The organism is Weizmannia sp. FSL W8-1119 (genome assembly GCF_038008605.1).
Classification (GTDB): domain Bacteria; phylum Bacillota; class Bacilli; order Bacillales; family Bacillaceae_C; genus Weizmannia; species Weizmannia coagulans.
In genome coordinates this window covers 3,163,010-3,220,680 of record NZ_JBBOZL010000001.1, presented here as the reverse complement: position 1 = coordinate 3,220,680, position 57,671 = coordinate 3,163,010, and the positions used below count along the sequence as shown (strand labels likewise).

The 57,671-nt window shown below is 44.0% G+C and carries 51 protein-coding genes, 2 tRNA genes, 3 pseudogenes and 1 riboswitch (2 of these 57 running past the window's edge); of the genes and pseudogenes, 47 read left to right on the top strand and 9 right to left on the bottom strand.

Annotation, left to right across the window (positions count from 1 at the left end; all coding sequences use genetic code 11):
• The 9 genes from yidC to NSQ19_RS15605 all read left to right on the top strand — a co-directional run.
• Window positions 1-130: the 3' end of a membrane protein insertase YidC gene (yidC, locus tag NSQ19_RS15645; protein WP_013860902.1), read on the top strand. 659 nt of this gene lie to the left of the window's left edge; the window shows 130 of its 789 coding nt (coding positions 660-789); its start codon lies off the left edge, out of view; the stop codon is at window positions 128-130.
• Complete coding sequence (gene jag / locus NSQ19_RS15640) at window positions 127-750, top strand: RNA-binding cell elongation regulator Jag/EloR (protein WP_340703154.1); 624 nt, start codon at window positions 127-129, stop codon at window positions 748-750. Before yidC ends, jag begins: the two co-directional genes overlap by 4 nt.
• A gap of 306 nt (window positions 751-1,056) precedes the next feature.
• Entirely contained in the window at window positions 1,057-2,442 is a 1,386-nt protein-coding gene (gene mnmE / locus NSQ19_RS15635; protein ID WP_340703153.1) for a tRNA uridine-5-carboxymethylaminomethyl(34) synthesis GTPase MnmE, read from the top strand.
• 504 nt (window positions 2,443-2,946) lie between these two features.
• A complete protein-coding gene (mnmG, locus tag NSQ19_RS15630) occupies window positions 2,947-4,836 on the top strand; it encodes a tRNA uridine-5-carboxymethylaminomethyl(34) synthesis enzyme MnmG (RefSeq protein WP_013860899.1) in 1,890 nt (629 codons plus the stop codon).
• Window positions 4,837-4,900: 64 nt separating this feature from the next.
• Window positions 4,901-5,617 carry a 16S rRNA (guanine(527)-N(7))-methyltransferase RsmG gene (gene rsmG, locus NSQ19_RS15625; protein ID WP_029142107.1) on the top strand — a complete coding sequence of 239 codons (717 nt, stop codon included), beginning with the start codon at window positions 4,901-4,903 and terminating at the stop codon, window positions 5,615-5,617.
• A 144-nt stretch (window positions 5,618-5,761) separates the two neighbouring features.
• A complete protein-coding gene (gene noc, locus NSQ19_RS15620) occupies window positions 5,762-6,622 on the top strand; it encodes a nucleoid occlusion protein (RefSeq protein WP_013860897.1) in 861 nt (286 codons plus the stop codon).
• A 341-nt stretch (window positions 6,623-6,963) separates the two neighbouring features.
• Window positions 6,964-7,725 (top strand): ParA family protein, encoded by a 762-nt coding sequence (locus tag NSQ19_RS15615; RefSeq protein WP_014096611.1) that lies wholly within the window; start codon window positions 6,964-6,966, stop codon window positions 7,723-7,725.
• The gene (locus tag NSQ19_RS15610; protein WP_237348742.1) at window positions 7,718-8,578 is read left to right on the top strand and encodes a ParB/RepB/Spo0J family partition protein; all 861 of its coding nucleotides are present in this window, start codon (window positions 7,718-7,720) and stop codon (window positions 8,576-8,578) included. Before NSQ19_RS15615 ends, NSQ19_RS15610 begins: the two co-directional genes overlap by 8 nt.
• 36 nt (window positions 8,579-8,614) lie before the next feature.
• Window positions 8,615-9,331 (top strand): DUF554 domain-containing protein, encoded by a 717-nt coding sequence (locus tag NSQ19_RS15605; RefSeq protein WP_237348741.1) that lies wholly within the window; start codon window positions 8,615-8,617, stop codon window positions 9,329-9,331.
• 233 nt (window positions 9,332-9,564) lie between these two features.
• On the opposite strand, the gene yyaC is transcribed toward NSQ19_RS15605, so the two are convergent.
• Window positions 9,565-10,188 (bottom strand): spore protease YyaC, encoded by a 624-nt coding sequence (yyaC, locus tag NSQ19_RS15600; protein WP_019720262.1) that lies wholly within the window; start codon window positions 10,186-10,188, stop codon window positions 9,565-9,567.
• Window positions 10,189-10,401: 213 nt separating this feature from the next.
• Here yyaC and NSQ19_RS15595 point away from each other — a divergent pair, with 213 nt between their 5' ends.
• The 36 genes and pseudogenes from NSQ19_RS15595 (at window position 10,402) to NSQ19_RS15425 (ending at window position 48,483) form a co-directional block, all read left to right on the top strand.
• Window positions 10,402-11,313 carry a mechanosensitive ion channel family protein gene (locus NSQ19_RS15595; protein ID WP_340703152.1) on the top strand — a complete coding sequence of 304 codons (912 nt, stop codon included), beginning with the start codon at window positions 10,402-10,404 and terminating at the stop codon, window positions 11,311-11,313.
• The gene (locus NSQ19_RS15590) at window positions 11,303-11,503 is read left to right on the top strand and encodes a DUF951 domain-containing protein (protein ID WP_013860891.1); all 201 of its coding nucleotides are present in this window, start codon (window positions 11,303-11,305) and stop codon (window positions 11,501-11,503) included. The genes NSQ19_RS15595 and NSQ19_RS15590 overlap by 11 nt, the downstream gene beginning before the upstream one ends.
• Window positions 11,504-11,662: 159 nt before the next feature.
• The gene (gene ychF / locus NSQ19_RS15585; protein ID WP_133537527.1) at window positions 11,663-12,763 is read left to right on the top strand and encodes a redox-regulated ATPase YchF; all 1,101 of its coding nucleotides are present in this window, start codon (window positions 11,663-11,665) and stop codon (window positions 12,761-12,763) included.
• A 74-nt stretch (window positions 12,764-12,837) separates the two neighbouring features.
• Window positions 12,838-12,977: riboswitch (FMN riboswitch) on the top strand.
• Between the two features lie 106 nt (window positions 12,978-13,083).
• Window positions 13,084-14,205 (top strand): bifunctional diaminohydroxyphosphoribosylaminopyrimidine deaminase/5-amino-6-(5-phosphoribosylamino)uracil reductase RibD, encoded by a 1,122-nt coding sequence (ribD, locus tag NSQ19_RS15580; protein ID WP_340703151.1) that lies wholly within the window; start codon window positions 13,084-13,086, stop codon window positions 14,203-14,205.
• A complete protein-coding gene (locus NSQ19_RS15575; protein WP_237348739.1) occupies window positions 14,186-14,833 on the top strand; it encodes a riboflavin synthase in 648 nt (215 codons plus the stop codon). Before ribD ends, NSQ19_RS15575 begins: the two co-directional genes overlap by 20 nt.
• Before the next feature lie 17 nt (window positions 14,834-14,850).
• Window positions 14,851-16,044, top strand: a complete 1,194-nt coding sequence (locus NSQ19_RS15570; RefSeq protein ID WP_017554602.1) for a bifunctional 3,4-dihydroxy-2-butanone-4-phosphate synthase/GTP cyclohydrolase II — start codon at window positions 14,851-14,853, stop codon at window positions 16,042-16,044.
• Between the two features lie 12 nt (window positions 16,045-16,056).
• Window positions 16,057-16,527: a 6,7-dimethyl-8-ribityllumazine synthase gene (ribH, locus tag NSQ19_RS15565; RefSeq protein ID WP_019720267.1), complete on the top strand. Its 471-nt coding sequence runs from the start codon at window positions 16,057-16,059 to the stop codon at window positions 16,525-16,527.
• 258 nt (window positions 16,528-16,785) lie between these two features.
• Window positions 16,786-17,073 (top strand): 30S ribosomal protein S6, encoded by a 288-nt coding sequence (gene rpsF / locus NSQ19_RS15560; RefSeq protein ID WP_013860885.1) that lies wholly within the window; start codon window positions 16,786-16,788, stop codon window positions 17,071-17,073.
• 61 nt (window positions 17,074-17,134) lie between these two features.
• Window positions 17,135-17,635, top strand: coding sequence for a single-stranded DNA-binding protein (gene ssb / locus NSQ19_RS15555; protein WP_017554535.1), 501 nt, complete (start codon window positions 17,135-17,137; stop codon window positions 17,633-17,635).
• Between the two features lie 44 nt (window positions 17,636-17,679).
• A complete protein-coding gene (gene rpsR / locus NSQ19_RS15550) occupies window positions 17,680-17,919 on the top strand; it encodes a 30S ribosomal protein S18 (RefSeq protein ID WP_013860883.1) in 240 nt (79 codons plus the stop codon).
• A 157-nt stretch (window positions 17,920-18,076) separates the two neighbouring features.
• On the top strand, window positions 18,077-19,018 hold the full coding sequence (locus NSQ19_RS15545) for a YybS family protein (protein ID WP_142236791.1): 942 nt from the start codon (window positions 18,077-18,079) through the stop codon (window positions 19,016-19,018).
• A 35-nt stretch (window positions 19,019-19,053) separates the two neighbouring features.
• Complete coding sequence (locus tag NSQ19_RS15540) at window positions 19,054-21,027, top strand: DHH family phosphoesterase (protein ID WP_017550660.1); 1,974 nt, start codon at window positions 19,054-19,056, stop codon at window positions 21,025-21,027.
• The gene (gene rplI, locus NSQ19_RS15535; protein ID WP_017550659.1) at window positions 21,024-21,467 is read left to right on the top strand and encodes a 50S ribosomal protein L9; all 444 of its coding nucleotides are present in this window, start codon (window positions 21,024-21,026) and stop codon (window positions 21,465-21,467) included. Before NSQ19_RS15540 ends, rplI begins: the two co-directional genes overlap by 4 nt.
• A gap of 219 nt (window positions 21,468-21,686) precedes the next feature.
• Window positions 21,687-23,042: a replicative DNA helicase gene (gene dnaB / locus NSQ19_RS15530; RefSeq protein ID WP_013860879.1), complete on the top strand. Its 1,356-nt coding sequence runs from the start codon at window positions 21,687-21,689 to the stop codon at window positions 23,040-23,042.
• 177 nt (window positions 23,043-23,219) lie between these two features.
• Complete coding sequence (locus tag NSQ19_RS15525) at window positions 23,220-24,509, top strand: adenylosuccinate synthase (protein ID WP_017550656.1); 1,290 nt, start codon at window positions 23,220-23,222, stop codon at window positions 24,507-24,509.
• 335 nt (window positions 24,510-24,844) lie between these two features.
• A tRNA-Asp gene (locus NSQ19_RS15520) sits at window positions 24,845-24,920 on the top strand.
• 30 nt (window positions 24,921-24,950) lie between these two features.
• Window positions 24,951-25,023: transfer RNA gene (locus NSQ19_RS15515), tRNA-Phe, on the top strand.
• A 376-nt stretch (window positions 25,024-25,399) separates the two neighbouring features.
• Window positions 25,400-26,110: a response regulator YycF gene (yycF, locus tag NSQ19_RS15510; protein ID WP_013860876.1), complete on the top strand. Its 711-nt coding sequence runs from the start codon at window positions 25,400-25,402 to the stop codon at window positions 26,108-26,110.
• A 4-nt stretch (window positions 26,111-26,114) separates the two neighbouring features.
• Entirely contained in the window at window positions 26,115-27,935 is a 1,821-nt protein-coding gene (gene walK, locus NSQ19_RS15505) for a cell wall metabolism sensor histidine kinase WalK (RefSeq protein WP_340703150.1), read from the top strand.
• Window positions 27,932-29,215 (top strand): YycH family regulatory protein, encoded by a 1,284-nt coding sequence (locus NSQ19_RS15500; RefSeq protein WP_340703149.1) that lies wholly within the window; start codon window positions 27,932-27,934, stop codon window positions 29,213-29,215. Before walK ends, NSQ19_RS15500 begins: the two co-directional genes overlap by 4 nt.
• The gene (locus tag NSQ19_RS15495; RefSeq protein WP_340703148.1) at window positions 29,202-29,981 is read left to right on the top strand and encodes a two-component system regulatory protein YycI; all 780 of its coding nucleotides are present in this window, start codon (window positions 29,202-29,204) and stop codon (window positions 29,979-29,981) included. Before NSQ19_RS15500 ends, NSQ19_RS15495 begins: the two co-directional genes overlap by 14 nt.
• Before the next feature lie 16 nt (window positions 29,982-29,997).
• Window positions 29,998-30,792 carry an MBL fold metallo-hydrolase gene (locus NSQ19_RS15490; RefSeq protein ID WP_013860872.1) on the top strand — a complete coding sequence of 265 codons (795 nt, stop codon included), beginning with the start codon at window positions 29,998-30,000 and terminating at the stop codon, window positions 30,790-30,792.
• Between the two features lie 215 nt (window positions 30,793-31,007).
• Entirely contained in the window at window positions 31,008-32,264 is a 1,257-nt protein-coding gene (locus NSQ19_RS15485) for a S1C family serine protease (protein ID WP_340703147.1), read from the top strand.
• A 298-nt stretch (window positions 32,265-32,562) separates the two neighbouring features.
• Window positions 32,563-33,042 carry a 23S rRNA (pseudouridine(1915)-N(3))-methyltransferase RlmH gene (gene rlmH / locus NSQ19_RS15480; protein WP_019720229.1) on the top strand — a complete coding sequence of 160 codons (480 nt, stop codon included), beginning with the start codon at window positions 32,563-32,565 and terminating at the stop codon, window positions 33,040-33,042.
• A gap of 206 nt (window positions 33,043-33,248) precedes the next feature.
• A complete protein-coding gene (locus NSQ19_RS15475) occupies window positions 33,249-34,064 on the top strand; it encodes a DNA-methyltransferase (RefSeq protein ID WP_118498710.1) in 816 nt (271 codons plus the stop codon).
• Window positions 34,039-36,804: an N-6 DNA methylase gene (locus NSQ19_RS15470; RefSeq protein WP_118498708.1), complete on the top strand. Its 2,766-nt coding sequence runs from the start codon at window positions 34,039-34,041 to the stop codon at window positions 36,802-36,804. Before NSQ19_RS15475 ends, NSQ19_RS15470 begins: the two co-directional genes overlap by 26 nt.
• A gap of 251 nt (window positions 36,805-37,055) precedes the next feature.
• Window positions 37,056-38,741 carry an IS1634 family transposase gene (locus NSQ19_RS15465; RefSeq protein ID WP_029143146.1) on the top strand — a complete coding sequence of 562 codons (1,686 nt, stop codon included), beginning with the start codon at window positions 37,056-37,058 and terminating at the stop codon, window positions 38,739-38,741.
• Between the two features lie 297 nt (window positions 38,742-39,038).
• A complete protein-coding gene (locus NSQ19_RS15460; protein ID WP_081355869.1) occupies window positions 39,039-40,376 on the top strand; it encodes an IS1380 family transposase in 1,338 nt (445 codons plus the stop codon).
• 737 nt (window positions 40,377-41,113) lie between these two features.
• A complete protein-coding gene (locus NSQ19_RS15455) occupies window positions 41,114-41,569 on the top strand; it encodes an AAA family ATPase (protein ID WP_340703146.1) in 456 nt (151 codons plus the stop codon).
• A 97-nt stretch (window positions 41,570-41,666) separates the two neighbouring features.
• Window positions 41,667-41,906, top strand: a pseudogene (locus NSQ19_RS15815) (DUF6431 domain-containing protein); the annotation flags it as partial.
• 36 nt (window positions 41,907-41,942) lie between these two features.
• Window positions 41,943-42,260, top strand: a complete 318-nt coding sequence (locus tag NSQ19_RS15810) for a hypothetical protein (RefSeq protein WP_035180395.1) — start codon at window positions 41,943-41,945, stop codon at window positions 42,258-42,260.
• A 145-nt stretch (window positions 42,261-42,405) separates the two neighbouring features.
• A complete protein-coding gene (locus NSQ19_RS15445; RefSeq protein WP_042512385.1) occupies window positions 42,406-43,788 on the top strand; it encodes a DDE-type integrase/transposase/recombinase in 1,383 nt (460 codons plus the stop codon).
• 3 nt (window positions 43,789-43,791) lie between these two features.
• Complete coding sequence (locus NSQ19_RS15440; RefSeq protein ID WP_035180873.1) at window positions 43,792-44,583, top strand: ExeA family protein; 792 nt, start codon at window positions 43,792-43,794, stop codon at window positions 44,581-44,583.
• Window positions 44,573-44,758: a hypothetical protein gene (locus NSQ19_RS15435; RefSeq protein ID WP_035180871.1), complete on the top strand. Its 186-nt coding sequence runs from the start codon at window positions 44,573-44,575 to the stop codon at window positions 44,756-44,758. The genes NSQ19_RS15440 and NSQ19_RS15435 overlap by 11 nt, the downstream gene beginning before the upstream one ends.
• Window positions 44,759-44,860: 102 nt before the next feature.
• The gene (locus NSQ19_RS15430; protein WP_340703145.1) at window positions 44,861-46,681 is read left to right on the top strand and encodes an ATP-dependent nuclease; all 1,821 of its coding nucleotides are present in this window, start codon (window positions 44,861-44,863) and stop codon (window positions 46,679-46,681) included.
• Window positions 46,678-48,483 carry a UvrD-helicase domain-containing protein gene (locus NSQ19_RS15425; protein ID WP_340703144.1) on the top strand — a complete coding sequence of 602 codons (1,806 nt, stop codon included), beginning with the start codon at window positions 46,678-46,680 and terminating at the stop codon, window positions 48,481-48,483. The genes NSQ19_RS15430 and NSQ19_RS15425 overlap by 4 nt, the downstream gene beginning before the upstream one ends.
• 396 nt (window positions 48,484-48,879) lie before the next feature.
• On the opposite strand, the pseudogene NSQ19_RS15420 reads toward NSQ19_RS15425, so the two are convergent.
• From NSQ19_RS15420 to NSQ19_RS15385, 8 genes and pseudogenes are all read right to left on the bottom strand, one after another.
• Window positions 48,880-49,098 (bottom strand): annotated as a pseudogene (locus NSQ19_RS15420) (DUF1048 domain-containing protein); the annotation flags it as partial.
• 29 nt (window positions 49,099-49,127) lie between these two features.
• A pseudogene (locus tag NSQ19_RS15415) lies at window positions 49,128-49,460 on the bottom strand (DUF1048 domain-containing protein).
• On the bottom strand, window positions 49,444-49,800 hold the full coding sequence (locus NSQ19_RS15410; protein WP_014096640.1) for a PadR family transcriptional regulator: 357 nt from the start codon (window positions 49,798-49,800) through the stop codon (window positions 49,444-49,446). Before NSQ19_RS15410 ends, NSQ19_RS15415 begins: the two are co-directional and overlap by 17 nt.
• Window positions 49,801-50,197: 397 nt before the next feature.
• On the bottom strand, window positions 50,198-50,800 hold the full coding sequence (locus tag NSQ19_RS15405; protein ID WP_014096641.1) for a response regulator transcription factor: 603 nt from the start codon (window positions 50,798-50,800) through the stop codon (window positions 50,198-50,200).
• Window positions 50,797-51,933: a sensor histidine kinase gene (locus tag NSQ19_RS15400; protein WP_041817988.1), complete on the bottom strand. Its 1,137-nt coding sequence runs from the start codon at window positions 51,931-51,933 to the stop codon at window positions 50,797-50,799. The genes NSQ19_RS15405 and NSQ19_RS15400 overlap by 4 nt, the downstream gene beginning before the upstream one ends.
• 5 nt (window positions 51,934-51,938) lie before the next feature.
• A complete protein-coding gene (locus NSQ19_RS15395) occupies window positions 51,939-52,676 on the bottom strand; it encodes an ABC transporter permease (protein WP_014096643.1) in 738 nt (245 codons plus the stop codon).
• 1 nt (window position 52,677) lies between these two features.
• Window positions 52,678-53,580: an ABC transporter ATP-binding protein gene (locus NSQ19_RS15390; RefSeq protein ID WP_014096644.1), complete on the bottom strand. Its 903-nt coding sequence runs from the start codon at window positions 53,578-53,580 to the stop codon at window positions 52,678-52,680.
• A gap of 232 nt (window positions 53,581-53,812) precedes the next feature.
• The gene (locus NSQ19_RS15385) at window positions 53,813-55,144 is read right to left on the bottom strand and encodes an MFS transporter (RefSeq protein WP_340703143.1); all 1,332 of its coding nucleotides are present in this window, start codon (window positions 55,142-55,144) and stop codon (window positions 53,813-53,815) included.
• Between the two features lie 348 nt (window positions 55,145-55,492).
• On the opposite strand from NSQ19_RS15385, the gene NSQ19_RS15380 reads away from it, so the two are divergent.
• Window positions 55,493-56,995 carry a malate:quinone oxidoreductase gene (locus NSQ19_RS15380; protein ID WP_265114587.1) on the top strand — a complete coding sequence of 501 codons (1,503 nt, stop codon included), beginning with the start codon at window positions 55,493-55,495 and terminating at the stop codon, window positions 56,993-56,995.
• Window positions 56,996-57,498: 503 nt separating this feature from the next.
• A protein-coding gene (locus NSQ19_RS15375) for an amino acid ABC transporter permease (RefSeq protein WP_061566046.1) crosses the window boundary here: on the top strand, window positions 57,499-57,671 show its 5' portion. The gene runs 487 nt beyond the window's last position; the window shows 173 of its 660 coding nt (coding positions 1-173); it begins with the start codon at window positions 57,499-57,501; its stop codon lies beyond the right edge, outside the window.

The window sequence follows — 57,671 nt, the reverse complement described above, 5'->3', positions numbered from 1 at the left end:
GCTCCCGTCCGCGCTGCCGCTGTACTGGATTGTCGGGAACATCTTTATGATTGTCCAGTCGTATTTCATTAAAAGTCCTGCTGCAAGCATGCCTGTCCAAAACGCAAAAGCCAGGGGGACGAAAAAATGAAAGAAACGACCGCAACAGGGCAAAATGTAGAGGATGCTGTCAACCAGGCCCTTCAGGAGCTTGAAGCGGAAAAAGAAAATGTGGAGATTGAGATCCTTGATGAAGGCAAAAAGGGCATATTCGGCCTGTTCGGCGCGAAACCGGCTGTCGTCCGTGTCCGGCTGAAAGAGACGCCGGTTGAACAAGTGCTCTCTTATTTGCGCAATATTATCGAAAAAATGGGGGTTTCCCCCGGCCTCCAATTCGAAGAACATGACCGGACATTGCATATTAACGTGACGGGCGAAAACCTGTCGGTGCTGATCGGAAAAAGGGGACAAACTTTAAATGCGTTGCAGTTTCTTACGCAGCTGGCCGCAAACCGGTATTATCCGCATTATGAAAGAGTGATGCTTAATATTGGCAATTACCGGGAAAGGCGGGAAGAGGCGCTAAACCGGCTTGCGGAAAGGCTTGCTGCCCAGGTTTTGCGCACCGGACGGCCGGTAAAGCTGGAGCCGATGCCATCCTATGAAAGAAAAATCATCCACAGTGCGCTCGCCCATCATAAACAGGTCATCACCTATTCAGAAGGAAATGAACCAAAACGGTATGTTGTCATTGATTTGGCAAAGCATTAAACGCCCTCCATCCGGGAAACCGGGGGAGGCGTTTTTTTTAGCTGTACCCACCGGGCGTGCAGCCTTTTTTTTGCCGCATGAAAAAAAGCCGGCATATCCACAACCTGGGATAATCAGCTTTTTCTGCCGTTGTTATTCACATGTGGATAAGTTAAAATGGAGTTATCGGCTTTTTGTGGATTGTGAAAAAGAACATATCACTTGTATTCGCGAAAAAATTTGGTATTCTATTACGTTAGGTGAAAAAAAGAAAGCAGAGTGCCAATCTTTTATATAAATGACCAAAAAAGGAAGCGGGGTGAAAAAATGGAAATGGATACAATTGCGGCGATCTCGACGCCGATGGGAGAGGGAGCGATTTCGATTGTCCGGCTGAGCGGCGAAAATGCGATTTCGATTGCGAATCGATTATTTGCAGGTGTCGGCGGGAAAAAACTGGCGGATGTCCCTTCGCACACGATCCATTATGGGAAAATTGTCGACCCGGACACTGGAGAAACCGTTGAGGAAGCGATGGTAAGCGTGATGAAAGCGCCGAAAACGTTCACGCGCGAAGATGTCGTGGAAATCAACTGCCATGGCGGGCTCGTCGTTGTAAACAGGGTATTGCAGCTCGTTTTAAACAACGGTGCGCGCCTTGCTGAGCCGGGTGAGTTTACAAAACGGGCGTTTTTGAACGGACGTATCGATCTCTCACAAGCGGAAGCTGTCATGGATTTAATCCGCGCCAAAACGGATAAAGCGATGAACGTGGCGATCGGCCAGATGGAAGGCAGATTGTCGAAACTGGTCAAAAGGTTGCGCCAGGAAATATTGGAAGTCGTCGCGCATATCGAAGTCAATATTGATTATCCGGAATACGACGATGTTGAAGAGATGACGCACCGCATGCTGGAAGAGAAAGCACAGTACATCAAAAATGAAATCGAAAAACTGTTGCGGACAGCGCACCAGGGAAAAATTTTGCGGGAAGGGTTGTCAACGGCTATTATCGGCCGCCCGAATGTCGGAAAATCATCATTATTAAACAGCCTTGTCCAGGAAAATAAGGCCATTGTCACCGATATTCCCGGCACGACACGCGATGTGATCGAAGAATACGTCAATGTCCGCGGTGTGCCGCTGCGCCTGATTGACACCGCAGGCATCCGCGAAACAGAAGATATCGTAGAACGAATTGGTGTGGAACGTTCGCGGAAAGCGCTCAAGGAAGCGGATTTGATTTTGCTTGTTATCAACTCATCCGAGCCGCTCAGCCCGGAAGATAAGGCATTGTTTGAAGCTGTGGAAGGCATGGATGTGATTGTCATCTTAAATAAGTGGGACCTGCCGCATCAAGTGGAGATGGAAAGCGTCCGCCAACTTGCGCAAGGCGCGAAAATCCTCACCACGTCGCTTGTAACAGAGGAAGGCATGGAGAAATTGGAAGATGCGATTGCTGCGATGTATTTTGAAGGGCAGATGGAAACAGGCGACCTGACATATGTTTCAAACAGCCGCCATATTGCGCTTTTGAACCAGGCATTGGAAGCCATTCAAGATGTGCAAAACGGCATTCAATCTAATACCCCGATTGATATTATCCAAATCGACCTGACCCGGACATGGGACCTGCTCGGCGAAATCATCGGCGACACCGTCCAGGAAAGCTTGTTGAACCAACTCTTCTCCCAATTCTGTCTCGGGAAATAAGAAAAGCGGAGGCGACTGTACAGCGGCGTACGGATTTTGTAGTCTTCGACCGAGATAAAGGAAACACGATGAGCCGACAGGTGAATCGATGTTGACTTATCGAAAGGAGAAGACGTAAAAATCCGCTAGCCGCTAGGAGCCGGAGCTGGACAATAAGAAAAGCGGAGGGCGTTTGCTTATCGGCGTACGGATTTTATTAGGCCTCTGACTGAGATTGAGTGAAACTGCAATCATCAGGGCCACGGCCCTGATGATTGCAAGTTGAACCAATCGGACATTTACGGGCAGTTGACCCCCGCTTAGCCTATTGTGTCATATTTTTATCATACCTGTGGCGGGGGTCTTACTGCCCGTTAATGCGGGATAAAGGAAACACGGCGAGGAACGAGCCGATGCCCGCTTATCGTAGGGAAGAGGCCGGAAAATCCGCTAGCCGATAACGCCCGCAGCTAGACAAAGAAAAGCGGAGGACGTTTGATTTTATAAAATGAAGGAGTGATAAGCATGCGGCAATACGATGCAGGAGACTATGATGTCATTGTAGTCGGCGCCGGGCATGCCGGTTGTGAAGCAGGCCTGGCCGCCGCAAGAATCGGTGCCAAAACGTTAATGATCACGATTAATCTCGATATGATTGCCTACATGCCGTGCAACCCGTCGATCGGCGGTCCGGCAAAAGGGATCGTCGTCCGCGAAATCGATGCACTCGGCGGTGAAATGGGCAGGAATATCGATAAAACCTATATCCAAATGCGGATGCTGAATACCGGAAAGGGGCCGGCCGTGCAGGCGCTCAGGGCCCAAGCGGATAAAGTCGAATACCAACGTGAAATGAAAAAAACCATTGAAAACCAGGAAAATTTGACGCTTTTGCAAGGAATGGTCGAGGAACTCGTGCTTGATGACGGCATCTGCAAAGGAGTTGTTACAAAAACCGGCGCAAAATATACAGCCAAAACGGTTGTGCTGACGACCGGCACGTTCCTGCGCGGCGAAATTATTATCGGGGAATTGAAATATTCAAGCGGCCCGAATAACCAGCAGCCTTCCATTGCCCTCGCTGAAAAATTGGAAGAGCTCGGCTTTGACCTCGTCCGGTTTAAAACCGGGACGCCGCCGCGCGTAAACGGCAAAACGATTGACTACAGCAAAACGGAAATCCAGCCGGGCGATCTGGAACCGCGGGCATTCAGTTATGAAACGGCGAAGGTGATCACGGACCAGCTCCCTTGCTGGCTGACTTACACCAATGAACGCACCCATGCCATTATTGACGCCAATCTCGGCCGCGCGCCGATGTTTTCCGGCATGATCAAAGGCACCGGGCCGCGTTATTGCCCGTCGATTGAAGACAAAGTCGTCCGCTTCCATGACAAGCCCCGCCACCAGCTCTTCCTGGAACCGGAAGGCCGCCACACTGAAGAAGTATATGTACAAGGGCTCTCAACAAGCATGCCGGAAGAAGTGCAAAGGGAAATTTTAGCCTCAATTGAAGGGCTGGAGCATGCAAAAATGATGCGCCCCGGTTATGCAATTGAATATGATGCGATCACGCCGACCCAGCTGTGGCCGACACTCGAAACGAAAAAAGTGAAGAACCTTTATACAGCCGGCCAAATCAACGGGACGTCCGGTTACGAAGAAGCAGCCGGGCAGGGGATTATTGCCGGCATCAATGCAGCGCAGAGAGCACTGGGGAAAGAAGAACTTGTCCTCGGTCGTTCCGATGCTTATATCGGTGTTTTAATTGATGACCTGGTCACAAAAGGAACGCGCGAACCGTACCGCCTTTTGACCTCCCGTGCCGAATACCGCCTGCTGCTGCGCCATGACAATGCAGATCTCAGGCTGACTGAAATTGGCTATAAAATCGGCTTGATTTCCGAAGAACGTTACCGGAAATTTACGGCGAAAAAACAGGCGATTGAAGCGGAAATCAAGCGTTTGAAATCCGTCATTCTGAAACCGGATGAAAAAACGCAGACACTGATCCGGGAAGCGGGAGGAAGCGAACTGAAAGACGGCATCCACGCCGCTGATCTCCTGAAACGGCCGGAAATGCGGTATGAACATATCAAAGCGCTTGTGCCGCCTGAAACGGAACTTCCGCCTGAAGTGGAAGAACAGGTGGAAATCCAGATCAAATATGAAGGCTATATCGCAAAATCATTGCAGCAAGTGGAACGGATGAAAAAGCTGGAAGACAAAAAAATCCCGTCTGATATTGATTATGATGCGATCCACGGGCTGGCAACAGAAGCGCGCCAAAAATTAAACAAAGTGCGCCCGATCTCGATTGCCCAGGCATCGCGCATTTCCGGCGTAAATCCGGCTGATATTTCAATTTTGCTTGTCTACATTGAACAGGGGAAAATTGCAAAAATCCCTGGATAAGGCATGAAGCCCGGGTTTTTCCGGCTTCTCCCTTTTTTTACATCTCAACCGAAAGGATGGAAAAATGGACAGCGGACAATTCATTCCATTATTGGCTGAAAAAGGCATCACCTTAAGCGGGGAACAAAAGAAGCAGTTTGAAACGTATTATGAATGGCTTGTTGACTGGAACAACAAGATGAACTTAACGGCGATTACGGAAAAAGGGGAAGTGTATCTCAAACATTTTTATGATTCGCTGACAGCCGCCTTTTTTACCGATTTTAACGGCCCACTGCACGTTTGTGATGTCGGCGCCGGCGCCGGCTTTCCGGGCATCCCGTTAAAAATCTGTTTTCCGGAAATCCGGCTTTCGATTGTCGATTCATTGCAAAAAAGGATTACATTTCTCGGGCATTTAACAGAAGCGCTCGGTTTAAAACAAGTTTTTCTATTTCACGACAGGGCTGAAACCTTTGCCAAAAAACCGGAACACCGCGAACAATACGATGTGGTCACGGCAAGGGCGGTCGCCAGAATGTCCGTCCTCTCCGAACTGTGCCTGCCGCTTGTGAAACCCGGCGGCAGATTTATCGCGATGAAAGCCCAGCATGCCAAAGAAGAGCTCGAAAAAGCGGAAAAAGCGATCCGTCTCCTCGGCGGACAAACGGAAAATGTATACAACTTTACCTTGCCGGTTGAAGAAAGTGAAAGAAACCTGATTGTCGTCAAAAAGGTAAAGGAAACGCCGAAAAAATATCCGCGCAAACCGGGAACCCCGGTAAAACTCCCGCTTGAATAAGGCGGGCGTTTTACCGTGCCGGAAATCGGGATGATGCGCTAAAATGAGGGAGATTGTTCGAAAAATCGCCGGGAGTTTGGCAGGAACTTGTCTTATAATAGAGAATAAGTAGTTAGGGAGAATTTATAAGGTGGTGTACAGTGAATGAAGCATCCTTTCTCTCGTTTTTTCGGAGTGGAGGAAGAAATCGGGGAAGAAGAACTGGAAGCAGAGAATGAAAATGAAGAGATTAAAAATATCTCCGTCTCCTGCATTATCCCGAACCGGTTTCAGCCACGGACCATTTTTAATGAAGAGAAAATAGATGAACTTGCAAGAACGATCCACACCCATGGCATCATCCAGCCAATCGTCGTCCGCGAATACGAAGCAGGCCAGTATGAAATCATTGCGGGGGAAAGAAGATTCCGGGCTGTCCGGAAACTGGGCTGGGAAACCGTGCCTGCCATCATAAAGAATATGAGCGATACGGAAACAGCCTCGATTGCTTTAATTGAGAACCTGCAGCGCGAAGAACTGACGCCGATTGAAGAAGCGATGGCTTACGGAAAGCTTTTGGAGCTTCACCATTTGACCCAGGAAGCACTGGCACAGCGCCTTGGCAAAGGACAATCAACGGTTGCAAATAAACTGCGCCTTTTGAAATTGCCCCCGGAAGTGCAGGAAGCCCTTTTGAAAAAACAGATCACGGAACGCCATGCACGGGCATTGATTCCTTTAAAAGAGGCGGAAAAGCAGGTTCGCGTCCTCAATGAAATACTCGCAAAAAATTTAAATGTGAAACAAACGGAAGATTATGTCACCCGTATGATGAATAAGCCGGAAAAAAAAGCAAAGCCGCGCAGACAGGCGTTCAGCAAAGATATGCGCATTGCCGTCAATACGATCCGCCAGTCTGTTTCCATGGTGACCGATTCCGGGATCAATCTCGATTCAAAAGAAGAAGATTTCGAGGACTACTATCAAATTACGATTCGGATCCCGAAAAAGGCGAAATCCCAATAAAAGAAACTTGGATGACAGGTTTCTTTTTTTTCAGGTGCAGGCCACTCCCTATCCACCGGCTTTAAACATCTGCCGGGTTTGTGCTGCCTGCCTTGGCTTTACAACAAAGCCCTTTTTCCTGGTATCCCGGCGATGCTGCGTTCTTTTCTGCATGGGTGCAAGGCTTTGGCATTAGAAGCCGCGCCTCCTGGTTTTCAATTGCCGAAAAAACTTGAAACAACCTTTTTTCGGTTTACAGTAAACGAATCTTGCAAACTTTGATACAATAAAGTTACGTGTTTGCCGTTTCTGCAAATGCAGACGGGCCGTGACTAGCGTGACAAAAAAGGTAGGTGGCAACCGTGGGAAAAGTGATTTCTATCGCCAATCAAAAAGGAGGCGTAGGAAAAACAACCACTTCTGTCAACTTGGGTGCCTGCTTAGCATACATCGGGAAGAAGGTTTTGCTTGTCGATACCGACCCCCAGGGAAATGCAACAAGCGGAGCCGGAATTGATAAAGGCGAAGTTCAGCAGTGTATTTATGATGTGTTAGTGGAAGATGCGAATATAAAAGATGTGATCAGGGCAACGGCTGTGGACGGGCTTTATTCCGTGCCGGCAACGATTCAACTGGCGGGAGCGGAGATTGAACTGGTTCCGACCATTTCAAGGGAAGTCAGGTTAAAGCGGGCGATCAGCGCCATCAAAGATGATTATGATTATATTATCATTGACTGCCCCCCCTCTCTCGGGCTATTGACGTTAAATGCACTGACCGCGTCGGATGCCGTCATTATCCCCGTCCAGTGCGAATATTACGCGTTGGAAGGGTTAAGCCAGCTGCTCAGCACGGTCAGGCTTGTCCAGAAGCATTTGAACCACAATCTAATGATTGACGGCGTGCTGCTGACGATGCTCGATGCCCGTACCAACTTGGGGCTCCAGGTCATTGAAGAAGTGAAAAAATATTTCAGGGACAAAGTATACCGTACCATTATCCCCCGCAATATCCGGTTAAGCGAAGCGCCGAGCCACGGGCAGCCGATTATTCTTTACGACCCCAAATCGCGCGGTGCGGAAGTGTATTTAGACTTAGCAAAGGAAGTGGCGGCAAATGGCTAAGGGACTTGGAAAAGGCATTAACGCGTTGTTTGCGAATATGGACGTCGGCAAAGAAGATGCCGTGCAGGAAGTCAATATTAAAGAATTGCGCCCGAATCCTTATCAGCCGCGGAAAAATTTTGAACCCGAAGCGCTTAATGAATTAAAAAAATCCATTCTCCAGCATGGCATCCTGCAGCCGCTTATCGTGCGCAAGAGCATTAAAGGATACGAAATCATTGTCGGGGAACGGAGATACAGAGCTGCAAAAGAAGCAAAACTTACAACGGTGCCGGTTGTTGTCCGCGATTTGAACGACCGGCAGATGATGGAATTTGCTGTGCTCGAGAACCTGCAGCGGGAAGATTTAACGCCGATTGAAGAAGCCAATGCGTACCAGTTTTTGCTTGAAAAATTAAATGTTACACAGGAGGAGCTGGCAAAACGGCTCGGAAAAAGCCGGCCCTATATTGCCAATCACCTCCGTATTTTGTCTTTGCCGGTCAGCATCCAGGAAGCCATGTCTAAAGGCAAACTTTCGATGGGGCACGGCCGTACGCTGCTTGGCCTGGAAAAGAAAGAAAAAATGGAAGAAATCGCTGAAAAGGCTATTGCCGAAGGACTAAGTGTCCGCCAGCTGGAAAAGCTTGTCCAGCAGTTGAACCGGAATGTTTCACGTGAAACGAAGAAAGTCAAACAGGAAAAAGATATTTTTATCCAGGAACACGAAACGGTTCTGCGCGAAAAGTTTGGGACAACCGTTCATATTAAGCGGACAAAGAAAAAAGGGAAAATTGAAATTGAATTTATGTCCAATGAAGATTTAGAACGGATATTGCAATTGCTGGATGCCAGTTTTGAACAGGAAACGTAAGAATTACAAAGATAAAGACAAAAACGGGTGAAAAAGATGGTATTGCTGGGGACAATTGTAAACGGGCTGAGCATTGTAGCCGGTTCGTTTATCGGAAGGCTGTTAAACCATATTCCGGAGCAAATGAAAGGCACCGTAATGCAGGCGATCGGGCTTGCGGTGATGGTGCTGGGGCTCGGAATGGGGCTGAAAAGTGAACAGTATACTATTGTAATATTGAGCCTTGTGATTGGCGCAGTCATCGGCGAAATGCTGCAGCTTGAAGCTCATTTGAACGGGCTTGGTGCCTGGCTGGAAAAAAAGTTTGGAAACAGCAGCCAGGGCAGTACGGCCGAAGCCTTTGTCACGGCAACGCTCGTTTTTGTGATTGGCGCGATGGCCATTCTCGGAGCATTGGATAGCGGAATCAGGGGCGACCATACGGTGCTGTACACGAAATCTGTTCTGGACGGTTTCACAGCACTGATCTTGTCTTCAACCCTCGGTTTCGGGGTGGTTTTTTCGGTTGTTCCGGTGATCCTGTATGAAGGCGCTATTGCGTTATTTGCCACGCAAATCAACCGGCTTGTCCCCGCACCGGTGCTGCACTCGTTTATTACCGAGATGACGGCAACCGGCGGGATTATGATTTTTGCCATCGGTTTGAATATTGCGGGGCTTGCCAAAATCAGGGTGGCGAATTTATTGCCGGGCATCCTGGTGGTTGCCGTGCTGGTCGGCCTGTTGCATGCTTACTATACGGTTTTCGGATGAATTTTACAAGAATGAATCAACACCTGTTTATCGGTTGAAGTATGAATGTGAACCGGCAGAAACTTACTGAAGTTGCGGATCCTTTCACTGGATCCCGGGGGCTATACAGGTTGCCGGCTTATTCATTCATTCATTCATTTGGTTTCGTTGTCATGATATTTTTGTTTAGAAGTTTGCGTTCACCGGGGGATTTCGGATAAACGGTTTCAAAAATGCTGCTGTTTCCGGATAACTTAAATCAGCTTTTCCTTCTCCTGTCCGCTGTTCATGGAAATCATGGCGTTTTGGTATTGAAGATGCAGATGGGCGCGGCTGATGCCTGCAGCGATCAGTTTTGCCATTTTCAGAACAAGATTTAAACGGGTATTCTGAAGGACGGTAAACTCCATAAAACCGCTGATGTTCACAATGCCTGTAATGTGGATGTCGCCAACAGGAGGCAAATCTTTCTTTACACCCGCCCCCGGTTTCACCGGGCCGTCGCCGATTTGGATCATGCCGACGCTCTTCATTTTTCCAAGGCAGGCATCGACGGCAATGATGAAGGGGTCGTGGTGCTTTTGATAAATCCTTTCAATATTTTCTTCCAGGTTTAAAGCATGGACCGGCTTATCCAGCGTTCCGTATACGTTGAAGCAGGCCAGGCCTGTTTCTTCCAGAAAAGTGCCCGTTAAAGGCCCGAGCGAGTCCCCGGTGGAACGGTCGGTGCCGATGCAGACCACCACCAATTCCCGGTTTATGCTTTTCGGAAGTGCTGATAAAATATGGTTGGATATGATTTCTTTTGCCAGAACATCATCATGAAATACCTTGATACGATTGCCGCCGAATTCCAATTGTCCTTTTCTCAGATTCATATCAGCCACTCCCTCTTTGTAATAGTACCAGTATACGGAAAATCAAAAAAATCTATACATTAACATATCTCTTTTTTGATACCCGCAACCGGCAGTTTTACACTTGATTCAGCCGCCAATCAAAAAGGTAATTTTTGAAAAGCGGAGCCGGTTGTCGAGCAAGCGCGGTTTTTTTGTTACAATAACGTTAAAAGAAATGAAGGTTGGTGGAATATGAGCCATTTTGAGACATATCTCAAACACCTCACATCCAAGTGGTTAAATGAAAATACATGGATCGGAGTCGGGGAGACAGTGCTGAAGATGATTGTGGTGCTGCTTGTCGCATCACTGGTCATTAAATTCGGAAAAAAGGCGATCGGCAAAATTTTTGCAGTCCGCGCCAAAGCCCCTCTCCGGTTTTCAGAGCGGCGCGAGGCCACATTGTTGCGGCTGATGGTGAACACATTGACCTATCTCGTCTGGTTTGTTGCCATTGTCACGATTTTGTCCATTATCGGCATCAATGTCCAGGGGCTTCTGGCCGGTGCCGGAATTGTCGGGCTGGCTGTCGGGTTCGGGGCACAAAGCCTTGTAAAAGACGTGATTTCCGGATTCTTTATTATCTTTGAAGACCAGTTTTCGGTCGGCGATACGGTGCAGATCGGGAAATACGAAGGCGTTGTGGAAGAAATCGGGCTCAGGACAACAAAAATCAAAAACTGGACCGGCGAATTATACATCATTCCGAACGGCAATATTTCCGAAGTCACCAATTTGTCCATTTATAACAGCGTCGCCGTTGTGGATGTCCGTATTCCGTACGAAGAGGATATCGACAAAGCGGAAGCGGCCATTCAGGAAATACTGGTGTCATTTGCGGGAGAGCACGAAGAAGTTGTGTCAGAGCCTGAACTGTTGGGCGTCCAGCAGCTCGGCACCACGGATGTTACGCTCAGGGTGGTGGCGGAGACCCTCCCGATGGCACACTGGTATATTGCGAGAGTGTTGAAAAAAGAAATTAAAAAAGCATTGGACGAAAATCGCATCCATGCACCTTATCCTAAAATGGTGACTTATTCCCGTACTGAGAAAGAAGAGGCATTAGCCGGCCAATTTCTAAAGGGGGATGAACATGGAAGATAAAAATTTCGGGTTGTATGATATTGTGGAAATGAAAAAGCAGCATCCGTGCGGCACAAACCGCTGGAAAATCATCCGGATGGGGGCGGATATTCGCATTAAATGTGAAGGATGCGGACACAGCGTGCTGCTGCCGCGCAGGGAATTTGCCCGCAAACTGAAAAAAATCCTCGTCAAGCACGAAGAAGCATAGCCCTTTTATGGGTGTCTTTTTTTGGGAGCCGGGGTGCGGTTAAGTAAGGCCGGCAAACGAAAAATGTTAACCGGGCGCATCCAGCGGCACCCTGGGGGTTTTTGATACGGCCGGGAAAAACTTGAAAGATACGAGAATGTTTGAAGGAGTGGACATAAAATGGCGTTAACAGCCGGAATTGTCGGTTTGCCGAATGTCGGAAAATCGACTTTGTTTAATGCGATCACAAAAGCTGGGGCCGAATCTGCGAACTATCCGTTTTGTACGATTGACCCGAATGTCGGCATGGTGGAAGTGCCGGACGAACGGCTGGAAAAATTAACAGAACTGTACCATCCGAAAAAAACGGTGCCGACCACTTTTGAATTTACGGATATTGCCGGGATCGTCAAGGGCGCGAGCAAAGGGGAAGGGCTCGGGAACAAGTTTCTTTCCCATATCCGCCAGGTGGACGCAATCTGCCATGTCGTGCGCTGTTTTGAGGACGAGAACATTACACATGTTTCCGGGAAAGTCGATCCGATTGATGATATCGAAACAATTAATCTTGAATTGATCCTGGCCGATCTTGAAACGGTGGACAAGCGTATCGGGCGTGTGGAGAAAATAGCAAAACAGAAGGATAAAGAAGCCGTTGCCGAATACGAAGTGCTGTCCAAATTAAAGGCGGCTTTTGAAGCGGAAAAACCGGCGCGGGCGGTGGAACTGACCGAAGACCAGCAAAAAATCGTCAAAGGGTTCCAGCTTTTAACGAGCAAGCCGGTTTTGTATGTGGCCAATGTCGGTGAAGATGACATTCAGGACCCGTCCGCAAACCCGTATGTCGGGAAGGTGCGCGAATATGCCAAACAAGAAGGCGCGGAAGTGATTGTCATATGTGCCCGCATTGAAGAAGAAATTGCCGAGCTGGATGACGATGAGAAAAAAATGTTTTTAACCGAACTCGGCATCCGGGAATCCGGTCTTGACCAGCTGATTAAAGCTGCTTACAGCCTGCTTGGCCTTGCGACTTATTTTACGGCTGGGGAACCGGAAGTCCGCGCGTGGACATTCAAAAAAGGTATGAAAGCCCCGCAATGCGCAGGCATTATCCATTCCGACTTTGAAAAAGGGTTTATCCGGGCTGAAACGGTGTCGTATGAAGATTTAATCGAATATGGCAGCGTGGCAGCTGCAAGAGAAGCCGGAAAAGTGCGCCTGGAAGGAAAAGACTACGTTGTCCAGGACGGCGATGTCATGCATTTCAGGTTTAATGTATAACAGGACTTTTGGACGAATATTCGAATTGTATTGAAAAAATTCAAATCATCCGTTAAAATAAATATCAGTCGAATATTTTCCTTCGGGGCAGGGTGCAATTCCCGACCGGCGGTGATGAGGAAACTCAAAGCCCGTGACCCGTATTCTCCGGAATGCGGTGGATTTGGTGAAATTCCAAAGCCGACAGTAACAGTCTGGATGGGAGAAGGATCAGGTGTTTATTGGAACGCGTATTTCATTATGCCGTTTTGCCCCGCACATCTTCGTGCGGTTTTTTTGTTTTCACGGGTGTATGTTGGCGGAAATTGAATACAGGAGGCATGAAAGGATTGCAAAAAGAAGATTATATGCAGCTTGCACTCCAATTGGCCGAAAGTGTGGCCGGGCAGACTTCCCCGAATCCCCCGGTTGGAAGTGTCGCCGTGAAAAACGGCACGATCGTCGGGATGGCGGCCCACTTAAAGGCAGGAGAAAAACATGCGGAAAGGCTTGCAGTGGAACAGGCCGGGCCGCTTGCAAAGGGCGCTGAAGTTTTTGTGACGCTGGAGCCGTGTACCCATTACGGAAAGACGCCGCCGTGCGCAGATTTTTTAATTGAAAAAGGCATCAAAAAAGTATATATCGCTGCATTGGACCCCAATCCGCTTGTCGCAGGCAAAGGAATAGAAAAGCTCAGGCAAGCCGGCGTAGAAGTGGAAACCGGGGTATTGAAGGAACAAGCGGAAAGGTTGTACCGCCCTTTTTTCCACTTTATTCAAACGAAAACACCGTTTGTCACTGTCAAAACCGCCATGACGGCAGACGGAAAAATTGCAGCTGAAACCCGTGACAGCAAATGGATCACAAGTGAAGAAGCAAGGCGTGATGCCCGCTGGTTAAGAAGCAGGCATGATGCAATACTTGTCGGCATACAAACCGTTCTCCAAGATAATCCCCTTCTCACCGCACGTTTGCCCCATTCCGGGAAAAATCCTATTCGCATTGTATTAGACACCCATTTGCGCATCCCGCCGGAAGCGAAAGTGCTAAACGGCGATGCGCCAACCATTATTTTTTGCGGAAGCGATGCACCAAAAGAAAAAGAACAATGTCTGAAGCAGCTTAATGCCGAAGTGGCCCGCATGCCGCATGCCCGCCTCTTGATCCGTGACGTGTTAGCGGCGCTTGGAAAAAAAGGCGTGATGACTTTGCTCGTCGAAGGCGGCGCGGCGGTAAACAGCTCATTTTTAAAAGAAGGCGCAGTGCAGCAGTATATTTTTTACATTGCCCCGAAAGTGGTCGGCGGGCAAAACGCGCCGTCCCCTTTCGGCGGACACGGGTTTGGCAAGGTGGCCGATGCTTTGCCGCTCCGGTTTGAAAAAGTGGAACAGATCGGGCCGGATTTAAAAATTACGGCTGCCGTCCAAAAGGGGGTGCCGGAGCATGTTTACAGGAATTATTGAAGAAACCGGCATATTGAAACGCGTGGAAAGAGGCCCCCGCTCCCTTAAGCTTGCCGTACAGGCCAGGACGGTTCTTCAAGATGTGCGGCCCGGCGACAGCATTGCAGTGAACGGCGTTTGCTTAACCGTCACTTCCTATACGCAGCATGCATTTACGGCTGATGTCATGCCTGAAACATTTTTCAGCACGGCATTGGCCGGGCTGAACATCGGCAGCAAAGTCAACCTTGAACGGGCAATGGCTGCAGGCGGGCGGTTCGGCGGGCATTTTGTCACAGGGCATGTCGATGGCACCGGCACGGTCTGCTTGAAGCAAAGGATGGAAAATGCCGTGTACATGACGATTTCTGTTCCCTCCTCCCTGTCTGCCTTTCTGATCCCAAAAGGCTCGGTTGCACTCGACGGCACTTCCCTGACCGTGTTCGGGGCAGCGGGCGGGCAATTAACCGTTTCATTGGTGCCGCATACGCAGCAGCATACGATATTGCCGGAAAAAAAGATTGGCGATGCCGTGAATATTGAATGCGATATTTTGGCCAAGTACATGGCCGGGCTGTTCAGGAACGGAGAATGGGCGGAAAAAGAGACCGACATGATGACGCTTCTGAAAGAACATGATTTTATTTAAACAAAGGGGTGAAAAACTTGTTTCATACCATTGAAGAAGCAGTAGAAGACTTAAAGCACGGAAAAGTCGTGATTGCCGTCGATGATGAAAACAGGGAAAACGAAGGTGATTTTATCGGCCTTGCGGAAAAAGCGACACCGGAAATGATCAATTTGATGGCCAAAGCAGGGCGCGGGCTGATCTGTGCACCGATTACGGCGGAAAAAGCACAGCAGCTCGATCTTTATCCGATGGCACGGCAAAATACCGACAGCCACGAAACGGCCTTCACCGTGAGCATTGACCATGCCGCCACTCGCACCGGCATCAGCGCATTTGAACGTGCCAAAACGGTCCGGCACCTGGCAGCAGACGGGGTGAAAGCGGAAGATTTTCACCGGCCGGGGCATATTTTTCCGTTAGTGGCCAAAGCAGGCGGCGTCCTGGAACGGTCCGGCCATACGGAAGCAGCCGTTGACCTGGCAAAACTGGCAGGCGCAAATCCGGCAGGCGTAATATGCGAAATCATGAATGAAGACGGCACGATGGCCCGCCTTCCCCAGCTGGAGGAAATCGCCAAAAATTCCGGCATAAAACTGGTGACGATCCAATCGTTAATCGAGTACAGAAAAAAACATGAGAAACTGATTCAAAAAGAAGCGGAAATCACGCTGCCGACGCGTTACGGCACGTTCCGGGCTGCCGGTTACAAAGATCTGCTGTCGGGGGAAGAACATGTTGCCCTTATAAAAGGGGAAGTAAGCAGTGAAGAGCCGGTGCTGGCAAGGATCCATTCCGAATGCCTGACCGGTGATTGTTTCGGTTCCCTCCGTTGCGACTGCGGCCCGCAGCTTGCCCGGAGCCTTGCGCGGATTGAAAAAGAAGGGCGCGGTGTCCTCGTTTATATGCGGCAGGAAGGCCGGGGGATCGGGCTTCTGAATAAATTGAAAGCTTACCGGCTGCAGGAAAAAGGATTGGATACAGTGGAGGCCAACCGCCGGCTTGGATTTCCGGCAGATATGCGCGACTACTGCATCGCTGCGCAAATCTTAAAAGATACCGGGGCAACGCAAGTCCGGCTTTTAACAAACAATCCTGATAAAGTGGAAGCATTGGCGCGTTACGGTATCCGAATTGCGGAAAGAGTGCCGGTTGAAATCGCGCCTGTCCGTGAAAATGAAGGATATTTGCGGACGAAAGCAGAAAAAATGGGGCATTTGCTGCATATATAGGAGGAGATCAAAATGGGACAAGTATTTGAAGGCAATCTGGTTGGAACCGGCTTAAAAATCGGCGTGGTTGCTGCCCGCTTTAATGAATTTATTACAACAAGGCTTGTAAGCGGGGCAAAGGATGCATTATTGAGGCATGGCGTCAGAGAAGAAGCCATTGATCTTGCTTGGGTGCCGGGCGCGTTTGAAATCCCGCTGGCGGCAAAAAAGATGGCAGAAACGGACAAATATGATGCCGTGCTGGCACTTGGCGCGGTGATCCGCGGCGCGACTCCGCATTTTGAATATGTAAGTGCGGAAGCGGCAAAAGGGGTCGCCCATGCAAGCCTCCATACAGGAACGCCTGTCATTTTCGGGATTCTCACGACCGACACGATCGAACAGGCGATTGAGCGGGCCGGGACGAAAGCAGGCAACAAAGGCTGGGATGCAGCAGTAAGCGCGATCGAAATGGCGAATGTGATCCGGAAAATAGAAGCATAGTGAAACGGATGCCTCCCCCCTGTTGTTTTTGATAAAAATTTCAGTCCGTTTTTAATAAAAAGACCTTGTAAAAGGAACGTATGTTTGATAAAATGGGAATGTCAGCGATAGCCAAATGCGGGATGAAGTCTTTAAGACATTTGATTTTGCCTGCGGGATATGGTATACTTACGACTTGTGAGTAATGAACGCATGAACCATTGCTCCTTGCCCTTTTACATAAAAGGGCCGCATAGTCCATAAGGAGGTGACAAACAGATGAGAAAGTACGAAATTATGTACATTATCCGCCCGAATATCGAGGATGAGGCAAAAAAAGCGCTTGTTGAGCGTTTCGACAATGTCCTCACCAACCAGGGCGCGGAAATCATCGAATCGAAAGAGTGGGGAAAACGCCGTCTTGCATACGAGATTCAGGACTTCCGTGATGGTTACTACCATATCATCAACGTGAATGCTGAACCGGTTGCAGTCCAGGAATTTGACCGTCTGGCGAAGATTAACGGTGATATTATCCGCCACATTGTTGTAAGAGAAGAAGAATAATTTTTAACGATAAAACGTTTCACGTGAAACGGACTTTGAATGATGAGAGGGGTTGATTCTGATGTTGAACCGTGTTGTTCTCGTAGGCAGGCTGACAAAAGATCCCGATTTGCGCTATACGCCGAGCGGAGTAGCGGTTGCTACTTTTACCCTGGCTGTAAACCGTACGTTTACCAACCAGCAGGGGGAAAGGGAAGCGGATTTCATCAATTGTGTTGTTTGGAGAAAACAGGCTGAAAATGTGGCCAACTACTTGAAAAAAGGAAGTCTGGCAGGCGTAGACGGCCGGATTCAGACACGCAACTACGAAGCCCAGGATGGCCGGCGCGTGTATGTCACAGAGGTCGTGGCAGAAAGCGTCCAGTTTCTTGAACCGAGAAGCGCGAATCAGGAACGCAGCAGCAGCCAGAATTACGGGAACAACCAAGGGAATGCTTTCCCGGGGTACAACCAGGATCAAAACCAGAATCAGCGCAATCAAAGTTATTCCAAGCCGGATGAAGATCCGTTCTCAAATGATGGACAACCAATTGACATCTCTGATGACGATCTTCCGTTCTAATGCGGAAAGACCCGTAAAGTGATGAGATAAAGGAGGGTGAAAAAATGGCAGGTGGACGCAGAGGCGGACGGAAACGCCGGAAAGTATGCTACTTTACAGCGAACCATATTACCCATATCGACTATAAAGATGTGGACTTGCTGAAAAAGTTCATTTCTGAAAGAGGAAAAATTCTTCCTCGCCGTGTAACGGGCACAAGCGCAAAATACCAACGTAAACTGACAACTGCAATCAAACGCGCACGTCAAATGGCGTTGCTCCCTTATGTTGCAGAAGACAAATAAGCAGCGGAAAAATCACCCGGATTTTTCCTTCAATATATGAATGAAAAAAGACACCCTGTTTTCAGGTTGTCTTTTTTCATTTCATTATCTTTTTGCTTCATGGATGGGTTATGGTAAAATGAGGGGAAATGATGGTTTTTTTGAAGGGAGCATGCGTGTGAAAAAAACAAGAATGCTGACAGAAGGGGCAATGCTTGCAGCGGTTTTCGGCGTCATGCTGCTTGTTGCATTGCATGTCCCGGTGATCCGGATAATTGTTCTGGTTTTTCTTCCGCTGCCTTTTATCCTGTTTTGTGCCAAATATCCTTTGCGTTCGATTCTTGTCTTTTGTCTGGTTTGTTTGCTTGTGTCTGCCATTATGGGAACAGTCATGGCAATCCCGATGGCCGTTTTTTTTGGTTGTATTGGATTTGTGATGGGATACGCTATTCAGCTAAAAAAATCAAAATTATTTATATACATAGCTACCAGCCTGGCCTTTTTAGCAGTCACGATCATCGGGCTGTTTGCCGCCCTGAAGTTATTCCATCTGAATATCATCGCGGAAAACTTAAACATCATGCAGCAGTCAATCGAACAGTCGAAATCTCTTGTCAACAGCCTTGGGGAACCACAGGCCTATGAGGACCGGTTTGCGCAAATGGCCGATGCCGCAAGCCAGATGTATTCTGTCTATTTGCCGAGCCTGTTATTGCTGTCTGCCTTTATTGCCGTTTTGGTGCTGATTTCCGTGGATTTTCCAATCGCAAAACGTTTCGGTGTCCCGGTTCCGTCCTTTCCACCTTTCCGTGAAATGCGGCTGCCGGGGAATATCTTATGGTATTTCATTCTGGCAATGGCAGCCAACCTGCTGATGCGCGGGGACACGGGCAGCTTCTTTGCGAAAGCGGTCCTGAATCTGATGCTGATATTCCAAATTCTCATTTTGCTGCAGGGGTACGCTTTTATAAGCTTTGTCAGCCACGAGAAAAAATGGCCAAAAGGCTTACTGGCTATCGCCGTCATTTTATCCATCATGTTCAGCCCGCTGCTTTATCTTGTCATGATATTCGGTATAATGGATTTAGGATTTGATTTCAGGCGGATGATTCAAAAGTGATCCTTTTTTAGTTTCTCAATATAGGAGCTGAAGGTATGCCTTCTTACTACAATAAACGGTTAATGCGCTATCCGTTATACGGCTTAATTGCAGTATCTTTAATCCTGCTCGGCATTATTTTCTTTTACCACTGGTGGATAACGGCAGCCGGCATTGTTGTGCTCGGGGCGTTATTCTACTGCGCATTTTACGTGGAACAGCGGTCGAACGAAGAAATTGAACGCTATATTTCCAATCTTTCCTACCGGGTCAAGCGCGTCGGTGAAGAAGCACTGCTGGAAATGCCGATCGGGATAATGCTGTACAATGAAGATTACATCATAGAATGGACAAACCCGTTCATGGCCTCCTGCTTTAATGAAGATACGCTTGTCGGGCGTTCCCTTTACGATGTAGCGGAAGTGCTATTGCCGCTGATTAAGCAGGAAATGCATTCCGAGACGATCAGTTTAAATGAAAGGAAGTACCGGGTCGTCCTGAAACTGGAAGAGCGGCTGCTTTATTTTTTCGACATTACGGAGCAGGCTGAAGTCGAGCAGCTGTATGAAGACGAACGGACCGTGATTGCCATTATTTATTTGGACAATTATGATGAAGTGACACAAGGCATGGACGACCAGTCTGTCAGCAACCTGAACAGCCTCGTGACCTCCATTTTAAACAAATGGACAATGGAGTTCGGCCTGTTTTTTAAACGGATTTCGTCTGATAAATTTATTGCGGTATTCAATGAACGGATTTTGCATGAATTGGAAGACAATAAATTCTCGATTCTTGATGAAGTCAGGGAGGCCACAGCGAAGCAAAACGTGGCGCTGACTTTGAGCATCGGGGTTGGCGCAGGTGTCCCGTCCCTTCCCGAACTGGGGGAGCTTGCCCAGTCGAGCCTTGACATTGCCCTTGGGCGCGGCGGCGACCAGGTTGCCATCCGGCAGGCGAACGGAAAAGTGAAATTTTACGGCGGCAAAACAAACCCGGTTGAAAAGCGGACAAGAGTCCGGGCCCGCGTGATTTCCCATGCATTGCGGGAACTCATGATGGAAAGGGATAAGGTGATGATCCTGGGCCACAAATTTCCGGATATGGATGCTGTTGGTGCTGCTGTCGGCATCCGGAAAGTGGCGGAAATCAACCAAAAAGACGGCTATATTATTTTAAATCCGAGTGAAACGGACACAAGCGTCAAGCGGCTGCTTGAGGAGATCAAACAGTATCCGGATTTGTATGCCCGCTTCATTACACCGGATGAGGCGCTTGAAATGGCAACGGATGATACATTGCTTGTAGTTGTTGATACGCACAAGCCTTCCCTTGTTATCGATGAACGGATCGTCAGGCGGATTGAAAATGTCGTGGTCATTGACCATCACCGCCGCGGGGAAGACTTTATTAAAAATCCGCTGCTTGTCTATATGGAACCGTACGCCTCCTCGACATCCGAACTTGTAACCGAATTGATGGAATACCAGCCGAAAAACGGCAAAATCAATATGCTTGAAGCAACGGCCCTGCTTGCTGGTATAATAGTGGATACAAAAAGTTTTACATTGCGGACAGGCTCGCGCACGTTTGATGCAGCATCCTATCTCCGTGCCCAGGGCGCCGACACGGTGCTTGTGCAAAAATTTTTAAAAGAAGATTTGCGTTCGTATATCCAGCGCGCCCGGCTTGTAGAAACCGTTAAATTTCCGCTAAACGGCATTGCGGTGGCAAAAGGGAAAAATGATACCATTTATTCCCCTGTTTTAATTGCGCAGGCTGCCGATACGATTTTAACGATGAACGGCGTCGATGCTTCTTTTGTCGTCGGGCGGCGCAGCGAGAATGAAGTGGGGATCAGCGCAAGGTCGCTTGGAAGCGTCAATGTGCAAATCATTATGGAAGCGCTGGACGGCGGCGGGCACCTTTCCAATGCGGCCGCCCAGCTGAAAAATATAACGGTTGATGAGGCGGAAGAAAAGCTCATCCAAGTAATAGAAGAGTATATGGAAGGGAGCCAGGAATCATGAAAGTTATATTCCTAAAAGACGTAAAAGGCAAAGGAAAAAAAGGAGACATTAAAAACGTGGCGGACGGTTATGCCCACAATTATTTGTTCAAAACCGGGGCGGCAATAGAAGCCACGCCTGCCAATCTGAAAAACATGGAAGCTCAAAAACGGAAAGAAGAAAAACTGGCGCAGGAAGAACTGGAAGAAGCCAAAAAACTAAAAGAGAAACTTGAAAACATCACGGTTGAAATCAAAGCCAAATCGGGCCAGGACGGGCGCCTGTTCGGCTCGATTACAAGCAAGCAAATCTCCGAACAACTGAAAAAAAGCTTCCAGATCCAAGTGGATAAAAGAAAAATAGAGCTGCCGGATGCGATCCGCACTTTGGGTTATACGAAAGTGCCAGTCAAATTGCACCATGATGTAACGGCAGTGCTCAATGTCCACGTTTCCGAATAGAAACGGATTTTACCAGCTTTCTTTTTGCTTCCCGCGTGTTAAAATAATAGTACGTGCAGAAAAATGTGGTCCATTTTATCGTGATCACATTTTTTCTATTTGGAATGAGTATGCGGTTCTTTTACGGCAAACGGGTTACCGGTTAAACTGCCATTCTCCCCGGCATGCTTCGTTTTGGTGCCGGAACCGGATGATTCAGGATAAAATGGAGGATTCAAAATGAATGAATTGCAAGACCGAATTCCCCCCCAGAATATAGAGGCGGAACAGGCAGTGCTTGGTGCCATTTTTTTGGAGCCTTCTGCATTTATAACGGCTTCGGAAATTTTGACGGCAGACGATTTTTACCGGAATGCCCATCAAAAAATTTTCCAGGTGTTTGCGAAGCTGAATGATGCCGGCAAGGCAGTCGACCTTGTAACAGTGGCGGAAGAATTATCAGCCACCCGGCAGCTTGAAGACGCAGGCGGCCTCTCTTATTTGAGCGAACTGGCCGCAAGCGTTCCGACAGCGGCCAATATTGCTTATTATGCCGGAATTGTGGCTGAGAAAGCTTTGCTCAGGCGCCTGATCCGGACGGCCACCCATATTGCCCAGGAAGGCTATACGCGGGAAGACGACGTCGATGAACTGCTGGATGAAGCCGAACGCAGCATTATGGAAGTGGCCCAGCGCAAAAATGCCGGCGATTTTAAACATATTAAAGATGTCCTTGTCAGCACATACGATAACATCGAAATGCTCCATAACCGGAAAGGCGACGTCACAGGGATACCGACAGGGTTTTACGAACTTGACCGGATGACGGCCGGTTTCCAGCGCAATGACTTGATCATCGTGGCGGCGCGCCCGTCTGTCGGGAAAACGGCTTTTGCCCTCAATATCGCGCAAAATGTCGGCACAAAGACAGGGGAAAATGTGGCGATCTTCAGCCTTGAAATGGGTGCTGAGCAGCTTGTCATGCGGATGCTGTGCGCGGAGGGCAATATTGATGCCCAGCGGCTCCGGACCGGGGCGCTGACGGACGAAGACTGGCGGAAACTGACGATGGCAATGGGAAGCCTTTCCAATTCCGGCATCTATATTGATGATACACCGGGGGTAAGGGTAACGGAAATCCGCTCGAAATGCCGCCGCCTAAAGCAGGAACACGGGCTTGGCATGGTGGTCATCGACTATTTGCAGTTGATTCAGGGAAGCGCCCACTCCCGTGAAAACCGGCAGCAGGAAGTTTCCGAGATTTCAAGATCGCTGAAGGCGCTGGCCCGGGAACTTGAAGTGCCGGTCATTGCCCTTTCCCAGCTTTCACGGAGCGTGGAACAGCGCCAGGATAAGCGGCCGATGATGAGTGATATCCGTGAATCGGGAAGCATCGAACAGGATGCCGATATCGTGGCTTTTTTGTACAGGGAAGACTATTATGAACAGGACACGGAAAATAAAAATATCATTGAAATCATTATTGCGAAGCAGCGGAACGGCCCGGTCGGCACCGTCCAGCTTGCTTTTGTAAAAGAGTACAATAAATTTGTAAACCTGGAACGGCGGTTTGACGATGCGCCTGTTCCGGCATAGCAAGTATCCGCATGAAGCCTTTCCTTTCCAAGGAAAGGCTTCTTTTTTTGTGCCGTTTACGAATAAAAACGCTGAAAAAATATATAAATGTTCGGATTTACATTGACTGATGGCGGTTTAAGCTGGTAAAATGGTGGATGGAAATCATGATTTGTAAAATATGCGGAGGTGCACTCAATGTCGTCAGTGGTCGTGGTAGGTACACAATGGGGGGACGAAGGAAAGGGAAAAATTACCGACTTCCTCTCTGAAAATGCGGAAGTGGTGTCCCGCTATCAGGGCGGGAATAACGCGGGCCATACCATCCGTTTTAATGGGGAAACATATAAATTGCATTTGATTCCATCAGGGATTTTTTATAAAGACAAAATTTGTGTCATCGGAAACGGGGTTGTTGTCGATCCAAAGGCGCTCGTCGAAGAACTGGAATACCTGAACGGACGGGGCATTTCAACGGATAACTTGCGCATCTCCAACCGGGCGCACGTTATTCTGCCTTACCATATCAAGTTGGACGGTGCAGAAGAAGAGCGGAAAGGCAGCAATAAAATCGGCACGACGAAAAAAGGGATCGGCCCGGCGTATATGGATAAAGCAGCAAGGACCGGCATCCGGATAGCCGATCTGCTTGATTACGAAGAATTTAAAGAAAAACTGGCGCGCAATCTTGAGGAAAAAAACCGGCTGTTTGAAAAAATATATGAAACGGAAGGCTTTACGCTGGAAGAAATTTTGGAGCCTTATTACGAATATGGCCAGCGCTTTAAACAATATGTCTGCGATACGTCAGTTGTTTTAAACGATGCGCTTGATGCGGGCAAACGCGTCCTTTTTGAAGGGGCGCAAGGAGTCATGCTCGATATTGACCAGGGGACTTATCCGTTCGTCACATCATCCAACCCGATTGCCGGCGGCGTGACAATCGGTTCCGGCGTCGGCCCGTCGAAAATCAACCATGTTGTCGGCATTGCCAAGGCTTATACAACACGTGTCGGCGATGGTCCGTTCCCGACAGAGCTTCTGGATGAAACCGGCGACCGGATCCGCGAAACCGGCCATGAATACGGCACAACGACAGGAAGAGCGCGCCGTGTCGGCTGGTTCGACAGTGTTGTCGTCCGCCATGCGCGCCGGGTGAGCGGCCTGACAGACTTGTCCGTAAACCTGCTCGATGTACTGACCGGCATTGAAACGTTGAAAATTTGTGTCGCCTACCGCTATAAAGGGAAAGTGCTTGAAGCGTTTCCGGCCAGCTTAAAAGTGCTGGCCGAATGCGAACCGGTTTACGAAGAACTGCCGGGCTGGACGGAAGATATAACTGGCTGCCGTTCTCTTGATGATCTCCCGGAAAATGCCCGCCATTATCTGGAGCGCATTTCCCAGCTGACCGGTGTTCCCCTTTCCATGTTTTCCGTCGGCCCGGACCGCCTGCAGACGATTGTGGTCCAAAGTGTCTGGCGGGTATGATGGAAAGCCCAGATGAATTGATTTTGGGCTGCCGGATAAAGCGGCGGCGGAAACGTACCTGGAACCACGTGGAAAAAAACGATGAAAAAGGGACGCCGGGCAGGCACCACAAAAAGCGGTTTTTATCCCGGAATGTCCAATAGAACGGAAAAACGGCGTGATCCCATAAAAGGGGTTTCTCGCCGTTTTTATTTTATTTTAAAGTGGCACACGTTGCGGCTGCCATGCTTAAAAATGAACTTCCATACCCGTTAGCTTAAAAAATTTGTAGAAATGTGTTGCAAAATGGATGATAGATATGATAACATTACTTCTGTTGTTACAAAATGCACAATGGTCCCGTGGTGTAGCGGTTATCACGCCTGCCTGTCACGCAGGAGATCGCGGGTTCGATTCCCGTCGGGACCGCCATTTTACTTATACATATTTGTTCCCGGTTCAGGCCCGGTAGCTCAGTCGGTAGAGCAAAGGACTGAAAATCCTTGTGTCGGCGGTTCGATTCCGTCCCGGGCCATTTACTAAAAAGCACTGCGATGACTTAGACTCTCGTAGTGCTTTTTTATTATACTATACGGCCCGCCCGGCAAGATAAAATGGAAAACAGAATGCATGCCAGATCCCCGGCGCCTTTGATAGATATTACCAGGGGCATGGTTTCAGTAGAATTGGACAATTTTTATGCAAGTAAGTTAAAATTATAATAGTATGGCTGCTGGAAGCTGCCTGTGAATCCTTGATACAGAGCAGCAATGCTTCTGGACTTCCGGGGGCATTGCTGTTCGCCATGCTTCGGGGAAAATGAAATTTTTTAGGAACATAAAGATAACAGAAAATTGTAGATAGATGTCAATCAATGAAAATGGCGCATTTTAAATGAAGGAGTATGGACGATGGACAAAAAAATCTTGATCGTGGATGATGAAAAACCGATTGCCGATATTTTGCAGTTTAATTTAACAAAAGAGGGCTATACGGTGTTTTGCGCCTATGACGGCGAGGAAGCACTGGAAAAGGTGGAAGAAGTGCAGCCGGATTTAATTGTCCTTGATATTATGCTGCCAAAGCGGGATGGCATGGAAGTTTGCCGCGAAGTGCGGAAAAAATACAATATGCCGATCATTATGGTAACGGCAAAAGACTCAGAAATTGATAAAGTGCTCGGCCTTGAGCTCGGTGCCGATGATTATGTCACAAAACCTTTCAGCACCCGTGAACTGATTGCCCGCGTCAAAGCGAATTTGCGGCGGCACCAGCAGACGCCCCCGGCTCCGGGTGAGGAAGAGGAATCCAATGAAATTGCAATCGGTTCACTTGTCATTCATCCGGATGCTTATGTCGTCTCAAAACGCGGCGAGACGATTGAACTGACGCACCGCGAATTTGAGCTGCTCCACTATCTAGCAAAGCATATCGGGCAGGTCATGACGCGCGAGCACCTGCTTGAGACCGTGTGGGGCTATGACTATTACGGCGATGTCCGGACAGTGGACGTCACGGTCAGACGGCTCCGCGAAAAAGTGGAGGATAACCCGAGCCATCCCGAGTGGATTGTGACAAGGCGCGGTGTCGGTTATTATTTGCGCAACCCTGAACAGGAGTAGCCAAATGAATAAGGTGAAATTCTTCCAGTCTATTCACTTTAAGTTTGTCCTGATTTATATTTTGCTGATCGTCGTCGCGATGGAAATTATCGGGGTGTATTTTATCAACAAGCTGGAAAACCAGCTCGAGACGAATTTTAAAAAATCGATATACGACCAGGTCAATGTGCTTGAATACAGTATTGAAGACCTGCTGACGAAAAAGCAGAACCAGGCGGCGGATATTACGCTGAAAGTGAGAAAAGTGCTGGGTGACTTTAAAAGTACGGATGTTTCTGAAATCCGGCTGATTGACGCGCACAGCGGCGTTATTTTGGGCACTTCTTCGAATGACCAGAGCATTGTCGGCCAAAAAACAACCGAAGATATTGTCAAAAGCGTCCGTGTAACCGGCCAGCCGGAAGACCAGATTTATTTGGACAAGCAGACCGGCGACCGAATGTGGGTGCTGGCTTCCCCGATTAAAGCAAACGGCGAAATGATCGGTATTATTTACCTTGTCTCCAAAATTGAAACGGTTTACCGCCAGGTGCAGGCGATTAACCAGATTTTTATGACGGGGACGGTTATTGCAGTGCTGGTTACAGCCCTGCTTGGCGTCATTACCGCACGCACGATTTCAAAGCCGCTCAGGGAGATCCGCAAGCAGGCGATAGCGATGGCACGCGGCAATTTTGCCCGGAAAGTCAAAGTGATCGGGAATGATGAGATCGGGCAGCTCGCTTATTCGTTTAACCATATGACCAAAAAGCTGCAGGAGGCGCAGGCCAGCACGGAAGGCGAGAGAAGAAAACTCTACTCCATCCTGACCCATATGACGGACGGCGTGATTGCGACCGACCGGAGAGGACGGATTATTTTAATCAACGAGCCGGCTGCCGAGATGCTGGATGTTTCACGTGAAACAGTGCTTTCCCAGCCGCTTATATCGGTATTGAAAATCGAGGATGAACACAGGTTTGATGATTTATTGACAGAGCAGGATTCCGTCATCCTTGATTTCAGTACGGAGGAAGAACCATACATTTTACGGGCGAATTTTTCAGTGATTCAAAATGAAGCCGGCTTTGTTAGCGGCCTGATTACGGTTTTGCACGATGTCACCGAGCAGGAGAAAATAGATATGGAACGCCGCGAATTTGTGGCCAATGTATCCCATGAATTGAGAACGCCGCTGACCACGATGAGAAGCTATTTGGAAGCTTTGACAGACGGGGCATGGAAAGATGAGAAAATTGCGCCGCAGTTTTTAGGCGTCACGCAAAATGAAACGGAACGAATGATCCGGCTGGTAAATGATTTGCTGAAGCTATCAAAAATGGACAGCAAAGACGAACATTTAAATAAAGAGTGGGTCAATTTTGTGGAATTTTTCCACTATGTCATTGACCGGTTTGAAATGGCAAAGCAGCAAAATGTCACGTTCAAACGCAAACTGCCGAATACGGAAATTTTTGTGGAAATCGATGAAGATAAAATGACCCAGGTGTTGTACAATATTATATCCAATGCATTGAAATACTCCCCTGAAGGCGGCCAGATTACGTTTAAGCTGAGGGAACTGAACGAAAAAATTGAAGTCAGCATTTCCGACCAGGGCGTAGGCATCCCGAAAGAAAGCGTAAAGAAAATTTTTGAGCGCTTTTACCGCGTTGATAAAGCACGCAGCCGCAAACTCGGCGGAACAGGGCTCGGCCTTGCAATTGCAAAAGAAATAGTGGAAATGCACGGCGGAAGCATTTGGGCAAGCAGTAAAGAAGGAAAAGGAACGACCATTTACTTTACTCTTCCCTACGAACCGGCACAAGAGGATGAGTGGCTATGAGTCTTGAAAAAGTAAAAACCATCATATTGACGTTGCTCGTGCTTCTGAGCTTGTTGTTAACGTGGCTGATCTGGAATAACCAGCCGAATTATGACTTACTCAACTTAAAAGATTTGGACAATATCGCGATTGCGAAGGAAAAAAAGGTGCCCGGCATCATCCTCCCCGACAAAGTACTTTACCATGAGAATGACGGGACAACCGGCACGGTTCATGACGGGGAAATTTCACGGGTGATGAATCTGCTTCGAACATGGACATTTGATATGAGCAGCTCTCGCCTGTTGCAAAAAAAAGACCTGTATAATTTAATGTACGGAAAAAACAGGATTGAATTGGACTTTCCGGCCCCTGTCCCGTTCAGTGTCTATCAATCGGTCCTGAACTTTGCCAATAAAAAAGTGCCGGATGCCGATTTTGACCATATTGTTATCGAATTAAACAAAGGAACCAAAAACTTAAACCATGTTTATTTTATTTCAACGGCGTCCAATAAAGTATATGAGGCAAGCACAGATCAAAAATCCATTCAGGTGTTCATTTCAAAACTGAACGACAACAAATCTTTGTACAAGCCGTATACTGCCTTTGCCCTTTCCGGCCCGAGAAGAATCTACCTGCCTGCCGGAAATCCGGTGGTGAACCAGTACAAATATGCGACAACCGATATTGAAATTGATAAATTTAAAAAAGCGCTGTTTGCTGATCCAAACTTTGTAAAGAAAGTGGCGGGGGAATATACAAACGGTATCAGCCTGTTGCGGACAGACGAATCCAATAAAGTCTTAACCTTCGTCAATCCCGGCGAAGACATCGGGTACAGCTCCGATCCGAACCATCTGTTGACGCGGGCCATTGATTTTATTAACCAGCACAGCGGCTGGACGGACCAGTACCAGTATTTCGAAATCAATGAGCGGGAAAATGAAGTCACGTTCCGGCTTTTTAAAGACGGCTATCCTGTTTTTAACGATGACGGCATGGCGGAGATCCGGGAATACTTGGGCCGAACGGAAATTTACAAATATGTCCGCCCGTATTTCAACCTGTCGCTCAACCTGCCGTTAAAACCGGCTGTTGTTAAACTCCCGCCGGCTCAAGATGTAATCGCCGGCTTGCAGGAAAACCCTTCCGTTCAAATGAACAAGGTGAGAGATATTGCAGTCGGGTACCGTTTGCAAAAAGACAGTGATGATATCCTTTCGCTGCAGCCGGCCTGGTATTATTGCTACGACGGAATATGGAAAATGGCAGGGGGGGATGAAGATGGACTGGAGTAAAACAAAAACAATCTTTATTCTTGTTTTTCTGGTACTTGATATTTACCTTTCCTGCCAGTTGTATTTCAAACATGTCAAAAATCAGTATGAAGTCATTGGCAGCCCGACAGCTGAACAAAGCCTAAAGGCTGCAAATATTACATTCGTCGATCTGCCGAAAGGAAAGGCAAAACGGCCGTATATCAGCGCGGAAGAAAAAGTATTTACCGCAAAAGACTTGAAAAAATTGAAAAACCAGCAGGCGGAAATCGTGAACGGGCAGAAACTCAGTTCCGTTTTTGATAAGCCGGTGAAACTGGGCACAAAAATCAAAACGGACCAGCTGGAGGCGGTTATCCAGGAAAATATGCTCTACGGCAGCCACTATAAACTGTGGAACTATGATAAAGATTTGAATCGGGCCGTCTTTTATGAGACATATAACGGAAAAATGATTTTTAATAATAAGAACGCGAAACTGACCGTGTATTTAAATGACCGGAATGAAATCATTTCCTATGACCAGACGTATTTGACCAATATTAAAATCTACCGGGAAGAAGAGACGCTGTCGGCGGTAAAGGCGGTGGAGGCCTTATATAAGAAAGGAACGCTGAAACCGAACAGCAAAGTGACGAAGGCGGAACTCGGTTACTATACGAGGGTGCCCGAACTCCAGGTGCTTGTGCCGACATGGCATTTTACGGTAAAACACGGGAATGAAACAGAGCAATTATTTATCAATGCATTTGAAGGCCAGGTCAACGAAATGGAAAATGCACAATAATTTTGGAGAGGATACGATGGGGATGCAATTTAGTGTACTTGCGAGCGGAAGCACGGGAAATGCGATCTATGTGGAGACGGAGCAGCATGCTTTTTTAGTGGATGCAGGTTTAAGCGGCAGGCAAATGGAACAACTTTTTGGGCAGATCGGCCGCAATATTGCCGATTTAAGCGGAATCCTTGTTACGCATGAACACAGTGACCATATTAAAGGAATCGGAGTGCTGGCGCGGAAATACCAGCTCCCGGTTTATGCAAATGACAAAACATGGTCGGCGATGGAAGGCATGATTGGAGAGATTCCAACAGATTTGAAGTTTTCATTCGGGATGGAATCTGTCCAATCGTTCGGAAGCCTTGAGATTGAGTCGTTCGGCGTTTCCCACGATGCCGCCCAGCCGATGTTTTATATTTTTCATGAAGGCGGCAAAAAATTGGTCATCATTACGGATACGGGTTATGTCAGCGACCGGATGAAAGGAACGATTTCCAACGCGGATATTTTTGTTTTTGAAAGCAACCACGATGTGGAAATGCTTCGGATGGGAAGGTATCCATGGAGTGTCAAACAGCGCATTTTGAGCGATGTCGGGCATGTGTCGAATGAAGATGCTGCACTTGCGATGGGCGAAGTGATCGGGGACCGGACAAAACGAATATACCTTGCCCATTTAAGCAAAGATAACAATATGAAAGACCTCGCACGGCTGGCGGTTTCCCAAACGCTCCAGGAACAGGGCCTGGCTGTCGGTGAAACTTTTTCATTATATGATACGGACCCGAAAATTCCAACGGCCTTAACGGCTGTTTAACCGCGGCGATCCGGCGGCAGAATCTGTCGCTGCGGACTCCCCCCAACCGCCGGGGCAGCTGTTTTACCGGCAGGCGGGATAGATTTCTTTTTATTTTGGCGCTTGATTTTTAGTAATTTTTAATTTCAGCCATTATAATGAAATCAGAATGGGCAAAAAAGGGCTCCTTCACCAAACTTCAATTTTCCTCATCAGTACAGAAAGGGTGATGCGCAATGGGATATTATGATGATCAGGATGGCCAACGGCGTGGAAAAGAAAACAGGCGGGGCGGCGGAAGGTTCGGCTATTTTCTTTCCGGGCTGATTGGCGTAATTGTGGGGGCGCTTGTGGTAGCCCTTCTTTTTCCAAGTATTTTTGGAAAAACGAACCCGGATTCCGCTGCGGTAGATTCGAATTCTGTGGCAAATACAAACCCATCAACGCCGAAAACAACGAAAACCGTCTCGTTAAAAGTGACAACCGATATTACAAAAGCAGTGGAAAAGACGGAGAAAGCGGTTGTCGGGGTCTCAAACATTCAAAAGCAAAGTATTTGGTCTGATGATATGTTTGGACAGGACTCAAAATCTTCTTCTTCCCAGGAAGCCGGATCCGGTTCCGGGATTATTTACAAAAAGGTTGGCGATAAAGCTTATGTCGTCACCAATTACCATGTGATTGAAGGGGCAAATGCGCTGGAAGTGACCTTATCGAACGGGAAAAAGCTTTCTGCCAAACTTGTCGGCAGCGATAAATATACGGATCTGGCCGTTCTTCAAATAGACGGCAGCAATGTGACAACCGTTGCCCAATTCGGTGATTCGGATGCATTAAAACTTGGAGAAACTGTCATTGCGATTGGCAACCCGCTTGGTGAAGAATTTGCCGGATCTGTCACAGAAGGGATTGTTTCCGGGTTGAACCGGACTGTTCCGGTGGATATCGATGAAGATGGAACGGAAGACTGGCAGGCAGAAGTCATTCAAACCGATGCTGCGATCAACCCCGGCAACAGCGGTGGTGCTTTAGTCAATATTGCCGGCCAGGTTGTCGGGATTAACTCCATGAAGATTTCAAATGAGTCGGTTGAAGGCATTGGATTTTCGATTCCAATTAATTCTGCAAAACCGGTCATCCATCAGTTGGAGACAAAAGGGAAAATTACCCGGCCGGCATTGGGTGTCGGGATTGTAAACGTCTCGGATATCCCGGCTTACCAACAGAAGGAAACGTTAAAATTGCCCGCCAATGTGACGACCGGCGTTGTGATCGGCTCTGTTGAAAACGGGTCCCCTGCAAGTAAAGCCGGTTTGAAAGAATTTGACGTCATTTACAAACTGGACGATCAAAAGATAGACAACATCGTGGAATTAAGGAAATTCCTGTATGAGCATAAACAGCCCGGTGATAAGGTGAAAGTGTCGGTATACCGGAACGGCCAGCCGAAAACATTCACATTAACGCTCGGGACCGCTTCGGGAAGAAATTAACAAACTGCGGAGGAAAGGCGGAAAGCTTTTCCTTCCTTTTTTTGCGGCATTCAGTTATCAACAGGGCAAAGCGTGCTGCGGACCGCAGCGGAAATGAACATTTTGTTGAAAAAAATTTTTATACGGGTGGATATTTGTGGAAATTGCTCGAGAAGAAGGTTATAAACAGGCTGTGAATAGCGAAAAATGGTGAAATATATCTTGTATGGAACGGTTATTCCCATACAAAATGTGGATAGTTTCTGTGGATATGTGGATAACTCTTGTCAATAGCTTGTGGGTAAGGTGGGTGTAAGTTGTGAATATCTCTATCGTTACAGTGGGAAAATTGAAAGAAAAGTATTTGAAGCAGGGCATTCAGGAATATTTAAAACGGCTTTCCGCTTACGCAAAAGTTGAAATCATCGAAGTAGCGGATGAAAAAGCGCCCGAAATGCTGAGTCCAGCGGAAATGGAGTTGGTAAAGCAGAAGGAAGGCGAGCGGATCCTTGCAAAAATCAGCCCGGACACCTATGTGATCAACCTGGCGATAGACGGGAAAATGAAATCGTCAGAAGAACTGGCCGGTTCCCTCGACCGTCTGGCGACATACGGCAAAAGCAAAGTTGCCTTTGTAATCGGCGGCAGCCTCGGCTTAAGCCAAGCCGTTCTCAAGCGCGGCAATGAAAGCCTCTCTTTTTCGAAAATGACCTTCCCCCACCAGCTCATGCGGCTCATTTTAGTCGAACAAATTTACCGCGCCTTCCGGATTATCCGGGGGGAACCGTATCATAAGTAGATGAGGTTTTTATAATAGTATATTTAGGTAATTATCTTTTTAATTGAGGAAAACTTCATCATAGCGTCATTAGACTTTTACGTTTATAATGATAATATGGCAAATAAATGTTGAGACAAAATATAACCGAACTCATAGGGAGAACGGTTTTTCTTTTTTAGGGTGCTGATTAGTGGTAAAATTGGGAATGGGTTAAGGAGGACGCTATGTTCGACTATTATTTAAATAAAGTTATTGAAGGTGACTGCTTAGAAGTTATGAAAGGCATACCGTCTAAATCGATAGATATGGTTTTATGTGATTTGCCATATGGAACGACCCAAAATAAATGGGATTCAGTTATTCCTTTAGATTTATTATGGAAAGAATATAGAAGAATTGTTAAGGATAATGGCGTTGTTGTACTTACATCTCAAGGTATTTTTACAGCGAAACTTATTTTAAGCAATGAAAAGTGGTTTAAATACAAATTGGTTTGGGAGAAATCAAAGGCCACAAATTTCTTGAATGCCAAGAAACAGCCATTGCGTAAACACGAGGATATATGTGTCTTTTATAAAAAACAACCTGTTTATAACCCACAGATGACTGATGGTGACCCCTATGATAAGGGGATTAGAAAAAACCAACTTACAGGAAGTTATGGAGATTTCAACCCAGTTCATGTGGTAAGTGATGGTAAGCGTTACCCAACAGATGTAATTTACTTTAAAACTGCAGAGTCAGAAGGAAAAGTATACCATTCTACTCAAAAGCCTGTAGAATTAGGTAGATACTTAATTCGGACATACACAAATGAAGGTGCTGTAGTTCTAGATAATGCATGTGGGAGTGGGAGCTTTTTAGTTTCGGCAATACTTGAAAATAGAAACTTCATTGGGATTGAAAAAAATGAAGATGTTGAGTTATATAAGAACGAAAAAGTAGATTTAATAGAAATTTGTAATAGACGAATAGAGGAAGCAATGGAGACAGTAAGGAAGGAGCAAGCAATAAATGAAAGGTATAGGAACAACGCGTGATAATGAACGCAGCTGGGCTATTGATTTAATTTCACAGATAAACTCCAGTGCTTTAGTTTGTAAAGAGGATAGTATTATTCAACATGCTGGAGGAGAGATGGGGCTATCAACTGGTAGTGGTTCTCTTTTCCCGGATGTACTTTTATTTGGGGATAAAGGAAAGACAAAGGTATTACAAGGTTGGGAATTAAAATACCCTGATACACCAATTGAAGATAGAGAACTATTTCTTAATGCAGTAAAAAAAGCAGAAATATTAGGCGTAAATAGTTTTTTACTTTGGAACGTTTCAATTGCAAGACTATACGTTAAAAATGATGAGAAAGGCCAATTCGAATTACTAAAGGAATGGGATGACCTTAAACATATAACAAAACGTTCTGAAGTTGCCTATAGTATGGCTGAAATTAATCAGCTTTTACGTAGTATATTACAAGAGTTAGAATACTATTTTCGTAATAATACCCTACGAACAGAAAAGGTTCTTAACTCAATTGTAAATGAACAAATGCTTTCTTTAGCTTTTAATAATATAGATGCTTGCGCTCATGCATTAAGGAGCGCCGCCGCTAGAGATAGCATGTTTAATGACGAAGTGTTAATATGGTGGGAAGCTGAAGGTAGAAGCTATGGAAAGAAAGCGAATTTATGGGTAGAGTTATCGAAATTAGCAATAATATCATTAATGAATAAAATTATTTTCGCTAATATTTTGAAGAAATATAACTCTAATGCATTGCTAGTTAATAAAATAAGTGAAACAACAACTATAGAGGAATGTTTAGAAATTTTCGAAAATATATCTGAAAAGTGCGACTTTTACAATATTTTTGAAGAAAAAGCTGGAGAGAAGTATATCGATAGTGATACCTTTAAAGTATTAAAAAATTTTAATGATTATATAATCAAGTTAGATTTCAATAATTTTAGTGATAAATTGTTAGAAGAACTTTTAAGTAAGGTCGTAACTAGAAGCAAACGTAAAGTTGCTGGACAATTCTCTACTCCAAAAGAACTAGCAATGATTTTGACCTCGTTGACAATGATGGATAAGGGAGTGCGTGTATTAGACCCTTGTTGTGGGACAGGAACTATTATAAAAGCAGCTTATGATTTGAAAACAATATCAGGAATAGATAATCAAGATGCAATGAAGCAAATATGGGCTGGGGACAAATTTAGGTATCCTCTTCAATTTGCAATGCTCGCTTTATCCTCGCCCGAAAATATTGGAAGGGAAATAAATATATACAAGGATGACGTATTTAATCTTAGTTCTACTCAGAACATAGAATTACATAGCCCAAATAGTAAAAATACTTTTAAGGTTAAATTGGGTAATTTTGATGTAATTGTTTCGAACCTTCCATTTGTTCAACAAGAAACGCTGGCTGAACTAAATCCAGAAGCTATATCATTTATAGAAGCATTAGATGATAAATTCAATGGTAGAAGTGATTTATATGCATATATAGTACTTAAAATTGATGAACTTCTTTCTGATAAGGGTAGAGCAGGGCTAATAATATCGAATTCTTGGCTAGGAACAGAGTTTGGGGAAACATTTTTTAATGAACTAAAAAATAGGTATCATTTGAAATATATTATAACTTCAGGTAAAGGTCGCTGGTTCAAAAATGCTGATGTAGTAGCAAATATAATTGTAATTGAAAAAGGAAATACAGACTTTAACAGAAAAGTGAATTTTATTACTTTAAAAGAAGAACCGAAAAATATAGTTGGTAACGGCGATAAAACAGAGCAGTTTGAAAATGTCTCAACTCTAGTTGCCAAAATTCGAAGAGAACTACCTTCAAATTTGTATGTCAGTCAGAGTTATTCTTATAAAGAAATATCTCTATTAGATGAGCTTGGCATAGTTAAAAATGCTTTGTTCGCCGAGTGTGGTTGGTTGGTTGATATCAAAGATAGTCTAGTTCCTTTAACAGATTATTTTTTTGTTAAGCGTGGAGAACGTCGAGGATGTAATGCCCTTTTTTATCCACAGAACCATAATATTGAACCGGAATATATTGTCCCTGTTATGAAAAAACTCAATACTTCATCATATATTATGGATTTAAGTGCTTCAATAGATGGATTTTGTTGCAGTAAAACAATTGAGGAATTAGAAGAACTTGGTCACTATGGAGCATTAAATTGGATACGTAGTTTTGAGAATGTTAAGGATGGAAATGGGGTTCCAATACCAAAATCAAAATCTGTTGTTAGAAAGAATTTATATTGGTACGAAATGTCGTTAACAAATAAATTTGATATAGGATTACTCATTAATCCTGATGAAAGACTATTTTTCTCAAAAGCACCTCAACCTGTTTTCTTTGACCAAAGATTGACTGGCCTCGTAAGAAAAGATGATACAATGAATTTAACATTACTGGCCGCATTATTAAATAGTATCATTGGAGTATATTACATAGAAGCAATTGGCTTTGGTAGAGGATTAGGGGTGCTTGATTTAAACAAAAATAAGGTAGAAGAAAGATTTAAAATGTTAAATCCAACCTTAATAAAGGAACAAGATAGATTAAAAATTCTAACTTTGTATAGCAATCTAGAGAAACGAAAGGTATTTTCGTTGATTGAAGAACTTCAGCAAGAAGACCGTTATAACTTTGATATAGCAGTATTAAAGGCTTTTGGTTTAGAAAGTAAATATGAGATGATTAAAAGTTCATTAATGCAATTATTTGAAATACGAAAGTCTATAAGAGATTAAAGGCGTACAAAAAGCATTTACGAATATATATTATAGACTTGTTTTTAATTTGCAAATCCCCAAACTTCTATTAAAGTTTGGGGTTTCTTTTATAAGGGGGAATAATATGGATAATCAATTGAGACAACTTTCATTTAAAAACGCATATTCCGCACGTAAATTTTTCCATTTTAAGATTTTTTTAAAGGAATTTTCTCCTTCTTTGTAGAATTGAATGATTATCTAAACTAGGGGAAGACGAGGAAATTTTTATGTCAGATCAAATTTTAACCTTACATGTGGGGCCGTCTCAACTTTTATCTAAACTGTGTGATGAAATAGAACTCGAAAAAACCATTAATGATTTAGTCAAATGGGATTCTGTCCGTTGTCATATCTCACCCGGAACAAGGATTAAAGCCCTTGTCTTAAACATTTTATGCAGTGGCAAGCCCCTTTATAAGGTTCATGAATTCTATCAAAACCTAGATTCTGAGATGCTTTTCGATACATCGGTTTCACCCGATCAATTAAATGATGATGCATTAGGAAGAGCATTAGATTACTTGTATGAAGCCGAAGCATGGAAAGTCTATTCCACCCTTGCATTAAAAGCACTAAAAAAATTGAATCTTCCTATTGGTATACTGCATAACGATACAACCTCAATTTCTGTTTACGGCGAATATAAGCAACCGAAGGAAGATGGACTGCAAATTACGTACGGGTATAGTAAGGCCCATAGGCCTGACTTAAAACAAATCGTTCTGGGGATGGGGGTCACACCTGAACGAATTCCTATCCTTGCAAAAGTAGAAAATGGGAATACTTCGGATAAATCTTGGAATGTGGAATTTATTCAAAAGATGAGAAAAATCCTTTCCCATGAAGATTGGAAAAATCTCATTTATCAAGCCGATTCTGCATTAATCACAACGGAAAATCTAGCGGAAATTCAACAACAAAATTTATCGTTTATTTCCCGTTTACCTGATACATTCGGTTTAAGCACAGAACTAAAGAAAGAGGCATGGTTGCTCAACAACTGGGAAAGGGTAGGCTCACTTAGCAATAAAAAAGACGCAGCTATTTACCAAATTCAAGCTTTTGAAAGACAAATTCAAAACCTTCCTTACCGGTTTCTTGTTGTCCACTCAAACAATTTAGATCAACGAAAAGAGAAAACCCTAAATCGGGCGATCGAAAAGGAAGAAATACAATTAAAAAAAGAGATAGAAAAACTGAGTAAAGTTATCTTTCATTGTAAAGAGGACGCACTAGAAGCAATTCAATCTTTTAAGAAAAAACAAAAGGCTTCATATTTCTGTTATAAACTAAACGTCCAGATGAGTGATCAACCTATCAAACGAAAAAAGAGAGGAAGACCTAAAAAGGACGAACAGACAAAACAAGAACAAATCTATCAAATACAACTGGAATCGTTTGAAAAAGATCATGATTTTATCGAAAATAAGAAAAAAATGCTCAGCACTTTTGTTTTAATCACAAATAAATTAGATGAGGAGACACTATCCAATCAAGAAGTTTTGAGGGTTTATAAAGGACAGTCGGCCGCTGAGACCCGTTTCCGATTAATCAAAGATTCACAAATGATTGATGCCATTTACTTAAAAACCCCGGAAAGGGTTGAGGCCTTAGGTATTGTGTATGTGATGGCTTTATTAATCTATGGAATTTTAGAATATCGAGTTAGAAAAGAACTGAAAGAAAAGAACCTATCTCTAATCTTGAAAGGAAAAAGGAAACTCTATCAACCCACAGGCCAAGCATTGTTAGAGCAATTAGAAGATATTACCGTGATCCTTATAAATCAAAATCAACAAAAAATAAGGCTCTTACCCGATAATATTGATTCACAAGCCAAAAAAATCATTGAATTATGCGGGTATGATGTATCAATATACGTGTCAAAAAATGTCGAAAACAAAGGAGAATAACACACAATAGGAGGAATTCATGAAAAGAATGTCGAATTGAAAAGAATTTTATCGAAAATTCCTCAAAAATAAGAAGATATCATCCCACCAAGCCATTTAAATATAGTTCATTCAAAAATTAGAATAAACTATATTTAAGACGTGCGAAATGTGGGTAAAAAGTATAACTCTTCAAAACGGGTTAACATTGTCCTGAATCCGTGACGAAATTTCCGCTTAAAGGCAAACAAATCGCATAAAATTTAGTATAATTGGTATATCAGACAAATTAAATTCATTCCACATTCAGGTGATCTCATGAAAAAGTTTGTGATAGAACCCACAAAAGAACGAATTGTTGCCCAAGCTGGCTTAGCGATAGTAGGAAATTTACTAAATCAAACGAATTTAGTTTCCAGGTTGAATGCCTATAAACTCCCTGATATCTCCCGGTATCCGGCTTGTTCCAATGGCGATGTGGCTAAATCTTATATCGGCTTGCTTTGCCAGGGAAAAAGTGATTATGACAATATTGAAACCTTCCGTGATGATGCTTTTTTTGCACTGGCTTTGGATATCCAGAGGGTTCCTTCCAGCCCGACTCTCAGGCAACGATTGGACCAGGCCGCCTTGGTGGAAAAATGGAAAACGATCTTGCACGAAGAATCGCTGGATCTGATTCGCCATACAAATGCGGAAATCAGCCCGGTTTACGCCAAAGACAAGCCGTATATCCCGGTTGATCTGGATGTCTCCCCTTTCGATAACTCCAAGACAAAAAAGGAAGGGGTAGAAAGAACCTATAAAGGCTGTGACGGTTATGCCCCTATGTTCGCTTACATGGGACAGGAAGGTTACTGCCTGCATGTTGAGATGCGAAAGGGAAGTGTCCACTGCCAAAAAGGTACACCAAATTTCATCCAGGAAACCATTCAATCTGCCCGGAAACTAACAGATCAGCCATTGCTTTTCAGGCTTGATTCCGGAAATGACAGCCGGGATAATCTCATTATTCTCCTAGAAAACCATGCAAGCTTTATTATCAAACGCAATCCCCGTAAGGAAAAAGCTGAGGACTGGCTGTACATTGCCCGAAAATATGGGATCTGTTGTGAAGAACGGGAAGGAAAGAAGGTTTACCTTGGATCCATCCCCGAAACCATTCAAATTAAGGACCAGGAGCGAAGCATCCGAAAAGTTTTTAAAGTGACCGAAAGAACCATCTCAAGAGACGGACAAATTTTTTTAATTCCCGAGTATGAATTTGAAACCTACTGGACGGACCTTGAAGTGCCGCCTCATGTGGTGATCTCTCTTTATCATAACCATGGCACTTGCGAACAGTTCCATAGTGAAATTAAATCAGAACTGGATCTCGAACGGCTGCCGTCAGGCAAATATGAAACGAATGGCCTTGTGCTCCATTTCGGTGTATTTGCGTATAACCTGCTTCGCTTGATTGGACAAGAAAGCTTGAAAAAACAAGATACGCCATTGAAAAAGAAAACAACAAGAAGAAGAATCCGAACCGTCATCCAGAATATGATCACACTGGCCTCAAAGCTGGTTTTCCGTGGCCGGCAATGGAAATTAAAAGTCGCGGAGACCAACAAATGGTTACCGGTCTTTACTCGTTTGTATCAAGCCTTTTACTAAACATCCCGATCAATAGACTACTAGGAAAAAAGAAATAAAAAACGAAAACTTGCAAAAAATGGAAATTTGCAGATTTATTTGGCGTGCACAAAAACGAATGAAACAGGGAAATTTTTACATACTGAATCACTAAAAGTGCATTTATCGAATAGTCGGACACCACTATATCCTTACTCTTGGGAAATCTACCTATTAACGGCGTTTGTTATATTTTCGTCACGGATTCAGGAAGAATAAATACGAGGACATTATACTCGTCAAATTCCGGACAGGCAATACCGTCAACTTTCGGTTATTTTTGGATGTCAGAAACAGTAGAATAGTAAGCTTTAATGGGAATAAAGGAGGGAATAAAAATGTGGAAGGATAGTGAAACAGAATTAGATTTTATAGACTTTGATTTTTTGATAGGAATACTTAAAGATATCATCGAAGATGAAGTGTAGAAGTTTGCAGACTTATATATTAGGGGGAAAGAATTAATAATGTTTTGGAGGATTAGTGTATAACTTTTAATTAGATGTACATATGTATTTCTGAAAGAAAATTTTAAAAAGTTATTAGAGTAATTTCTGTAATTAGTTTCATGATACTCATAATGATTTTTTAATTATGTACGAATAATTTAAAAGTACTGAGAAATATGATTTCGTCTTAAATAACAACGGAAACCCTATAACTAAGGAACTTCTTTATATGGTAATAATAAATTACTTACTTATTTAGGAGAGAGAGTTATGTATTTAAAAACACTAAGCTTATATAATTTTAGGAAATTTGCAGAGCGGGAAGATTCTAGTCCTGGTTTAACAGTACATTTTAATAAAAATCTAAACTTAATAGTTGGTGAGAATGATTCAGGCAAAACAGCTATTATTGATGCAATAAGATATTTATTGGGAAGTTTAAGTGATGATTATGAGAAGATTACTATGGAAGACTTTTACTGTATAAATAAAGATGAATTCGCAAAATCATTTATTATAGAAGGGATTTTTACCGATTTAAATGAAAAGGAAGCAGGTATTTTTTTAGAGTGGCTTTCATTTGATGCAGATAATGAATATCAGTTAAGAGTTATATTAAAAGTGTTCGCAGCCATGCCTAATGTCGCTATCGCAAGGGGTTTTGACATTTATTTTGGCGGGAGATATTTTAAAAAAGAGCCGTCAGCTCTATTGGCCATGGTATAATGGTCAATAGAGCTGACGGCTCTTAAACTAGAAAAGGAAAAGGTTACTTGCTCCTCCTGTGCTTGGCGGCCGGAGAACAAATAACCCTCCCAATACAATGCCTATTTTACTAGAATGTCCCCTTTCTATCAAGAGATATATAAAATTTGTTGAAACCTTCAATGATGAGGTCTTTTGTCCGTGTTGTGGAAGAAAACTCAGAAAGCACGGTAAGTATAACAAGACCATTCACTTCAAACACCGGTCCTTTCGTATACCCATCATGCGCAGAAGGTGCCCGGATTGTAGAAAAACCTTTTCATTAATGCCTTGCTTTACTTCCCCATGGGCACGGTTCGCGAATCATATTTATGAATTTTTGGGGAGGTGGCTGATGGAAGGTGTGCCTATTGGCCAGTTGGCCCAAAGGCTGACGACTCCTTCTGTTTCAGAGGTCTCTTTAAAAACATTATACCGTTGGAAACACCGATTTCTGGAATTTTGGGGGAAATGGTGGATTGATCAACGGAAGAAATGGGCATCCGAATTTCAAGAAGGGGAAAGTTTTCTATCCCTTTACCGAGAAGGAATCCGTTCTGATGAGGAAATTCAGCTTCTTCTTTCCTTCTTTTTTGCGGAAATTGGATCTGTCCCCTCTAAGGGGAGGCTATTTTCTACGATCAATCTCCGCCAGCCCTTCTACCACAATTAAGGTCAAAGGCCATGTCGGACCATTTACATATTAGTTCCTTATTTTCCATTTTCTTGCTCCACAAAATCTGTCTCTATCCCCGAGGTTAAAAGTCGGGGAAAATGGAGGTTGTTTTCTATTTTATGGAATGAGAGGAGAAAATGAGATGAATGAGACGCTGCGAAATGAAGTGGCTGCCTTTCGATTTGGGTTAATTGCCCCAATCGTTCAACGGCAGCTGAAGCCCGGGGAGAGGTATGCCCTTTTGAGGGAAATTGCTGGCCAACGGTACACGATTCCGGGCAGTGAAAGGACAACGGTGAGTATCCGATCCCTTGAGAGGTATCTCCAAGCTTATGAAGAAAATGGATTTGAAGGCTTGAAGCCACAGGAGCGGAAAAGTCAGGGCAGTCTTCGGAATCAGGATCCGGAAGTGCTCAAGCGGGCGATTGACCTGCGGAAGGAATTGCCCAGCCGAAGTGTGGAACAGGTGATCCGAATTCTTGAGCTGGAGAAGAGAGCCCCGATTGGGGCCATCAAACCAAGGACCCTGTCGCGTTACTTTCAGGAGATGGGGTGGAGTAAAAGGGATATCTACTCCAAAGTTAGAAAGGAATTCCGACAATTTGAACATGATCTGCCCAATGACTGCTGGCAGGCAGATACACAGCACACTCTCTATCTGCCCGACCCTAAAAATCCGGAAAAGCGAAAAAAGGTCTATCTTATCGCGATCATCGATGACCATAGCCGGAGAATCATGCATGCCGAGTTTTTCTTGGAGGAAAGATATCCGCGCCTGGAACGCTGTGTTCAAAAAGCTGTGTTGAAGTTTGGCGTTCCGAATCTGTTCTTCTGTGACAATGGATCCGTTTATAGTGCCAAGCAGTTTCAGATTATGTGCGCAAGAATGGGAACGAAGCTCATTCATGCAAAACCTTACTCTCCAGAATCAAAAGGAAAAATTGAGAAGTTTTTCCAATTTGTAGACAGTAGCTTTACCGAGGAGGCCAACCTGTTAATTAACCAGGAGAAGCTCACGACATTGAAACAGTTAAATGAGTACTTAAGGTCTTGGCTGGAGGCATATGATAACCGCATCCATCGCAGTACGAAACAAACGCCTAAAAAGCGATATGAAGCGAAGGAAGATCATACCCGTCACCTGCCCGCCGAATTGTTAAAGAATATTTTCCTTTGGGAAGAAGAAAGAACGGTTCGAAAAACGGCCATTATTGAACTGGAAGGAAATCAATATGATGTGGACTCCTCCTTGCGAGGGAAACGAATTCAGATACGCTATAATCCTTTTGATTTATCCACAATTCAAATATGGAAGGACGACGAGCGCTTTGATGATGCGAAGCCTGCGGTACTCCACAATCAAAGCCATTCCAAATTGCCGGACGATGCGGACCATGACCGTACTCCCGCGGGAGTTTCCAGTTTCTTGGAACAGTTAAAGAAACAGCAGGAGGAAGAAAAACGAAAACAAGTGGGCACGACCAGTTTTGCGAGATTAAAAGAGAAACAGACAGGAGGAGAATAACGGATGCTGGATTTTTTTGAAATGAAAGGAGTTCCTTTCACCCGTGAAATTGCGCCTGATGTCCTGTTTGCTTCCTCCAGCCATAAGGAAGCTGCCGCACGGTTGGAATATGCTGTCCAGAATCGCCAGTTTTGCCTACTGACAGGGGAAGCTGGCATGGGGAAATCTACGGCCATTCGCTCATTGGTTCATCACCTGGACCCTATTCATTATCATTATCTTTATATATGTGACTCTTCTTTGACACCAAAGCTTTTTTACCGTGAAGTGCTGCAGAACTTCGGAATACAGCCTGCTTTTCGGTCAAATGATGTGAAACGGCAGTATCAGTCCTTGATGCTGGATATATATGAAAATGAAAAAAAGCAAATTGTCATTGTTTTGGATGAGGCTCACCACTTCTCTGACTCTATGTTGCAGGAATTGCGCTTCATCCTCAATTTTAGGGAAGACTCCATGTCTCCATTATCCCTGATTGTGGCAGGACAGCCCAGCCTGCGGAATCTATTGAAAGTAAAGCATCTGGAAGCGATTGACCAACGGATCCAGATGCGCTGCCAAATGAGTAGCCTGACAGAAAGAGAAACAGCCGATTATATCGGGCATCAATTGAGGGTGGTGGAAACACCGCATGAGGTCTTTTCGGAAGAGGCGATTCAGGCAATCTATAACTTCAGCCAGGGAGTTCCGAGAAAGGTAAACACACTTTGTAGCCAAAGCTTGCTGGATGCCTTTATACAGGGAAATAAGGTCGTGGGTGAATCTCATATTCACCGGGTGATCAATGAGCTGTAAAGAGTGTACCCAGTATTATGAACAGTGGGGAAATGGTATTGATGAGATGGAAGCTACGATTGAAGGGTTAAGAAAGGAAATAAGCGAATTATTAGAGATGAAAAATGCTTTAAATCAATTGAATGCCTTGCTTAAAAAGGAATTGAGGGAATTACTCGGGGATCATCCGTTTTAGATCTCCGACATTCATTTGTCTTTTCCAAATGCCAGTGGCATTGTGGGTGGCCGATAGACAGTTGCCCCGTCACTGCCACTGGCCATACAACCGACATTGAAGGTGGCTGCGGACATAAAAGCGGAAAGAAAAACAAATGAAAACGGCAAAGAGTATATAGATAAAAAAATATTGGCTGGTGAAGTAAATTGTGAACTAAGATTAAATAGCCAAGCACGAGATTTATTAAAAACAACTTATCTAAAACCACTAAGAGATGCTAATTCAGAATTGAAGCCTGGATTTAGATCAAGGTTAGTAAATATTTTGAAAGCTCATCCAATATTTCAAAGTGGTGAATCAAATGAATTAGTGCAAGTTATGAAAGAAGCGAATACAAAAATAGAAAAATTTTTCCAAAAAGAATATACTAAGGGTCACTCATTGATAAAAGATATAGAAAATGTTTTGAGTGATTTTTATGATAATACTGATTTAAAAAAGTCTAAAGCAAAGTTTAACGTTTCAAAGAACGATCTAACTTCGATTTTGAGAAGGTTAAGCTTAAATACAGAAGAGATAAATTTAGGGTTAGGAAATCAAAATTTGCTTTTTATAGCAACCGAAATGTTGTTATTAAATAATTTTTTGAATGAATCCGAATCTATAGGTCCTAATATAACTCTTATAGAGGAAATAGAAGCGCATTTACATACACAAGCTCAGATAAGATTAATTAAGTTTTTAGAATCTGAACTTGAGAAAAATAACTATTCAAGTCAATTTATTTTAACAACACATAGCTCGAATTTAGTTTCATCTATTAATCCTTGTAATATAATTATGATTCATAATGATTTTTGTTATCCAATGAATAAGGACTATACATTATTAAACGAGAATGACTATAAATTTTTAGAACGATTTTTAGATGCTACTAAATGTAATTTGTTTTTTGCAAAGGGAATCATCCTTGTCGAAGGAGAATCAGAAATGTTTTTAATTCCTGCATTAGCAGAATTAATTGGGTTACCTTTGCATAAGAGTGGTGTTTCAGTAATAAATGTTCATGGAACTTCATTTGAACGTTATCTAAAATTATTTTCCAGGTCTGAGCATTGGATTGAAGAATTAAATTACCCAAAATTGAATATTCCTATTTCTATAATTACTGACATTGATATAAAACCGTATATTTATTATGAAAAAGAAGGTTTTAAGTCAATATATAGCATTCAAAATAATACACATTTACAAGGTATATTAAAGATAATAAATAAAAAAGAGGAAGATTTAAATACTGAGTTTATTGGAAAGGAATATTCAACATTAAAGAAACTTGCTAAGGATTTTAAATTTGAAGTTAATAATGAGAATGAAAACGAGTTAGTTCATGCTCTTAAACTAGACATAAGTGAAAAATATATTGAAGAATCTAAGGATAAAAAGCTACAAGATATTGAAGAGAAATATAGAAGTTATAACTGTAATTTTAAAATATTTACAGCACCAGAATGGACTTTAGAATACAGTTTATCAAAAAGTTGCCTTAGAGAAATGTTATATAAAGTTATTCATACATTTAGATATAAAAATGCTTTTGAAGGTAAACGCTTAAAACAATTTGAAGAATTCAAACAGATCATAAAAGAAGACAATGATTTTTCAGATGAAATTGCATACGAGATATTTAAACCTATTGATAAAAAATTAGTATCCAAAGCTGAAGTCGCTCAAGAACTTAGTGTATACTTAAAAGATTTATTTGAACGAAAAAAAGATAATAAAGAAGAATTAGAAAAAATACAAAATAAAATAATGCAGGATGATTACTTGAAATATCTTATTGAAGCAATACAACATGTTTCAACAGTAAATGTTGTGGAAAAATCTGAAGAAGAATTTAAAGAAGAATTTGAAGAAAAAGTAGGGGTATTCCAATGATTTCTACAGAAGTTCTTTTTTTAAAAGAAATAGAAACAAAATTATTACCTAAAGGAGCTACATTTTCAGAACAGCAAAAGTCAGTAATATTTCACAATAATACTGCAAATATAGTAGCGGGTCCTGGATCTGGAAAAACTACAGTTTTAATAGCTAAATGTGCTATGTTATTAAAAGAAAATATCGGTAATTCCAAGGGAATATGTTTAATTACACATACGAATGTAGCTGTAGATGAGATAAAGAGTGGATTAAGTAAAATCGGATTTAACAATATCGAATATCCCAATTTTTTAGGTACAATACAAGAATTTTTTAATTATTTCTTTGGAAGGAAAGCTTTTCATATTATTTTTGGAGATAAAAACATTAGAATAATGGATGATGAAGAATATAGAGAAAGATTTGATCATTTTTTTGATAGATTAAAACCAAATTGGTATACCAATAATAATCCAAATATAAAAAGTAAAAACCCTCAATTAATTATTAATCAAGACTTAACTTATGATGTTATTAGTGATGCCAATAGTACGTATAGAGAAGCTTTTAATGATAGTATAAAACATTTATTAAAATTTGGGATTGTTACAAATAAACAATGCTTAGAGTTGTCAGCTTGGTATATTAAAAAACATTTATCAAAGATCAGGGAAGCGCTTTCTAACAGATTTGAATATGTATTATTAGACGAGGCTCAAGACACAAATAAATTTCAATATGAACTATTAAATAGTTTATTTTTAGATAATATAAAATTTCAACGTTTTGGAGATCCTTATCAAGCACTATATAGTATTTTTGATACAAAAGAAGATGCTTGGATTCCATCTGAAGAAGCTAGTTATATAAATAAAATTGAAATTGCTGAAACATCTAGGTTTAACGAAAATATTGCTAACTTAGTTAGAAATGTTTGTATAGAAAAATATGATAGTTTTAGGTCTGTTAGTTCTGTAAATTCATTTCAACCCTATTTTATTACATATGATGATGGACTGGAGTTAAAGTTAAAATACAAAGAATTAATATCCACGTTGGAAGAACAATCTTCAGAATACAAAAGTTCTAATAAAAAGGACGCTATACTTTCAGCAAAACATGATGATTTAATGTCTTTATTTGAAGAGTATATAGTATCTAATTCGAAAGTAAAAAAATCAGAGAGTGGAGTTAAACAAATTTATTCTTTAATTTTACGCATAATTTCTAAAGAAATAGATTTAAATTTGCAACAGACGGAAGAAAAATTAAATTCTTTGTTAGAGAATAAAAAGATAATAGCTAAGCTTATTAAGGATTTAATTACAAAAGATAATATTGAAAGTACAATTTCAAGTATTATTCTTGAGATAGAAAAAATTAAAAATGATATTATTGAACCTTCTAAAAAAGAAAAAATTAAAGAGCAATTAAATAGTTTCAAGAATGAAATGGAATCTTCAAGGAAAAATGCTATAGTAGAACAGGAAAAAGAAGAGTTTTATATTGGAACAGTACATTCAGTTAAAGGTGAAAACCATCGGTCAACACTACTAGTATTAAATACAGTATTTTCTGATTGGCATGGAACATATAGCTATGAAATATTAGAGTTATTAAATAATTATTTAATAGGTCATTATATAGATTTAGAAAACATCTCGAATCTTCAATTAAAAAGAGAAACTAAAAATGCTTTAAAGTTGGCATATGTAGCATTTAGTAGACCTACTCATTTAGTTGCGATAGGGATTCACAAGGATAAGCTAACAGAAAAATTGAAAGAAGAACTTATTGAATTTGGTTGGAAAGAATGGTAAATAAACTCTGGTTTAATTTGGTTAATCTATTTTACACAAATTTTACACATGGGTTTCATAAAGCCTTATTAATTCAGTGTTTTGACGTTAATTCGACCTCGACACCGGTATTCATGCTTAACTTAAGTAATAATATAATTACAACCTAATATAGGGTAGCTTTTTATTAATTAGGTAAAGCATTGGGAATAAAATCCCAATGCTTATTTTTTGCCTCTTAAATTACCACGGTGAACCGTATCATAAGTAGATGAGGTTTTCTCCGGAAAAGAAAAAGCCAAAAAGGTGCAAATATCAAATAGGAACTTGCACCTTTTTGGCTTTGTTCATCTTACCTTTGGAAGAAAAGCATCTGCTCCTTTTGATTTATGTGTGGAAAACCCCAGCCTGGAAAGTGATGCTTTGGCCGTCTGCTGATGCAACTTCAAGCAGTTCAAGCGCGCTTTCCAGAATCGGCATGAGATTACGGCCGGTGAAATCTCCGTAAACCCAGAGATTGTTTTTTATTTCGTTCCACGCTGTTTGATATTCTGCTGGCAAGACTTTTGCCCTTGCTTCAAAACTTTTTATTGCTTTTGTCATATCGCTCCCGGTGATTTTTTCGAAAAAGTTCATTGAAGTCTCCCTCCTTCAGCAAAGTGCTATTATTTAATCGCATCGTTGAGTTTTTGGCGCTGATTATCAACCCATGATTTTGCATCAATGGCGAGCTCGTCACAGAAAGCTGCTACGTCGCTGCCAGTCACTTCTTTAACGCGCTTGCCATTTGCTGCGGCTTCTTCAAGCAGTTCAATGATGTGGGTAAAGACAAATTTGGTTTCTTGTCAATCCATCACGCTGCCTGTATTCCAAAGATACTTTTGCATTGCTTTATAGGCGTTGTAGTAGTCTTCAGGCAAGGCTTTTGCGCGTTTTTCCATTTCACGCCATGCTTTCTTTTCGTTAAAATCGCCAAAAATTTTATCCAAAATATTCATTAGATGGCTTCTCCTTTTGATTAAATTTTTTTAGTTCATTCATTTTACCTGAGATGAATTCCCATTTTCTCCAAAAAATTTCAAGCTGCTCTTGGCCTGTTTCGTTGAGTGTGTAAAATTTTCGCGGCGGACCCATTGTGGAGGGCTTTTTCTCGACGTTCACCAGACTTTTTTTCTCAAGCCGCATGGTAATCGTATAAACTGTGCCTTCAACCACATCGGTAAAGCCCAGTTTTCGCAGCCGTTGCGTAATTTCGTAGCCGTAGGTTTCACCACGGCTGATGATTTCAAGAACACAACCCTCAAGCACGCCTTTCAGCATTTCTGTGATATTTTCCAATATTGCACCTTCCTTTCTATTTTCCGTTTATTTGTTTAAAGTACGTTGTAGTGCATGTTTTTCGGATGTCTGGTATTTAGTATTACTAACTACAACTATATAGTAATACTGAATACCATCCTTTGTCAATAAATTTTCGATAAAGAGCTTTTTTTAAAACTTTAAGGGTGTGTTGATCCCATTTGGCAGACTGAATGGAAGTCCTGTGCAAAAAATAAAAAACCTCATTTAGATACCTCACGGAAAACCGTGTCATCAGTAAACAAGGTTTTTGAAATGAAAGGGCGGGACATGAGGGCCACTTGGCACTTCATCCCACAGCCGGTCTATTTAAAGGATGGACAACGGGTTGAATGGCTGAATGAAAGCAACGCGGCCTTTTTTGTCTCATGAAAGGCTAGATCCATCCTTTTTCTTCGGCGATGCTTGCTGCTTCCGTCCGGTTGTTTGCCCCCAGTTTGTGGATGATGTCAGAGATGTAGTTGCGGACCGTGCCGGAGGATAAATAAAGTTCTTCGGTAATCGCTTTTGTCGTTTTTCCTAAAGCTGCCAGGCGCAAAATTTGCTGTTCTCTTTCGGTGAGCGGATTTTCTTCCCGGATGGCATCAAACATAAGTTCCGGGCTGAATACCCGCTTGCCAGCCACACATTTGCGAATGGCATCTGCCAGTTCACGAATCTCGCCATCTTTCAGCAGGTAGCCGTGTACCCCGCTTTTTACCGCCCTTTCAAAATAACCGGGGCGGGCAAAGGTTGTCAAAATGATGACTTTCGTTAAGGCATTTTTCTTTGCCAGCTCTCCTGCAACATCTAATCCACTTAATACCGGCATTTCAATGTCCATTAAGCAAACATCAGGCTTCAGCTTGAGAATGGCCTCGAGCGCCTCCCTGCCATTCACTGCCTGGCCGATCACCTCCATATCTTCTTCCATGCCGAGCAAGGAGCCTAATGCACTTAAAAGCATTCTCTGATCTTCGGCAATAAAGATGCGAATCATAAAACAGCCTCCTTCTGTTCTTCTTTCTTAATAATCGGAATGGACAATTCCAAAATCATGCCGTTTTGGTTGTAAAAGTTGAGCTCTCCGTTGATTAACTGCAATCTTTCTTCCATCCCCCGCAAACCATTCCCCATTGGTTTATTTTCATCTATTCCCTTCCCGTTATCTTGAATGACGATTTTGACATGTTCAGCAGACTGTGAAATGGAAATGATACAATGCGTTGCCCTGCTGTGTTTCACGACATTCGTCACAGCTTCACGAATACACAAACTTACAATATTTTGCGTTAACGGGGGAATTTTTGAAAATTCAACGCCGGTATGGTATTGGTAAGTAATGTTTGCCGCTCTTAAAATCTGTTGAACTTGAATGAGTTCCTCTGCAATGGTAATCGTCCGCAGATCGGAAACAAGTTCCCTGACCTGCTTGAGGACTGCTCTTGAAGTTAATTCTATTTCTTTTGCCTCCTGCTGCGCACGGTCAGCGTCAATGGAAATGAGACGTTGCACCAACTGGCTTTTTAAAGTGAGCAGAGAGAGGGTATGGCCCAGTTTGTCATGGAGATCGCGGGAAATCCGCACGCGTTCCTCGCGCTTGATAAGCTCAGCGATACGCTGATTTGCCTGGTCAAGCTTCCGTTCAAGCTCTCTCCTCTGTTCAATGGAGCGTAACCCGAAAGGCGAGATAAGCATGACGATAAGAAAGGGGATGAAAAATAACAATTCTCCTGCCCGGGGCAAGGATGGCGCATTCCATATATGATAGAGGAACGGCACCAAAAGCACCAAAGCAAGACCTGTCAGTCCCCGGTAAAATTTTGTTGTTTCACGATAATAACCGGTAAAGTTCGCTGGGAAAAAGCCTAAGAAAATGTAACTTAAACCGTAAAACATACAATAAATGAAAATGATGGACAGCTGCAAAGCCAGCCAACAGGTGAAAGCTTTTTTCCCGATTGTAAAATAAAGCTGGCGATACGTCATAAAGAATAGCATAAGCATTCCATAGCCCACAAGCTGCTTCATTCCGGTTTCTTTTAATAACGAAAAAGCAGGGAACAGCATATAAATCAAAAAGACATAGGGAAAGAAGCCCAAACGGCTTGGAAACAGGCGGGGCATTTTCATTTTGGTCACACCGTTTCTTGTTTTCTTTGAATATATTTTGATAGTAGCATGAACACAACAAAATAAGTGAGCAAAACCAAAATATTTTTCCAGCCCGGCATCCCGCCTTGAACAATTTCCCATGCGCCGCTTCCAAAATGATAGGATGGCAGCCAATGGGCGATATTTTGCATCGTTTTTGGCATCACTTCAATCGGCATCCACATCCCGCCGCAAACGGCTAGCAACATATAGAGGACATTGCTGATTGCGGCTGCTGTTTCAACTTTTTTCATACAGCCGATTAAGGTTCCAATCGAGAGAAATGGAAGCGATCCAAGCAATATCCATCCACCGCTCATAGCCCATTCTGCCGGAGCCAATGAGACCCTGTTCAGAATGGCCCCTGCAAAGAAAATCATACATATGGAAAAAACATGAATTACGCTCTGTCCGGCCATCCGGGCTGATAAATAAATAGAATCAGGAAGGGGTGTGAGGCGCATAAATGCCGCCCATCCTTGTGCACGTTCCTGGACGATGCGGATTCCAAGGGTCATGATAGAGGAGCCCATCACACTAAAGGCGGTCATGGACATTAAGTAATGGGCTTTCCATGCGGCGGGATCCGGAGCATGGGTGTCCACCACTTTGGTAAAAATGTAATAAAAGACAATGGGCATGGCCAGCGACCAAAAAACAAAATAACGGTTCCGCAGCACGCGTTTTATCTCCATTTTGCATTGCAGTTGAAAAGCTTTCATTTTAATCGGCCTCCTGATTTTCTTTTGTTATCCGGCTGAATGCATCTTCCAGATTTCCATTGTCAATTTGAATATTGTACGCTCCGATTTTTTCCCGAAAAAGCAGTTCCAGTACGCTGTCTGTATTATCCGAGCAGATGTACACCCGGTTATTTTTCCGAAAGATTTGCCCGACTTCAGGATGATGATCAAGCAATTTCAGTGATTGTTCAGAATTCGTGCAAAAAGAAACGGTTTTCTTTGAAATGTTTGTTTTGATTTGTTCGGGCGTCCCGCCGGCAATGATTCCGCCGTCCTTAAAGAGCAGGATCCGGCGGGCATTGTCATCTGCTTCCTGTAAATAATGGGTGGAGAACACGATCGTCTTTCCCTGGTTTGCCATGAGGTTAATCGTTTCCCAAAAATGTTGTCTCGCGGTGATATCCATTCCAACGGTTGGTTCGTCAAAGATCATGAACTCGGGGTTTCCGGCAAGTGCCAGTGCAAAGTTCAAGCGTCTTTTCTGGCCGCCGGATAATTTTTCCGTCCGTGTTTTTAAATCTTTTTCCGTCAGCCCCGTTAAACGGACCAGGTCCTTTAGCGGCAATGGACTAGGATAGTAACTTCTGACCAGCATAAGAAGTTCATTTATGGTCAGCCCCGGCATTATGCTCACTTCCTGCAGCATGACGCCGGTTCTTTGGCGGGCCTGCAATGTGCCCGGCTCATTGTTGAAAAGTTTAATCTTGCCGGCTGTCGGTTTTAGTAACCCTAAAATCATGGAAAGGGTGGTCGTCTTTCCCGCGCCATTCGGGCCAAGAATGGCTGTTACTTCCCCCTTGTGAATTGAAAAACTGACATCTTTGACCGCTGGTTTCTGTTTAAACATTTTTGTGACATTTTCCAGACATAAAACCTCATTCATTACCCGCGCCTCCTTGTATATACGATTATTGTATAAGGAGCATGGAGTGATTTTAAGTAAGGAATGTCACCATTTTGGCATGACAATTGTCATATCATGATTTAGAAGCGAGGGCCAAGACGAGCGGTTTAACCGTGAGGATCGGGGAGAAAGGAACCGGGGTTTTTACTTGGCAGGGATTTTTTTGCACAAAAACAGCTGCAGCCTGCCACGCTGCAGCTGTTTGGCTTTTTCAGGTGATAATTTTGTTTTTCGAATCCGGGCGGGATTGAAGTTCTGCTTCGATCCGGGAATGCTTCGAGGATTCGGCCATGAATAAGTAGGTGAGCAGGCTGATGGCAATACAGCCGGCGACGTAGTAGAAAAAGGCGGATTCCACGCCGGCATTTTTCAGCCAAAGCGCGATAAATTCGGCTGTTCCGCCAAAGACCGCGACAGTTAATGAATAGGGAAACCCGACACCAAGCGCGCGGATTTCAGTCGGGAACAGCTCAGCTTTTACAATGGCATTAATGGAAGTATAGCCGGTTACAATGGTCAGCCCTGCCATCATGAGAAGAAAAGCAAAAACCGGGTTCTGCGTTTCTCTCAACCATAAAAATATCGGTACGGTCAAAAGGGTCCCGAGAATGCCGAAGCCGATTAACAGCGGCCTGCGCCCGATCCGGTCGGACAGCTTTCCGGCAAGCGGCTGGAAAACAACAAAGATGAAAAGGGCAATAAAGTTGATCCAGCTGACGGTTTCTTTATCAATTCCGGACGTGTTCACCATAAATTTTTGCAGATAGGTGGTGAATGTGTAGAATGCGACAGTGCCGCCAAGTGTAAGGCCGACAACGGTCAGCACCGCTTTCGGATAATTCATCAGAACCTTCAGCGTTCCGGCATTTTTACGCGTTTCCGATCCCATCTCCTCGAATTGTTCGGACTCGTCCATCGTACGGCGCAGCCACAAGACCACCAATGCGCCAATCGCGCCGATCACAAACGGGATCCGCCATCCCCACGAGGTCATTTCGCTTTCATTTAATGCGAGTTGGAGCACAATTTGGACACCAAGTGCGATCAACTGCCCCGATACAAGCGTGACGTATGGGAAACTGGAATAGAAGCCGCGGCGGCCGCTGCTTGCCATTTCGGACAAATAAGTAGCAGAAGTGCCGTATTCCCCGCCCAGCGAGATCCCCTGAACAAGGCGGGCCAGGACCAAAATAACCGGTGACAGCACACCAATCCTGCTGTATCCCGGTGTACAGGCAATGATAAGTGAACCGAGCGCCATAATGGCAACGGAAAGGGTCAGTGCAGCCCTGCGGCCGTATCGGTCTGCATACCGGCCCATGATCAGGCTCCCGAGCGGCCGCATCAGAAAACCAATGGCAAAAATCCCGGCTGTATTTAATAACTGGACAGTTTGGTTCCCCTCCGGAAAAAACTCTGATGAAAAATAAACCGCAAACGCAGAATAAACATACCAATCATACCATTCGATCAGATTGCCAAGTGATCCTTTAAAGATGTTAGCAGTCACATGTCTGGATGTGCGTCCGGTTGTTTGTGCCAATTTGTCTTCCCCCTTTGTAAAATGAAAATTCCGTCTTCAATCCGTGAAAAATATCTCCTGGCATCCCCCTTTGGCAAATGCAAGAAATATACCAGTAAAATTTCTATTTACAAGATTCATTATATTATATTTTTAAGCAAAATGAAGAATGAATCATTCAGCAAATAAAAAGGTTTCCTGATATTTCCATTGTCAAATTGTGTATCATTATTCTAAAGAATTATCATAAAATATGATATTATGATATTAAGACTTGTAAAGCGTTTTCCCGGGGACTGCCTTGTTCTGAAAAAGAGGCAGTGTGTCCGGAATAATATTAGCAAATACAGGGATAAGGAGAAGGTAATTATGAGCATCAGACAGGGAAAGACAGACGTCATCTTAATCGGTGCCGGCATTATGAGTGCAACGCTGGGCACCTTGCTGAAAGAACTGGCCCCGGATTGGGAAATCACCGTATATGAGAAGCTGGCAAAACCGGGGGAAGAAAGTTCGAATGAATGGAACAATGCGGGGACCGGGCACTCGGCATTATGTGAGCTGAATTATACGCCTGAAAAACCGGACGGCTCAATAGATATTACAAAAGCTGTAAATGTAAATGAACAGTTCCAGCTTTCAAGGCAGTTCTGGTCCTACCTGGTCAGCAAGGGGCTGATCCGCAATCCGCAGGACTTTATCCGGCCGATCCCGCATATGAGCCTCGTAGAAGGGGAGGAGAACGTTGCTTTTCTAAAAAAACGATTTAAAGCGCTGTCAGCCCATCCGCTTTTTGAAGGAATGGCGTTTTCCGACGACCCCGGGCAATTAAAGGAATGGATTCCGCTTGTGATGGAAGGCAGGAAGTCCAATGAACCGGTAGCGGCGACAAAAAGCGATGCAGGGACGGACGTCAACTTCGGCGCCTTGACCCGCATGCTGTTTGATCATTTGCAACGCCAAAATGTCGAAATCAACTACAAGCATGCCGTTCAGGATATTAAACGCACTCCGGAAGGAAACTGGGAAGTGAAAGTGCATGATATTGAGCACAACAGGATCGAATACCATACGGCGAAATTTATTTTTATCGGTGCCGGTGGCGGAAGCTTGCCGTTGCTCCAAAAAACCGGCATTCCGGAGTCCAAACATATTGGAGGGTTTCCGGTAAGCGGGTTATTTATGGTGTGCAACAATCCTGAAGTCATTAGCCGCCACCATGCAAAAGTGTACGGCAAAGCGAAAGTCGGCGCGCCGCCGATGTCCGTGCCGCATTTGGATACAAGATATATTGACCATAAAAAGTGTTTGCTGTTCGGCCCGTTTGCCGGCTTCTCGCCGAAGTTTTTAAAAACAGGGTCAAATTTAGACCTGATTGGTTCTGTGAAGCCGAATAATGTCGTAACGATGCTTGCGTCCGGGGCAAAAAATGTACCGCTTGTTAAATATTTGATCGGGCAGCTTCTATTGTCAGACGAAAAACGCCTGGAGACACTGCAGGAATTCATTCCGGATGCGAGATTGGAAGACTGGGATGTTGTCGTAGCCGGGCAGCGTGTCCAGGTGATTAAAGATACGGAAGCAGGCGGAAAAGGCACGCTCCAGTTCGGTACAGAGGTGGTAACAGCTGCTGACGGTTCAGTCGCGGCATTGCTCGGCGCTTCGCCGGGTGCTTCTACTGCTGTCCATGTTATGCTCGAAGTCATTGAAAAATGCTTCCCGGACCGGAAAAAAGCATGGGCACCAAAAATAAAAGAAATGATTCCTTCTTATGGCGTGCGGCTCGCAGAAAATCCGGATCTGCTGCATCAAATTCACGCTGAAACGGCAGAGACGCTCGGCCTGACGGAAAAAGAACCGGCCTACCGGTAACGCGTGGAGCGCTAAAATGAAGGGCCTTTGATCCTAAAGCGGATTGAAGGCCTTTTTTGGCTGTAACGCGTCTTAACCGGCATTCATTTTGCAGGCAGCCGGAAAGCAGTACGGGTGCAAGCGGAGGAACAATTTCGGCATGCTGTTTTCTTTTTCGGGTGCCATCCAAAGAAAACCCTATCAAGTCGATAGGAATATATTGATTTTTGTCCCGGCGTTCAGTAAAATAAAGATGTTGCTAAAATGCTGAAAATTTCTTATCCCGGGCGGCGGAAGGGCTGTCCTTGGAAACCGGCATCATAATAGTACAGTTCATGATCGTCTATCAAGATAAGAAAACCGCAGCAATACCTGAAAAAGGGCAGTCGTTTTCTTAGGAAACGGCTTTTTGTCGTCCGGCCTTTAAACGCGCAAGCACCTGATTCGGGACAGCAACGCCATACATACCGGACGGCTGGCGCAAGCCCACCTGGATTTAAACGTATTATACGAGGAGGGGTGAGATGGACTGGACCGTTGTGCAAAACAGCTTGCCCATGTTTGAAAAAGGATTCTGGCTCACTTTGCGGCTTTCCTTTTTCGGCATTCTCGGGGCTGGTGTTCTTGGCTTGATATGCAGTTTTATCCAGTATTTTAAGGTGCCGGTTTTACGGAAGCTTGTATCGGCCTATGTGGA

Bases quoted from the DNA above. Each gene is read 5' to 3' on its own strand.
- walK (WP_340703150.1), top strand. From the start codon at position 26,115: ATGAATAAGGTGAAATTCTTCCAGTCTATTCACTTTAAGTTTGTCCTG.
- NSQ19_RS15400 (WP_041817988.1), bottom strand. From the start codon at position 51,933: ATGAAAATGCCCCGCCTGTTTCCAAGCCGTTTGGGCTTCTTTCCCTAT.
- NSQ19_RS15445 (WP_042512385.1), top strand. From the start codon at position 42,406: ATGAATGAGACGCTGCGAAATGAAGTGGCTGCCTTTCGATTTGGGTTA.
- jag (WP_340703154.1), top strand. From the start codon at position 127: ATGAAAGAAACGACCGCAACAGGGCAAAATGTAGAGGATGCTGTCAAC.
- rsmG (WP_029142107.1), top strand. From the start codon at position 4,901: ATGGACAGCGGACAATTCATTCCATTATTGGCTGAAAAAGGCATCACC.
- yycF (WP_013860876.1), top strand. From the start codon at position 25,400: ATGGACAAAAAAATCTTGATCGTGGATGATGAAAAACCGATTGCCGAT.
- NSQ19_RS15435 (WP_035180871.1), top strand. From the start codon at position 44,573: ATGAGCTGTAAAGAGTGTACCCAGTATTATGAACAGTGGGGAAATGGT.
- mnmG (WP_013860899.1), top strand. From the start codon at position 2,947: ATGCGGCAATACGATGCAGGAGACTATGATGTCATTGTAGTCGGCGCC.
- rplI (WP_017550659.1), top strand. From the start codon at position 21,024: ATGAAAGTTATATTCCTAAAAGACGTAAAAGGCAAAGGAAAAAAAGGA.
- NSQ19_RS15500 (WP_340703149.1), top strand. From the start codon at position 27,932: ATGAGTCTTGAAAAAGTAAAAACCATCATATTGACGTTGCTCGTGCTT.
- NSQ19_RS15455 (WP_340703146.1), top strand. From the start codon at position 41,114: ATGTATTTAAAAACACTAAGCTTATATAATTTTAGGAAATTTGCAGAG.
- NSQ19_RS15405 (WP_014096641.1), bottom strand. From the start codon at position 50,800: ATGATTCGCATCTTTATTGCCGAAGATCAGAGAATGCTTTTAAGTGCA.
- NSQ19_RS15490 (WP_013860872.1), top strand. From the start codon at position 29,998: ATGGGGATGCAATTTAGTGTACTTGCGAGCGGAAGCACGGGAAATGCG.
- NSQ19_RS15485 (WP_340703147.1), top strand. From the start codon at position 31,008: ATGGGATATTATGATGATCAGGATGGCCAACGGCGTGGAAAAGAAAAC.
- NSQ19_RS15395 (WP_014096643.1), bottom strand. From the start codon at position 52,676: ATGAAAGCTTTTCAACTGCAATGCAAAATGGAGATAAAACGCGTGCTG.
- NSQ19_RS15575 (WP_237348739.1), top strand. From the start codon at position 14,186: ATGTTTACAGGAATTATTGAAGAAACCGGCATATTGAAACGCGTGGAA.
- NSQ19_RS15440 (WP_035180873.1), top strand. From the start codon at position 43,792: ATGCTGGATTTTTTTGAAATGAAAGGAGTTCCTTTCACCCGTGAAATT.
- dnaB (WP_013860879.1), top strand. From the start codon at position 21,687: ATGAATGAATTGCAAGACCGAATTCCCCCCCAGAATATAGAGGCGGAA.
- NSQ19_RS15610 (WP_237348742.1), top strand. From the start codon at position 7,718: ATGGCTAAGGGACTTGGAAAAGGCATTAACGCGTTGTTTGCGAATATG.
- NSQ19_RS15390 (WP_014096644.1), bottom strand. From the start codon at position 53,580: ATGAATGAGGTTTTATGTCTGGAAAATGTCACAAAAATGTTTAAACAG.
- NSQ19_RS15380 (WP_265114587.1), top strand. From the start codon at position 55,493: ATGAGCATCAGACAGGGAAAGACAGACGTCATCTTAATCGGTGCCGGC.
- ribD (WP_340703151.1), top strand. From the start codon at position 13,084: ATGAAAGGATTGCAAAAAGAAGATTATATGCAGCTTGCACTCCAATTG.
- NSQ19_RS15605 (WP_237348741.1), top strand. From the start codon at position 8,615: ATGGTATTGCTGGGGACAATTGTAAACGGGCTGAGCATTGTAGCCGGT.
- NSQ19_RS15495 (WP_340703148.1), top strand. From the start codon at position 29,202: ATGGACTGGAGTAAAACAAAAACAATCTTTATTCTTGTTTTTCTGGTA.
- mnmE (WP_340703153.1), top strand. From the start codon at position 1,057: ATGGAAATGGATACAATTGCGGCGATCTCGACGCCGATGGGAGAGGGA.
- rpsR (WP_013860883.1), top strand. From the start codon at position 17,680: ATGGCAGGTGGACGCAGAGGCGGACGGAAACGCCGGAAAGTATGCTAC.
- NSQ19_RS15460 (WP_081355869.1), top strand. From the start codon at position 39,039: ATGAAAAAGTTTGTGATAGAACCCACAAAAGAACGAATTGTTGCCCAA.
- rpsF (WP_013860885.1), top strand. From the start codon at position 16,786: ATGAGAAAGTACGAAATTATGTACATTATCCGCCCGAATATCGAGGAT.
- NSQ19_RS15810 (WP_035180395.1), top strand. From the start codon at position 41,943: ATGGAAGGTGTGCCTATTGGCCAGTTGGCCCAAAGGCTGACGACTCCT.
- NSQ19_RS15525 (WP_017550656.1), top strand. From the start codon at position 23,220: ATGTCGTCAGTGGTCGTGGTAGGTACACAATGGGGGGACGAAGGAAAG.
- NSQ19_RS15540 (WP_017550660.1), top strand. From the start codon at position 19,054: ATGCCTTCTTACTACAATAAACGGTTAATGCGCTATCCGTTATACGGC.
- NSQ19_RS15465 (WP_029143146.1), top strand. From the start codon at position 37,056: ATGTCAGATCAAATTTTAACCTTACATGTGGGGCCGTCTCAACTTTTA.
- yyaC (WP_019720262.1), bottom strand. From the start codon at position 10,188: ATGAATCTGAGAAAAGGACAATTGGAATTCGGCGGCAATCGTATCAAG.
- NSQ19_RS15595 (WP_340703152.1), top strand. From the start codon at position 10,402: ATGAGCCATTTTGAGACATATCTCAAACACCTCACATCCAAGTGGTTA.
- ribH (WP_019720267.1), top strand. From the start codon at position 16,057: ATGGGACAAGTATTTGAAGGCAATCTGGTTGGAACCGGCTTAAAAATC.
- ychF (WP_133537527.1), top strand. From the start codon at position 11,663: ATGGCGTTAACAGCCGGAATTGTCGGTTTGCCGAATGTCGGAAAATCG.
- NSQ19_RS15470 (WP_118498708.1), top strand. From the start codon at position 34,039: ATGAAAGGTATAGGAACAACGCGTGATAATGAACGCAGCTGGGCTATT.
- NSQ19_RS15475 (WP_118498710.1), top strand. From the start codon at position 33,249: ATGTTCGACTATTATTTAAATAAAGTTATTGAAGGTGACTGCTTAGAA.
- NSQ19_RS15590 (WP_013860891.1), top strand. From the start codon at position 11,303: ATGGAAGATAAAAATTTCGGGTTGTATGATATTGTGGAAATGAAAAAG.
- noc (WP_013860897.1), top strand. From the start codon at position 5,762: ATGAAGCATCCTTTCTCTCGTTTTTTCGGAGTGGAGGAAGAAATCGGG.
- ssb (WP_017554535.1), top strand. From the start codon at position 17,135: ATGTTGAACCGTGTTGTTCTCGTAGGCAGGCTGACAAAAGATCCCGAT.
- NSQ19_RS15425 (WP_340703144.1), top strand. From the start codon at position 46,678: ATGATTTCTACAGAAGTTCTTTTTTTAAAAGAAATAGAAACAAAATTA.